Annotated in this window: 55 protein-coding genes and 2 pseudogenes; 31 read left to right on the forward strand and 26 right to left on the reverse strand. The window is 46.9% G+C overall.

The window, feature by feature from the left end:
- Positions 1 to 96 (forward strand): annotated as a pseudogene (locus NDI34_RS07205) (IS5/IS1182 family transposase); the annotation flags it as partial.
- A 245-nt stretch (positions 97 to 341) separates the two neighbouring features.
- On the opposite strand, the gene NDI34_RS07210 reads toward NDI34_RS07205, so the two are convergent.
- Positions 342 to 938 carry a DUF1003 domain-containing protein gene (locus NDI34_RS07210; protein ID WP_199324067.1) on the reverse strand — a complete coding sequence of 199 codons (597 nt, stop codon included), beginning with the start codon at positions 936 to 938 and terminating at the stop codon, positions 342 to 344.
- 442 nt (positions 939 to 1380) lie between these two features.
- Between NDI34_RS07210 and NDI34_RS07215 the strand changes: the two genes are divergently transcribed.
- The 3 genes from NDI34_RS07215 (at position 1381) to NDI34_RS07225 (ending at position 4769) form a co-directional block, all read left to right on the forward strand.
- On the forward strand, positions 1381 to 1992 hold the full coding sequence (locus NDI34_RS07215; protein WP_190535053.1) for a hypothetical protein: 612 nt from the start codon (positions 1381 to 1383) through the stop codon (positions 1990 to 1992).
- 120 nt (positions 1993 to 2112) lie between these two features.
- The gene (locus NDI34_RS07220; RefSeq protein ID WP_190535056.1) at positions 2113 to 2385 is read left to right on the forward strand and encodes a hypothetical protein; all 273 of its coding nucleotides are present in this window, start codon (positions 2113 to 2115) and stop codon (positions 2383 to 2385) included.
- 620 nt (positions 2386 to 3005) lie between these two features.
- Complete coding sequence (locus tag NDI34_RS07225; RefSeq protein ID WP_348232283.1) at positions 3006 to 4769, forward strand: glycosyltransferase; 1764 nt, start codon at positions 3006 to 3008, stop codon at positions 4767 to 4769.
- A gap of 3 nt (positions 4770 to 4772) precedes the next feature.
- On the opposite strand, the gene NDI34_RS07230 is transcribed toward NDI34_RS07225, so the two are convergent.
- Together NDI34_RS07230 and NDI34_RS07235 are read right to left on the reverse strand one after the other, a co-directional pair.
- On the reverse strand, positions 4773 to 5384 hold the full coding sequence (locus NDI34_RS07230) for a DUF3318 domain-containing protein (protein ID WP_190535076.1): 612 nt from the start codon (positions 5382 to 5384) through the stop codon (positions 4773 to 4775).
- Between the two features lie 148 nt (positions 5385 to 5532).
- On the reverse strand, positions 5533 to 7260 hold the full coding sequence (locus NDI34_RS07235) for a nucleoside transporter C-terminal domain-containing protein (protein ID WP_190535079.1): 1728 nt from the start codon (positions 7258 to 7260) through the stop codon (positions 5533 to 5535).
- 284 nt (positions 7261 to 7544) lie between these two features.
- Here NDI34_RS07235 and NDI34_RS07240 point away from each other — a divergent pair, with 284 nt between their 5' ends.
- The 3 genes from NDI34_RS07240 to NDI34_RS07250 all read left to right on the forward strand — a co-directional run bounded on the left by NDI34_RS07240 (position 7545) and on the right by NDI34_RS07250 (position 9548).
- Entirely contained in the window at positions 7545 to 7808 is a 264-nt protein-coding gene (locus NDI34_RS07240) for a hypothetical protein (RefSeq protein WP_190431685.1), read from the forward strand.
- A gap of 270 nt (positions 7809 to 8078) precedes the next feature.
- Positions 8079 to 8588 (forward strand): thermonuclease family protein, encoded by a 510-nt coding sequence (locus NDI34_RS07245; protein ID WP_348232284.1) that lies wholly within the window; start codon positions 8079 to 8081, stop codon positions 8586 to 8588.
- 183 nt (positions 8589 to 8771) lie between these two features.
- A complete protein-coding gene (locus NDI34_RS07250; RefSeq protein WP_348232285.1) occupies positions 8772 to 9548 on the forward strand; it encodes a DUF1350 family protein in 777 nt (258 codons plus the stop codon).
- A gap of 264 nt (positions 9549 to 9812) precedes the next feature.
- On the opposite strand, the gene NDI34_RS07255 is transcribed toward NDI34_RS07250, so the two are convergent.
- The 5 genes from NDI34_RS07255 to NDI34_RS07275 all read right to left on the reverse strand — a co-directional run bounded on the left by NDI34_RS07255 (position 9813) and on the right by NDI34_RS07275 (position 12760).
- Positions 9813 to 10301, reverse strand: coding sequence for a hypothetical protein (locus NDI34_RS07255; RefSeq protein ID WP_348232286.1), 489 nt, complete (start codon positions 10299 to 10301; stop codon positions 9813 to 9815).
- A 60-nt stretch (positions 10302 to 10361) separates the two neighbouring features.
- Complete coding sequence (locus NDI34_RS07260; protein WP_190410457.1) at positions 10362 to 10904, reverse strand: Dps family protein; 543 nt, start codon at positions 10902 to 10904, stop codon at positions 10362 to 10364.
- A gap of 131 nt (positions 10905 to 11035) precedes the next feature.
- Positions 11036 to 11704 carry a nucleotide exchange factor GrpE gene (gene grpE, locus NDI34_RS07265; RefSeq protein ID WP_348232287.1) on the reverse strand — a complete coding sequence of 223 codons (669 nt, stop codon included), beginning with the start codon at positions 11702 to 11704 and terminating at the stop codon, positions 11036 to 11038.
- A 91-nt stretch (positions 11705 to 11795) separates the two neighbouring features.
- Positions 11796 to 12347: a DNA starvation/stationary phase protection protein Dps gene (gene dps, locus NDI34_RS07270; protein WP_190410458.1), complete on the reverse strand. Its 552-nt coding sequence runs from the start codon at positions 12345 to 12347 to the stop codon at positions 11796 to 11798.
- A 149-nt stretch (positions 12348 to 12496) separates the two neighbouring features.
- Positions 12497 to 12760, reverse strand: coding sequence for a sulfiredoxin (locus NDI34_RS07275; RefSeq protein ID WP_190410890.1), 264 nt, complete (start codon positions 12758 to 12760; stop codon positions 12497 to 12499).
- A gap of 299 nt (positions 12761 to 13059) precedes the next feature.
- On the opposite strand from NDI34_RS07275, the gene NDI34_RS07280 reads away from it, so the two are divergent.
- Positions 13060 to 14676 (forward strand): SpoIID/LytB domain-containing protein, encoded by a 1617-nt coding sequence (locus tag NDI34_RS07280; RefSeq protein ID WP_348232322.1) that lies wholly within the window; start codon positions 13060 to 13062, stop codon positions 14674 to 14676.
- A gap of 240 nt (positions 14677 to 14916) precedes the next feature.
- On the opposite strand, the gene NDI34_RS07285 is transcribed toward NDI34_RS07280, so the two are convergent.
- Entirely contained in the window at positions 14917 to 15213 is a 297-nt protein-coding gene (locus NDI34_RS07285) for a ferredoxin (protein WP_190410460.1), read from the reverse strand.
- A 421-nt stretch (positions 15214 to 15634) separates the two neighbouring features.
- Between NDI34_RS07285 and NDI34_RS07290 the strand changes: the two genes are divergently transcribed.
- A complete protein-coding gene (locus NDI34_RS07290) occupies positions 15635 to 16636 on the forward strand; it encodes a Gfo/Idh/MocA family oxidoreductase (RefSeq protein WP_348232288.1) in 1002 nt (333 codons plus the stop codon).
- Between the two features lie 264 nt (positions 16637 to 16900).
- Here NDI34_RS07290 and NDI34_RS07295 read toward each other — a convergent pair whose 3' ends face one another.
- On the reverse strand, positions 16901 to 18070 hold the full coding sequence (locus tag NDI34_RS07295) for an alpha/beta hydrolase (protein WP_348232289.1): 1170 nt from the start codon (positions 18068 to 18070) through the stop codon (positions 16901 to 16903).
- Positions 18071 to 18361: 291 nt separating this feature from the next.
- Here NDI34_RS07295 and NDI34_RS07300 point away from each other — a divergent pair, with 291 nt between their 5' ends.
- From NDI34_RS07300 to NDI34_RS07310, 3 genes and pseudogenes are all read left to right on the forward strand, one after another.
- Complete coding sequence (locus NDI34_RS07300; protein ID WP_348232290.1) at positions 18362 to 18637, forward strand: ribbon-helix-helix domain-containing protein; 276 nt, start codon at positions 18362 to 18364, stop codon at positions 18635 to 18637.
- Positions 18634 to 19002: pseudogene (locus NDI34_RS07305) on the forward strand (type II toxin-antitoxin system PemK/MazF family toxin). Before NDI34_RS07300 ends, NDI34_RS07305 begins: the two are co-directional and overlap by 4 nt.
- Positions 19003 to 19168: 166 nt before the next feature.
- Positions 19169 to 20548, forward strand: a complete 1380-nt coding sequence (locus NDI34_RS07310) for an NB-ARC domain-containing protein (RefSeq protein WP_348232291.1) — start codon at positions 19169 to 19171, stop codon at positions 20546 to 20548.
- Here the strand turns inward: NDI34_RS07310 and NDI34_RS07315 are convergent.
- Entirely contained in the window at positions 20523 to 21476 is a 954-nt protein-coding gene (locus NDI34_RS07315) for a glycosyltransferase family 2 protein (protein ID WP_348232292.1), read from the reverse strand. The two genes, NDI34_RS07310 and NDI34_RS07315, sit on opposite strands and share 26 nt — an antisense overlap.
- Before the next feature lie 257 nt (positions 21477 to 21733).
- Positions 21734 to 23047, reverse strand: a complete 1314-nt coding sequence (locus NDI34_RS07320) for a pentapeptide repeat-containing protein (RefSeq protein WP_348232293.1) — start codon at positions 23045 to 23047, stop codon at positions 21734 to 21736.
- Positions 23048 to 23256: 209 nt separating this feature from the next.
- Between NDI34_RS07320 and NDI34_RS07325 the strand changes: the two genes are divergently transcribed.
- Both NDI34_RS07325 and NDI34_RS07330 read left to right on the forward strand, forming a co-directional pair.
- A complete protein-coding gene (locus NDI34_RS07325; protein WP_190535094.1) occupies positions 23257 to 23463 on the forward strand; it encodes a hypothetical protein in 207 nt (68 codons plus the stop codon).
- Between the two features lie 20 nt (positions 23464 to 23483).
- Entirely contained in the window at positions 23484 to 23810 is a 327-nt protein-coding gene (locus NDI34_RS07330) for a type II toxin-antitoxin system PemK/MazF family toxin (protein ID WP_348232323.1), read from the forward strand.
- Positions 23811 to 23889: 79 nt separating this feature from the next.
- On the opposite strand, the gene crtH is transcribed toward NDI34_RS07330, so the two are convergent.
- A complete protein-coding gene (gene crtH / locus NDI34_RS07335; protein ID WP_348232324.1) occupies positions 23890 to 25413 on the reverse strand; it encodes a carotenoid isomerase in 1524 nt (507 codons plus the stop codon).
- A gap of 485 nt (positions 25414 to 25898) precedes the next feature.
- Between crtH and upp the strand changes: the two genes are divergently transcribed.
- The 3 genes from upp (at position 25899) to NDI34_RS07350 (ending at position 27500) form a co-directional block, all read left to right on the forward strand.
- Positions 25899 to 26549, forward strand: a complete 651-nt coding sequence (gene upp / locus NDI34_RS07340) for a uracil phosphoribosyltransferase (RefSeq protein ID WP_190410465.1) — start codon at positions 25899 to 25901, stop codon at positions 26547 to 26549.
- Between the two features lie 192 nt (positions 26550 to 26741).
- On the forward strand, positions 26742 to 27140 hold the full coding sequence (locus tag NDI34_RS07345; RefSeq protein ID WP_190667589.1) for a hypothetical protein: 399 nt from the start codon (positions 26742 to 26744) through the stop codon (positions 27138 to 27140).
- A gap of 78 nt (positions 27141 to 27218) precedes the next feature.
- Positions 27219 to 27500, forward strand: a complete 282-nt coding sequence (locus NDI34_RS07350; protein WP_190410467.1) for a YggT family protein — start codon at positions 27219 to 27221, stop codon at positions 27498 to 27500.
- Positions 27501 to 27595: 95 nt separating this feature from the next.
- Here the strand turns inward: NDI34_RS07350 and NDI34_RS07355 are convergent, their stop codons facing one another.
- On the reverse strand, positions 27596 to 28030 hold the full coding sequence (locus NDI34_RS07355) for a hypothetical protein (RefSeq protein WP_190667597.1): 435 nt from the start codon (positions 28028 to 28030) through the stop codon (positions 27596 to 27598).
- Between the two features lie 206 nt (positions 28031 to 28236).
- On the opposite strand from NDI34_RS07355, the gene NDI34_RS07360 reads away from it, so the two are divergent.
- Complete coding sequence (locus tag NDI34_RS07360) at positions 28237 to 28875, forward strand: hypothetical protein (protein ID WP_190410468.1); 639 nt, start codon at positions 28237 to 28239, stop codon at positions 28873 to 28875.
- On the opposite strand, the gene NDI34_RS07365 is transcribed toward NDI34_RS07360, so the two are convergent.
- A complete protein-coding gene (locus NDI34_RS07365) occupies positions 28872 to 30596 on the reverse strand; it encodes a glycosyltransferase family 39 protein (RefSeq protein ID WP_190667591.1) in 1725 nt (574 codons plus the stop codon). The two genes, NDI34_RS07360 and NDI34_RS07365, sit on opposite strands and share 4 nt — an antisense overlap.
- A gap of 83 nt (positions 30597 to 30679) precedes the next feature.
- Here NDI34_RS07365 and NDI34_RS07370 point away from each other — a divergent pair, with 83 nt between their 5' ends.
- Entirely contained in the window at positions 30680 to 31711 is a 1032-nt protein-coding gene (locus NDI34_RS07370; RefSeq protein WP_348232294.1) for a glycosyltransferase family 2 protein, read from the forward strand.
- A gap of 172 nt (positions 31712 to 31883) precedes the next feature.
- Positions 31884 to 32594, forward strand: coding sequence for a VTT domain-containing protein (locus tag NDI34_RS07375; protein ID WP_190535105.1), 711 nt, complete (start codon positions 31884 to 31886; stop codon positions 32592 to 32594).
- A 14-nt stretch (positions 32595 to 32608) separates the two neighbouring features.
- Here NDI34_RS07375 and NDI34_RS07380 read toward each other — a convergent pair whose 3' ends face one another.
- The 3 genes from NDI34_RS07380 to NDI34_RS07390 all read right to left on the reverse strand — a co-directional run bounded on the left by NDI34_RS07380 (position 32609) and on the right by NDI34_RS07390 (position 35704).
- Positions 32609 to 32857, reverse strand: a complete 249-nt coding sequence (locus tag NDI34_RS07380) for a hypothetical protein (RefSeq protein ID WP_190525251.1) — start codon at positions 32855 to 32857, stop codon at positions 32609 to 32611.
- 55 nt (positions 32858 to 32912) lie between these two features.
- A complete protein-coding gene (locus tag NDI34_RS07385) occupies positions 32913 to 34568 on the reverse strand; it encodes an abortive infection protein (RefSeq protein ID WP_348232295.1) in 1656 nt (551 codons plus the stop codon).
- Between the two features lie 446 nt (positions 34569 to 35014).
- Positions 35015 to 35704 carry a hypothetical protein gene (locus tag NDI34_RS07390; protein WP_190410893.1) on the reverse strand — a complete coding sequence of 230 codons (690 nt, stop codon included), beginning with the start codon at positions 35702 to 35704 and terminating at the stop codon, positions 35015 to 35017.
- 658 nt (positions 35705 to 36362) lie between these two features.
- Here NDI34_RS07390 and NDI34_RS07395 point away from each other — a divergent pair.
- Positions 36363 to 37220 (forward strand): OmpA family protein, encoded by an 858-nt coding sequence (locus NDI34_RS07395; protein WP_348232296.1) that lies wholly within the window; start codon positions 36363 to 36365, stop codon positions 37218 to 37220.
- 74 nt (positions 37221 to 37294) lie between these two features.
- The gene (fmt, locus tag NDI34_RS07400) at positions 37295 to 38293 is read left to right on the forward strand and encodes a methionyl-tRNA formyltransferase (RefSeq protein ID WP_348232297.1); all 999 of its coding nucleotides are present in this window, start codon (positions 37295 to 37297) and stop codon (positions 38291 to 38293) included.
- 228 nt (positions 38294 to 38521) lie between these two features.
- Here fmt and NDI34_RS07405 read toward each other — a convergent pair whose 3' ends face one another.
- The 5 genes from NDI34_RS07405 to NDI34_RS07425 form a co-directional block, all read right to left on the reverse strand.
- Positions 38522 to 39403, reverse strand: coding sequence for a KGK domain-containing protein (locus NDI34_RS07405; protein ID WP_348232298.1), 882 nt, complete (start codon positions 39401 to 39403; stop codon positions 38522 to 38524).
- 121 nt (positions 39404 to 39524) lie between these two features.
- The gene (gene ccsB, locus NDI34_RS07410; protein ID WP_190410477.1) at positions 39525 to 40598 is read right to left on the reverse strand and encodes a c-type cytochrome biogenesis protein CcsB; all 1074 of its coding nucleotides are present in this window, start codon (positions 40596 to 40598) and stop codon (positions 39525 to 39527) included.
- A gap of 222 nt (positions 40599 to 40820) precedes the next feature.
- The gene (locus NDI34_RS07415) at positions 40821 to 42515 is read right to left on the reverse strand and encodes a DUF3352 domain-containing protein (RefSeq protein ID WP_348232299.1); all 1695 of its coding nucleotides are present in this window, start codon (positions 42513 to 42515) and stop codon (positions 40821 to 40823) included.
- A gap of 132 nt (positions 42516 to 42647) precedes the next feature.
- Positions 42648 to 43808, reverse strand: coding sequence for a 7,8-didemethyl-8-hydroxy-5-deazariboflavin synthase subunit CofH (cofH, locus tag NDI34_RS07420; protein WP_190525246.1), 1161 nt, complete (start codon positions 43806 to 43808; stop codon positions 42648 to 42650).
- Positions 43805 to 43936, reverse strand: a complete 132-nt coding sequence (locus tag NDI34_RS07425) for a hypothetical protein (protein WP_277878891.1) — start codon at positions 43934 to 43936, stop codon at positions 43805 to 43807. Before NDI34_RS07425 ends, cofH begins: the two co-directional genes overlap by 4 nt.
- Positions 43937 to 44576: 640 nt before the next feature.
- On the opposite strand from NDI34_RS07425, the gene NDI34_RS07430 reads away from it, so the two are divergent.
- On the forward strand, positions 44577 to 46268 hold the full coding sequence (locus NDI34_RS07430) for a dolichol-phosphate mannosyltransferase (protein ID WP_348232300.1): 1692 nt from the start codon (positions 44577 to 44579) through the stop codon (positions 46266 to 46268).
- A 194-nt stretch (positions 46269 to 46462) separates the two neighbouring features.
- Here the strand turns inward: NDI34_RS07430 and NDI34_RS07435 are convergent, their stop codons facing one another.
- Positions 46463 to 47653: a low temperature requirement protein A gene (locus NDI34_RS07435; RefSeq protein WP_348232301.1), complete on the reverse strand. Its 1191-nt coding sequence runs from the start codon at positions 47651 to 47653 to the stop codon at positions 46463 to 46465.
- Positions 47654 to 47663: 10 nt separating this feature from the next.
- Positions 47664 to 47873, reverse strand: a complete 210-nt coding sequence (locus NDI34_RS07440) for a hypothetical protein (protein WP_339380865.1) — start codon at positions 47871 to 47873, stop codon at positions 47664 to 47666.
- A 126-nt stretch (positions 47874 to 47999) separates the two neighbouring features.
- Here NDI34_RS07440 and NDI34_RS07445 point away from each other — a divergent pair, with 126 nt between their 5' ends.
- Both NDI34_RS07445 and NDI34_RS07450 read left to right on the forward strand, forming a co-directional pair.
- Positions 48000 to 48356 carry a hypothetical protein gene (locus tag NDI34_RS07445; protein WP_190410482.1) on the forward strand — a complete coding sequence of 119 codons (357 nt, stop codon included), beginning with the start codon at positions 48000 to 48002 and terminating at the stop codon, positions 48354 to 48356.
- 131 nt (positions 48357 to 48487) lie between these two features.
- Positions 48488 to 49510 carry a spore photoproduct lyase family protein gene (locus tag NDI34_RS07450; RefSeq protein WP_348232325.1) on the forward strand — a complete coding sequence of 341 codons (1023 nt, stop codon included), beginning with the start codon at positions 48488 to 48490 and terminating at the stop codon, positions 49508 to 49510.
- A 234-nt stretch (positions 49511 to 49744) separates the two neighbouring features.
- Here the strand turns inward: NDI34_RS07450 and NDI34_RS07455 are convergent, their stop codons facing one another.
- Entirely contained in the window at positions 49745 to 50542 is a 798-nt protein-coding gene (locus tag NDI34_RS07455; RefSeq protein WP_348232302.1) for an abortive infection family protein, read from the reverse strand.
- Positions 50543 to 50746: 204 nt separating this feature from the next.
- On the opposite strand from NDI34_RS07455, the gene fusA reads away from it, so the two are divergent.
- The 6 genes from fusA to NDI34_RS07485 all read left to right on the forward strand — a co-directional run bounded on the left by fusA (position 50747) and on the right by NDI34_RS07485 (position 57134).
- Positions 50747 to 52816: an elongation factor G gene (gene fusA / locus NDI34_RS07460; RefSeq protein WP_348232303.1), complete on the forward strand. Its 2070-nt coding sequence runs from the start codon at positions 50747 to 50749 to the stop codon at positions 52814 to 52816.
- A gap of 141 nt (positions 52817 to 52957) precedes the next feature.
- Entirely contained in the window at positions 52958 to 53524 is a 567-nt protein-coding gene (locus tag NDI34_RS07465; RefSeq protein WP_190431618.1) for a Uma2 family endonuclease, read from the forward strand.
- 400 nt (positions 53525 to 53924) lie between these two features.
- Positions 53925 to 55043, forward strand: a complete 1119-nt coding sequence (locus NDI34_RS07470) for a response regulator (protein ID WP_348232304.1) — start codon at positions 53925 to 53927, stop codon at positions 55041 to 55043.
- Between the two features lie 84 nt (positions 55044 to 55127).
- Complete coding sequence (locus NDI34_RS07475; protein WP_242047441.1) at positions 55128 to 55565, forward strand: DUF4864 domain-containing protein; 438 nt, start codon at positions 55128 to 55130, stop codon at positions 55563 to 55565.
- Positions 55566 to 55658: 93 nt separating this feature from the next.
- The gene (locus tag NDI34_RS07480) at positions 55659 to 56267 is read left to right on the forward strand and encodes a cytochrome b/b6 domain-containing protein (RefSeq protein WP_190525235.1); all 609 of its coding nucleotides are present in this window, start codon (positions 55659 to 55661) and stop codon (positions 56265 to 56267) included.
- 159 nt (positions 56268 to 56426) lie between these two features.
- On the forward strand, positions 56427 to 57134 hold the full coding sequence (locus NDI34_RS07485) for a molybdopterin-dependent oxidoreductase (protein ID WP_348232305.1): 708 nt from the start codon (positions 56427 to 56429) through the stop codon (positions 57132 to 57134).
- The last annotated feature ends 330 nt before the right edge of the window (positions 57135 to 57464 follow it).

The raw sequence follows: 57464 nt of genomic DNA on the forward strand, positions 1-57464 counted from the left end.
TTTTCAGGACGTTATCGCAATCGCAGGCAGAGATTTGGTTTGCGCTTAAACCTAATTGCTGGCTTGCTGAACTACGAACTGGCACATGCCTCCTGATTCATGCAGGAGGTCTAGTTCATGCTCCAAATTCTGTTGTGTCTATCCGAACTTTTGGCGCGACGCTGTAGCAATCCTGTTGGGATTGTGAGAGATGTTTTGAAGAGAATACGTCTCACAACGAAGCTCAAAACCTACGAATGACGAAAGGATTAATAAATAAGCCACGAGAATCGTAAAGGCATCATTTTTAGCATTTCTAGCTAGTCGTTGACCGTTACTTCGAGCTAAATTATTGAAAATGTTTAGGAAGCCTGTTTTCTGGAGTGGCTATTGAGAACAGCCACCGTTGCAATCTTGTTGGAGTGATGCTCCAACTCATTCAAGTCTTGAGCCGGTACGAACACAACCTTGACTTCGCTCGCTGCTTGGTGTTGTTGCTTGATTAATACAGTTAGCTCGTCTAGTTTCTTGGCATAGTCAGCATCCAGCTTTTCGTGGATCAGTTCGAGGTTTTGAGCGGCTTGTAACGTGATCTGGTAGTTGTGATTCGCACTTTCCCGATCTTCTTCTGATTGGCGGTTCTGGCTCATCAAGACGACGGGAGCGGTATAAGCAGAGGCAAAGGAGAATACCAGGTTCAACATCATGAAGGGAGACTCATCCCAGTGAGGCAGTCCCGGTATCAGGTTGCAACCTACCCATCCAGCAAGAACGGTTGATTGTCCAATCAGAAACGCCCAAGAACCTACTTTAGTTGCCATTTTGTCTGCCACCTTTTGCCCAAACGTTAAGGGCTTCTTCACAGGTGGTTGAATCTTTGAAAATTGTGGTTGTTTCAGAACGACAGGGGCTTGTTGCGATTCGTTGATACCGGGTTGACTGGATTGAGTGGAGTTCACGCTGTTACCTCTTGCAACTTCAAATTCGTTTAATGCTTTGATGAGTGCGCTTAGGGGTTTTTTGTATTTGTGCTGCACTTGCTATAGTTTCACTGTATGGCGCTTAAAGTATAAGAGCAAATACTCTTTCTTGTTGAATTAATAAATTGAAGTGATTGACTTAGGCTAAGCGTTATGAATTCGACTTTTCCAACCCTGGTTGTTACCCAGAACAGCGTTGGTGCAAATTGCGGGTAATTTCAGTAATGCCAGTTGCTCAATCAATTGAGTTTATCGATTCAACAAAAAAGAGTGTTTGCTTTTATAAATTGTGATTACGTAGGATGAATTTATGCTTCTGCAATAGATTCTTGCCAAACCGGATCGCCAGTCTGGATAGCCAGTCTGGACAAAAGACACAAGAACATTGAGAAAGCCTTTCTGGTTGTCACAAGAGAAAAACATGAAGAATCTTTTCAAAATTGCGCTCGCCCTAGTGATATTTGTGGTGAACCTAGCGATCGCCCAACCCTCTCTGGCAGATCGACCCAAGGTATCCAAAAATCCTGACTATATTCAGGTGACAAAAACGCTAAACGGTTTATCAGCACTCCAGGAAAGCCAGGATGTCCCTCCAGAAGTGCAACAGCGAATTGACGAATTGACCTTGCAAAAAGCCGCAATCGAGTCGGGTGTCACCTGGGGACAATGCAGCAATCAAACTGGGAACACAATCGGCATCTTTGGCCCCGCCTCTGAAGAATCGAAGACTGGCGATAACAGTCTCTACTTCCTAGCAGACGGTGAGACAACGCCTGAAGGCTGGGATTGCCAGGGAGTTTATCTACCGAGTGGCATTAACGTTGCAGGCATTGAGTCAACACCTGCCACTTATACAATTCTGGATGGTACCCGTTTAATCGCCCGCCGAAATCCTGATACCTCTGCGCTTGAGTTTAACGTTCCACCACTCAAGTCTTCCCAGGAGAATAAGCTGGCGGTTCCTAACGTATCGCAGGAATTTATTGAATCTCGCATTCCTAGTACGTTCACAGCCGTAGAAATTGACGATTAATGAGATGCGTACAAGTGGGTTGACGCAATGATTTAACAAATTGGCTTGCAAGCTCATTGAGTCAACTCACCGTACAAAGAAGGGAAAGTTATTGTTACTCACTCATTAGCATTTTGGAATATGGATTCTTTAATTGGGTCAGTAGATTCGCAGATTGTGTTAGTAGTTGCAGCGATCGCCGTGTCCCTCTTGCTGGTTACGCTGCTGATTAGAATCTTAAAAGCTGGTTTCGGGTTGATTTTGACGATTTTGGTGCTGGTGGTGGGATTGCAGTACGTTTTTGGCATTACCCCCGGACAGTTGTGGGGTGAGATCGGGAATTTGCCCCAAGATGCGATCCAACTGGTGAAAAACCTCGATTGGAATTCTCTGATATCAAGCTTTAATAGCTGAAGGCAGCATTCAATCACTTCTAATTATTCATCTGACAAGAAAGTTTATTTGTTTTTATGAGGCAATCCTCATAAAGTGAAATTAACTTATTCGCCGTAAATCCCCCACGAAGTTGGAAGCGCCACCATACCGCTTGCGGTTGGTGGTGGGTAGTTCACGCATTAAAGGCTCGTGATATTGACGAAGATACCTATGAACCGTCCGATCGCTGGGTAATGCTCTTCAGTTTGGCTGTCTTACTCTTGGGTACAGGTATCATCTACTACGTTTTTACGGCTCCTGTGCAACTGATAGCCGGTGCTATGTTTGAGTAATGTCTTGCCACGGCAATGATTCGCCAAGCGGATAGGAGAGGATGTCCTTTTCGAGTGTCTCTTCAGATTACTAAGCTGTTGTGCATTTAGACTGCGATCAAAGAGCGTCCGGGACGCAGTCCCCTGAGAGCGAGAAAGCGTCGCCAATCGAGTTTATCCGCTCATGCAGCAACCTGATTGTGTACTACGTCAACAGATTAGCAACGTTTGTTCAATGGGATCTTACACGGCTTAACGCGAGTGCCATTTAAGCTAGGGATGATAGTTAGCGATTGCGCTTAACTAAGTATCATTCACCATTGACTAATGACTAATAACTGGCTGCTACTTTTAGTGTGGATAGGAGTTGGGACTGGCTTGCGCTTGCTGAATTTGGCTGGCAAGTCGCCTTGGACGGATGAATTTTCGACGCTGGTTTTCAGCCTGGGCAATAGTTTTCGCGGCGTTCCCCTAGATCGAGCGATCGCACTCGATACTCTTCTGCAACCCCTGCAACCAAACCCAGCAGCAAGAATCAACGATGTCATTCATCACTTAGTCACTGAGAGCAACCATCCCCCGCTCTACTTTGTGCTAACTCACCTGTGGCTGAAACTATTTCCGCTAGATGGGGGATTGGTTTCGCTATGGGGGGCGCGATCGCTTGCTGCCCTTTTCGGTATCGTCTCTATCCCTGCGATGTACGCATTTGGCTGGTTTGCGTTTCGTTCTCGGTTAGTAGGGCACCTGGCGGCGGCGATGATGGCGGTTTCGCCCTACGGCATCTTTCTAGCGCAGGAAGCCCGTCATTACACTTTGGCAATTTTGTGGGCGATCGCTTCCCTTTCCTGTCTGGTGGTTTCCGCACGACACCTGCAACGTCAGGCATCTCTGCCCATTTGGCTGGTACTGCTCTGGGTAGGGATTAATACATTAGGAATTTCCAGTCACTATTTTTTCGTTCTAACTTTGGGTGCCCAAGCGCTGGCGTTGATTGTCCTTCTGTGGCAACAAAGACGGACTCAGAAGAATAATTTTAAATTTCCCACTGTCAAGTCCTCAATCCCATTGCTGGCGGTTGCGGCTGGGACGCTGGCGGGGGGATTAGTGTGGGTGCCAGTATTTTTACAGAATAGTTATGGGGGCAAGCTAACCGAATGGATTCAAGGCGATCGCGTCGGTTTGGCATGGCTTAGCCCAATCTTTCAAGCGATCGCGGCTTGGATTACGATGATCGCCCTACTTCCGGTAGAGTCACCCGATTTAGTCGTGGTGATTCTTTCTGGGGCTGTGATGATTGTTTTCTTTCTTTGGGCGCTACCCATCCTCTATCGAAGCTTGAAATTTCAGCGGCAAGAGGCGGGTTTGACAACCCAACTCTTTGAGGGTTTTATTTGGAGTGCGATCGCGCTATTTTTTGTCTTTACCTACATCCTCGGAATTGATTTAACTCGCGGAGCAAGGTATAACTTCGTCTATTTTCCGGCTGTAATTGTTATCGTAGGAGCCAGTCTTGCCGTCTGCTGGAACGCTGTGAAGGTTGAAGAAACTACTTTAAAAGAGTCAAGTCCAGTCAGCATCGATCCCGGCTCAAAAGCCAAAGATCAAATCAACCCTTTTATTAAAATATCTGGTCAAAAAGCTGTGGCGCTCATTTGGCTTATGGGACTATTGAGCGGGCTAACAGTCGCCTGCAATTTGGGTTATCAGAAATACTATCGCCCCGATCTCTTAGTGCAACCGATTATAGAGTTGCAAGATTCCGCATCTTCATCTGTGCAAGTGCCAATTCTAATTGCCACAACTCACAAAACCCATGTACAAAATGGGGAAATGATGGGAATCGCGTGGGAACTCAAACAGCAAGCGGTACAGCCAAGGGAAATCCAATTTCTCCTAGCGCATCAAGACCAAAATCCTCAAACTTCAACAGCGGCGTTGCAAAAAACTTTGGCGACTTTACCGCGACCTCTAGATGTTTTGCTGGTAAATTTCCACGCACCCATAGAGTTAGATAAATGTGTTACGAATGCCAATTTCCCTTCAGTGGATGGCTACGAAACCAAACTTTATTACTGTCGAGATCGCTAAAGCTTAACTGCTTTTTTTGACGCTTTCTGGAACGCTCAGCGATGACAAACCCGCGATCGCTCTTAAATTTTGAGAGCGAATTAACTCTGTAAAATTTAAACTAGAGCGACCTTCGATTTTACCGACGGCTTCAATTGCGGATAACAATTGCTGGGCAGCTTCAGCTTCCGTGTAGCCCCGCCGAATTGCTACCTTAATTGCCGATTCATCCGCATCCAGTTCAGACTGAGAACTGCGAGTATTTCGCCAAATCTGAGTCGCTGCCAATCCGCTCAATCCGCTAGCCACGACAACACCTACGGCATCTCCTTGGACAAGCTGCACGATTGCTCCAATTGCCCCAGCCGCCACCACACCTTGATAAAGGTCGGGTTTAAACCACTTGATCCCAGTCAGCCAAGCAACTGTGCGTAAAATCAGCAAATCTCGCTGCGGCTGAGACAAGCGACGCCATAAATCAAAATTGATATAAATCGGTCGATCTTGTGCCCAAGGCAGCGGAAATGGGCTATTAATCACCTGCGGTTGCTCCGGTTTGCTAACCACTTTTGTCAGCATTCGACCAGATGCAGGCATGACATCTAATAAGCGGCGAATTTCAGGCTCTGGATTCATCTTGGATGACTTGGGGCAACTATGGTAAAGACGCGATCGCTCCCCTCTACTCACTGAAAACTATTCTAAGGAATGTGGATGAAATAACTGGTAAAAGTAGGGATATGCCCCTACCCAGGTAGTTGAAATAAATCCACAATCCTCAGTTTTAGGGGGAGGGAGACGGAACGGCTGAAGCCGTAGGCTTGGGTTTAGGAGCTTGCTGAGTGGGCGGAGTGGTAGTTCTAGGCGTCGCCTTGGGTGTTGTTGTCGCTCTGGGTGTCGCCGGAGGTTTTGTGGCGGGGGCTTGCAGCCGAGTTGCGGGTGAGGGCGCTAGGGCTGGGCTAACAGGTGTTGACGTTGGTTCGGGTGAAATCGTTGTAGCCGGTAAGGGCGTTATCGCTGGGTTAACGGGTGTTGACGTTGGTACAGGGGAAACTGTCGTACCGGGAGCAGGAGACACCGTTGGGCTAGCAGCAGGAGCGGTGATGGAAGCAGGAGCGCCTTGTACACCCAAAATGCTGGGATCTCCGGTGTCAAATATGCCAGCTAGACAGGCAATCATCATTGTCGCCAGCGTGCCAGCAAATAGTGCTTTCCAACCGAGTTCGGAGATATCTTTGCGGCGCGAGGGAATTAGGGCAATGGTGCCACCGACAAAAATTCCCACCGAAGCCAGATGGGCAAATCCGGAGAGGGCATAACTGACGATTAACACCGTGCGATCGCTTACAGTTCCGGCTTGAGCGGCTTCTGCTAACGCTTGATAGGGAGGAATTGCGGTTTCGAGGAGTCGTCGCCCAATAATCACAGACGCCGTCCAAGATTCGCTAAAAGGGACGCCGGTTAAGATTGTTAGGGGATAAAACAAGACTCCTTGAATATTTGCCAAAGTGACAACTTTGAATAAGTCACCCACTGCTCCGGGTAAACCGCCCAACCAACCAAAAAATTGATTCACTAAAGAAACTAGACCCAAGATTAAGATCAGCACAGCAGCGATCGCGACTGCCATCTTCACCCCATCTAAAGAGCCGACAATCGCCGCATCTAAGGGGCTAACTCGCTCGATGGGTTCTCCAGCTACGGTTTCCTGTTTGTACGTCCCTTCCTTCTCGACTTCCTCAAACTCATTTTGCTCAAATTCCTTGGCTGTTTTCTCGCTAGGAATGCCGCCCAGCGTCAGAGGAGTTCCTGTTTCTGGCACTAAAATTTTTGAGATCACAAAACAGGCGGGGATAGCCATAATCGACGCCGATACTAAGTGTCCCAGAATGTTCGGAAAGACAGGTCTGAGGAAACTGACGTAAATAGCTAGGGTTGAGGAGGCAGCCGTACCAAAACAACACGCTAGAATCGCGCACAGTTCCGAACGGGTCATTTTTGGCAGATAAGGCTTAACGACAATCGCCGCCTCGATGCCCACAAAAATATTCGCGGCACCGCTGAGCGCTTCCGCCCCACTTAGGCGCATCGTCCAATAAAATAATTTGGCAAATAGCTCGGTGATGACTTGAATGACGCCGATGTTGTAGAGGAGCGCCATTAGTCCGGAGAAAAAGATTACTGTTGGTAAGGCGCGAAAAGCAAAAATATAGCCAAGATTGATTGGTGGATCTTGACCGGGGATGGGGACAATATTTCTTCCAAAGACAAACCGCGCCCCAGTGTCAGCAGCGACAAACACCGCGTCTAGTAAGGTCGTAAACCGCTCCAGTGCGATTCGCGTGGGGGGAAACTTGAACACCAAAAAAGCCAAGACTAATTGCAACCCGATGCCCCAGATAATGACGCGCCAAGGGATGATTCGCTTGTGTTCGGAAAAGAGCCATGCGATCGCGCATAAACCAAAAAGGCCGAAAAAGGAGATAAGGTTGAGATAAAAAGGATGAGACATGGGCTGAATCCTTATTTCTTGAGAGAGTGCTTCCCAGTTTGCCGTCCCCTGCAAATGAGCGCGTTTTTCGGCTTTATCCCCGCCTGGAGAAGGATGACACGGGACACCCAAGACAATACCTGAAAATGAGGCGCTTCAGTACTACTACAGCTTTAAAATAAGCACAGAAGCCTGTATCTTATTCAAACTTAAGAATTCCTAAACACAAGGAAACAACTTAGCTAGAGCAGTCCCAGCTTGAAGAATGCTGCTCTTGGGCAGTTAACTACCCGCAAATTCAATACATGGAAGCTTTTGACTCAGTTCCTCCCAAATGGATCGAATCTGCTACTCACGCCCGCGAGTTTTGCTGTCCTAACTGTCGGGCTTCCTCCAGGGAAGCTCAACAGGTTTGGCTCAATCGGCGCTCGCCCGTAATGACAGAAGATTATCGCCGAAAATGGCAGGAGTTTTATCAGTGCCAGTGCGGTAGTGTCTGGTGGGCATGGAGTAACGATCGCCCTCCCTCTGATTTATTAAAGCGCGAGCCTCCAACGATTGACGAGTGATGCTTTATAGAAGTAAAGCGCGACTCCCTACGGGATAGCTACTCTACCCTTCGGGAACCCCTTCGAGGAACGAGAACGCTACGCGAACGTTTCACGCATTTCCTCTGGTTGAGCGTCTTAGCGAAGCGAAGCCGTTAGGCTGATCGCACGATTGTGTCAGCCGTAGACAAAAGAGCGATTGCGCTACCGCGCAGCCTTCGGCTCGCATATCGGAAACTTAGAAATTACGTCTTTTACAAGGCGTTCACAACAACTGCCATGAATCTATCAATGTTTGCAAAAATCCTGCCTGCTGCTGTGTTAACGATTGTCTTTGCCTCTTTGAGCGGCAATAGCTTAGCCCAAAACGCCTCATTTCAAGTAGTAAGTGCTAGAGATGGAGATGATGTAACGGTAAGCCAAGGCAGCAAACAGTTCAGAATTCGGCTAGCTTGTATTGATGCGCCTGAAAGAGAGCAGAAACCGTGGGGCGATCGATCGGCTAATCGCCTCAAGCAGCTTCTAGTCCCTGGTCAGAGCGTGCGGCTAAGGGTGGTGAATACAGACAAGTCGGGGCGAACTGTGGCGGAAGTTTACCGAAGCAATCAGTCGGTAAACCTTCAAATGGTGAAAGAAGGTCAAGCCGTTGTCTACCCGCAACATTTAAACAATTGCCCTGCTACCAAAAACCAATATCTGCAAGCACAGGCAGCAGCTAAAAAGCAACGTCTGGGTTTTTGGAATCAAGCTCAACCGATGATGCCGTGGGATTTCCGCCGCACTCAGGGCAGTCGGAGTTAGTAGAGCGGTAAGGAAGAGAACGAATATACTTTGAGTCTTCGCAAAAAGCGCTGGGTAAGCAAAGGCGATCGCATTCTCTGTTTGTCAGTGCGTTAGCGAAGTGAAGCCGTTAGGCTTATCGCTCCCCACCTCCGTCAAGCAAGCTTTAAGATGAAGAAGTATTAACAACGCGAATATCGCTTCATGGACTGGAAAGAAATATCCGGTAATTGGGTGTTAATTCCCCAACATCCTGTAGGAATTGTGCATTTTCTTGGGGGCGCATTTGTGGCGGCTGCACCCCACGTCACTTATCGCTGGTTATTAGAACAACTAGGGAATCAAGGGTATGCGGTGATTGCGACGCCGTTTGTGAATACGCTGGATCATAGCGCGATCGCAGGCAACGTTCTCCTGAGCTTCGATAGCGCCATCGAACAATTACGGGCAAAAGCGTTATTGCGGCGGCGATATCTCCCTGTGTACGGACTTGGACACAGCATGGGTTGCAAACTGCATTTACTCATTGGTAGTCTTTTTTCAGTGGAACGTGCGGGTAATATCCTGATTTCCTTTAATAACTACACCGCCAGCGAAGCCATCCCATTTGTGCAGCAGTTTAATTTCAGCCCAGCTTTTAATGTCGAGTTTACACCTTCGCCGGTAGAAACTAACAAGTTGATCGCTGATAAATACAGTATTCCGCGAAATTTACTGATTAAATTTTCTAACGATACGCTTGACCAATCAACTGGCTTAACTGAGGTTTTGCAAAAGCGATTTTCGGGGATGGTAGCAATGCAAATGTTACCAGGAAGTCATATTACACCGCTTGGTCAAGATGTCAATTGGCAAGCGGGAAAGGACTTCACACCGTTTGATGCTGTTGGTCAATGGGTGAAGCAAGAAATTTTATACAAAGAGCTGAATTTGTTGAAAAGAGAAATTCTCCGCTGGTTACAGCCTTTCTCTCCTAGTTAACAATTACTTGAATATTTAGTAGCAGCAATGGTGTAACTGCTGCGTGTAGGCTGAACAAGGCAAGAAAGAAAGCTCGTGTTATAGCAGTCCTAAAGGATTCCTAAAGGCAAGATCCCCGGCTTCGAGAGAGAATTAGGGTATCTGACATTGCTGGCATCTCATCACTCAAATAGGATTGCTATTAGCAAAGCACAATAATAGATTGTGCTTTTCTTTCTTGAGCATCAACTAGCTGCGAAAGTCCTACTAATTTTATTGTTTACTTCAGCAACGCGGCGGCCCATCATCGTAGGAAATTAAATTATCTCCTGACTCAAGAATAAACTTAACTTGGTGGTCTATAGCAACATGAAACCACCAACTGTGTTTAAGTTCCCCTCTTTTATACGGGCTGTCCCACTTACAAACAAATATTATGTTTTCCCCTCCCACAGGTAAGTGAACGGAGGAATTGCTTTTTTGGGAAAAGATTCTATTCTTTAATTTTTGAACTAGAGTGACCGAATCGTTTTGTTGTTTAGCAGCTTCGCCTTCAAAGGTAATAGTGAGCAGCGTTATCTTAGGGTAGCACTCAGTTGGAATGCAAACACCGCCTACATACTGTAAAGTTAAAATATTTTCCGAACCAGGGTAATCAGGCCATTCTTGAACACACCCATTCTGATTCTGATAAATTCGTGGTGGTGATGGTAGCAAATTAGCTACTTGTTTAGCTAATTTAATTGCTTCAGTAGGACTCAGTTCTGGCTGCATAAAAAAACTTGAGGAGGTAGAACTTAATCTACCTCCTCAGTGTCTACTTTTCCGAATGAATTACTTCATGTTGACAGGAACTTTCAAACCTTCTGCTGAGAGTCTGCCGTCTGGCTGAATGGATTCACCTTCGATGAAGGAACGCAACATCCAAGCCATTTGCTCATGTTGTTCCATCAAGCCGGTGAGGAAATCAGCGGTACCTTGATCGTGGAAGTTATCACCGCACTGATCGATGTGTTCGCGCAGGTTGCGGATAACCAGTTCGTGATCTGACACGAGGTTTTCTACCATGTGAAATGCGTTGGGAAGAGTACCCGGATCTTCTTTAATAGAAGCGTACTTCAGGAAGCCTTCCGCAGTTCCTACGGGATAACCACCCAAGGCGCGAACTCGCTCAGCGATCGCATCAATGCTTTCCGTCAACGCGGTGTAGTGTTCTTCCCATAGCTGGTGCAGGGAGCGGAACTGAGGGCCAACCACATCCCAGTGGTACTTTTTGGTTTTGATCAATAGCAGGTAGGCATCCGACAGATCTTTATTTAATAAATCCGTCACGCCTTGACGCTGCTCTTCTGTTAAACCTATGTTTAAAGGACGCATAATTGTTGTGTTCTCCAGCGATAATCACTCTTACTAGTGCAACAAATCTATACAGGGGATTCATCAGCCAAAGGGGAGATTAGTTGAGCGCTTGATATTGCGTGGGTTTGAACGTAGTCAGATGGGTAGGCTCAAGCTTTGGATATAGCACTGACTTTGACGCGGTGCAGCAGTTTCTCTCCTTGGCGGTAGCCGAGATTACTGACTTTCACAATTTCTCCAGGTTGAGCAGTTCCTTTAATGAGTTGATGGAACTGCGGATCGTAAGGGAGTTCTGCACCGACAGATGCGATCGCTTCCACTCCCCATTGAGAAAGCATCTGTTGCACAGGTCGGACTAATGGCAGCAATTTCACCGCTTCCATCTGGGGATTCTCTAAAGCTCTGGCGGCTGCGGTAGGCCAATACAACAAAAAAGATTCTAAAACTTGCAGACTCGACATCTGGAATTCCTGCATTAAAGTTTCTCGCTGCTGTTCTAAGAGCGATCGCAGCCGGTGATACTCTTGCTGTAAAGACGCCAACTCAGGCTCCCGATTTATCTGCTCTCCCAGCGCTGGCGGTTTCCTATCCCCAAAGGCGGTCAGTAACTCATTCACTGGCACTTTCAAAGCTTGGGAGAGCTTGATCAGAGTTTCTACTCGCATCTGCGAAACTTGTCCCAGTCGCAGTCGCTTGACTTGTCGTTCCGAAACTCCAGCTTGCCGACTCAAAGCTTTATAACTAGAAATCCCCAGCAGTTGCATCCGTTGCTGCAACTGGCGGGCAAATTGCTGTACAGAATCTGGTTCGTTTACCACGTTTGCTTTTTCAGTTCGCCCCGCAGGTGCGTTTTAATTATTGAAAGCTCCTAGGGGCACACAACTCGCTGTGCGCCCCTACTGTCAGTAATTAATGTTTACTGGCAACTGCTTGTCTTGTGCCAACAGAGGTTAGGGTTCCAGTTTGCAGATGCGCTTCTAAGAACCACAACCGCTTATCGATCGCGCGAGACACTTCTGTGTAAAGGTCTGCGGTATCAGCATCGCCTAAATCGGCTGAAGCATCAATATTTTGGCGCAGCGACTTGGCATAAGGTGCAAAGCGTTCCGCCAAAGCGATAATGTGGTCTTTGCCGTCGATGATATCGATCGGATACTCTGGCAAAATAGAGGCAGCTACCGCCATCCGAGCCGTTCCCATTGCCATCCCTCCTAGAGCGGTGACTCTTTCGGCAAACAGATCGGTGAATTCTTCCAACTCAGTAGCAACCTCATCAAAAAGTTGGTGTAACTGGTAGAAGTCCATCCCTTTAACATTCCAGTGCGCTTGCTTTACCTGAGTTTTTAGGTCAAGGGTGGTTGCTACGGTTTGGTTCAGAAGCTCGATTACCTTAGAGCGAGTTTCTGCGGCGATGTCAATGCTAGTTGGGTAGAGACGTTGATGATGATTGATACTACTCATATGCCTTGATCCTTTTAGATGGAAGTGTATAGAAAAGCACAGACTTTTGTAGATTATCTTTGCACGCTTAGGACAAGATAAACTGCGATCGAGGATACTAATTCGCAGTACAGGCTGAATTTTGAGCTGGAAAGCTTGTTTTTGAATACTCAAGCTAAATGCATTCTCAGAACAGAGCGCGGTGCGCGGCGAATCCGGCAAGAAATTGTTTCTTGACCTAGGCGCTGACAAGCTTCAAATCGATGACAGCCGGAAAAACCATAGTATTCTCCATCTACTTCCAGCACGTCGATGGGTTCTTGCTGACCGATTTCTTGAATGGATTCCATCAAAGCCGCTACTTTGGCTTGGTCAGTTTGTCGCGGCAGAGGACGATGAATCTTTTGCAGGGGTATTTCTTGCACCCTTACCATAGGACGAGTAGCTGTCTCCATCTGTTGTTCCTTCCTAAATCATACTCGGAATGACTTCGACTTGACAACTGGATACTTTAAATTAAGCTGAAGATTGTCGTTCATCCCCGATCTATTCGTCCTGGCGTCTATCACAATAGATGGAACAACTAGCTGCGTAGGTTGAGACAAAATATAGAGTCAGCTTTGAAGAAAAATCTTCTATCCTCAGATAGTCCATGCAAAAAAAGGGATGTACCTTGAGGCAGAATTTGGTAAAAACCAAATCGCAAAGTCGGAAATTCACTCGTCCGGCTGGGATGGGAAAACGTTTAGGTCACTGGTCCCGCACCATTTTGACGGTGTTTGGGCTGATAGGACTCACAGCGGCGTCTGGACCGGCACCCAGTAGCAATGATGTGGAACTGAAAGTGGGGGTTGTGCAGCGATTTGGTGAGGAACCCGACCAAATGACGTTGCAGGCAACATCGGGCGATCGCTTGATGTTGCGCTTTAATACAGGCGATCGCCAACAAACCCTGCAAACCACCAGTGCCAAGCTAGAAGTGACCATGCAACCTCTACCAGCACCTGCTTTAGAGGAACGGCTTGTCCTGGGCATTTATCGGAGTTTTGAGATGGCGGAAGACAGTGCCAAAGCGTGGCAAGCCAAGGGAATTGAGGTTGAGGTAGCGCAGCCGGAACGCTGGCAGGTGTGGGCAAAACGCGATGTTTATAAAACGCCTTTAGTGCGCCGCTGGCTGTTGCAGAACCTTCAAGCTCAAGGCGATCGCGCTGCGTATTTGGAGACGGAAGTGGTGCAGAAAGTGCCCAAAGCGTCTCTCGTTGTGAATGGTTTTCGGTACGATCGCGACCAGATAGAGATTATCCCTGGCAAAAACCCGATCCAGGTGACAAAAGGCAAAAACTCGAAAAATAGCGTTCTCTACGCTGGCTCGTTGCGGCTGCAACCCAACGCTTACGGCACTTACACCCTGGTCAATCAAGTACCCTTAGAAATTTATCTGCGGGGCGTCGTACCGCACGAACTGGATGGCGGTGCCCCCTATGCGGCGGCGGAAGCGCAGGCAATCATTGCTCGGACTTATGCACTGCGGAACTTACGGCGGTTTACAGTGGATGGGTACGAACTGTGTGCAGACACCCACTGCCAAGTTTACAAGGGTCTCACCGGCACTGTACCGACGACAGACAAAGCGATCGCGGCGACGAAAGGTCAAGTGCTAACTTACCAGAATGAACTGGTGGATGCCCTTTATTCCAGTACCAGCGGTGGCATCAGTGCGCCCTTTAATGATGTCTGGAATGGCCCAGATCGCCCGTATCTCCAAGCCGTGGTAGATTCATCTGGGACAATTTGGAACCCGCAGTTGTCTTTGGCTCAAGAACAAAATTTCCAGCGGTTTATCAGCCTGAAACAAGGATTTCACGAAACTGGCGGCAATTGGTTTCGCTGGAGTAAAGCCAGCAGTATCGCTCAGATTACCCAAGATTTGCAGCTTTATCTCAAGCGGACAAAGACTCCCCATACTCCCTTTAAAGCAATTAAGCAATTGCGGGTAGCAGAGCGATCGCCCTCCGGACGGATTATCCGACTGGCAGTGCAAACCGACACTGGCGTGGTTGAAATTCTCAAAGATGATATCCGCAGTGCCTTTCGACCACCCCGCAGCACCCTTTTCTACCTACAACCTATCTATGGCGCAGACAAAACCGTAAAAGGTTATGCCTTTACTGGGGGCGGATTGGGGCATGGCGTCGGCATGAGCCAAACCGGCGCATTCAATTTAGCGAAAGCGGGTTGGTCAAGTCAGCAGATTCTCAACTTCTACTATCCTGGTGCCCAAATTCAGCCTCTTAATCAGTCCATTACCTTCGGCCCGGATCAAAATACAAAAGCGTTGCCCAACTCCTGAAAACAATCAAGCAGGGACACTGGAAGAGTGTCCCTGCTAAAAAGCTTAGAAGTTGTCAGTTATTTGGCGGCGGGTTTAATCCAGATATCTGTAAATAGTCCATCCTATCGATCAACCCGCCCATACAAGTCAGTTGCTGGTTTGAAAAGACGCCAATAATAGCGCGTCTTTTACTGATATCCGTTGTACGTTGTTTTTTCTTGTCTGCGATCGCTGACAACCAACCACTGACTGGTTTTCTTAATAGAGTTCTTCTTCTTGGTGGGTCATGATGGTGCAATCCGACTTGGGATAAGCCACGCAAGTCAGGACATAGCCAGCTTCAATCTGATCGTCATCCAGGAAAGACTGGTCAGATTGATCGATATCACCCTCAGTCACTTTGCCAGCGCAGGTTGAACAAGCACCAGCGCGACAGGAGTAGGGCAGATCGAGACCTTGATCTTCTGCGGCGTCAAGAATATAGACGTCGCCTTCAACTTCAATCGTGGTGTCCAGCCCTTCGGCTTCGTTAATTAACCTTACTTTATAAGCCATGTAGCGTTCCTCTCAAGTAGTCGAAATGGCAGTAGTAATTCAGAGTAGAGCGACCTTCCTCGCTAGACTAAGCTCAGGTAAAGGTTTGCTTACTAGGTTCACTTCCTCTTTAGATACTACGGGAAAAACCAGAGCCTTCAACACGAGATCAATAGATGGTGTGAATGGTATTCGTAATAAACTTTTAAGATTCAATCCTAATTACTTATACTTATCAATGGAATGGTAGACCAGTGATACGATGTTCAGCTGACAATTCCTCAGGAACATCGAGATACCTTCTTCGGGGTAAATATATTAGCTGTAATTATAGAAAGAATTAATAACAACAATTAATCTTTAAATTCAGACAGATGAACTGAAAAATTTAGAGATTAATCACCGGATGATTTTTTACTGTTAGCAACAACACATTTTTAAAATGCCAACATCAGTGTCTCATCCTGCGTGGTCTGGCAAGCTCCCAATCGGTGTCGGGCTGGTGGGAACTGGATATGCAGCTAAACTCCGGGCGCAAACATTTCAATCCCAAGATAGAACCCAGCTAGTAGCCGTTGCCGGACATACCCCAGACAGCATAAAGGAATTTAGTCAAACCTACTCTTGCCAAGCCGTTTCATCTTGGGAAGATTTAGTGGGGCGCGAGGATATCGATTTGATCGTCATCTGCACGGTGAACCAGCAGCATGGATCGATCGCGCGTGCCGCACTTGAAGCTGGCAAACACGTTATTGTCGAATATCCGCTGTGCTTGGACGTTGCCGAAGCAGAAGCACTCATTGCCTTAGCACGCGATCGCAACCAACTCCTGCACGTCGAGCATATCGAAATTTTGGGCGGCTTGCATCAAGCACTGCGGCAATCTTTACCCGCAATTGGAGAAGTTTTTTACGCCCGCTACAGCACCATCAATCCTCAGCACCCCGCCCCCCAACGCTGGACTTATCACCCCGAATTGTTTGGCTTTCCCCTATGCGGTGCCCTCTCTCGCATCCACCGACTGACAGATTTGTTTGGTACCGTCGCTACCGTCAGCTGTCAAGCGCGGTTTTGGGGCGAGGGGGCGTTCTACCAATCCTGTTTTTGCACAGCCCAGCTAAAGTTTACTAGCGGCGTGGTGGCAGAGGTGATTTATGGAAAAGGGGAAAATCTCTGGCAACCATCCCGGAGTTTTGAGGTTCACGGAGAACAGGGGGGATTAATTTTCGATGGAGATGAAGGCAAGCTAGTCAAAGAGAATCAGACAACACCGATTGAAGTGGCAGGGCGTCGGGGTTTATTTGCCAAAGACACCAGCATGGTTTTAGGCCACTTGATTGAAGGCACACCGCTGTATGTCACCCCAGACGCTAGCTTGTACGCCCTCAAAGTTGCCGATGCCGCCCGTCGTTCAGCAGAAACTGGGCAGACAGTTGTAGTTTAAGCGCTTTTAGGGCAGTCATAAATATGTAAAGATGCGATGCGATCGCGTTTTTCACTCTCATCTCTTGTTATCTAGTGAAAAGATGAATAGGTGAAAAGATGCGATCGCGTTTTTCACTCTCATCTCCTGTTCTCTGGTGAAAAGATGAATAAGTGAAAAGGTGCGATCGCCTCAGAAATAAGCTATAGATTGACCACCTTACTACTAAAGATTGGGACTTCGTTCCAGTGCAGTGGGTTTGTTAGACTGTCCTTGGATAACAATTCAGTTACCGAAGCACACTTGGAGAGAACCTCCATTATCACCAAGTGCATTGTCAGCATCATTAATTCTCATATCAACAGCGCCAAAGGAACCGTTAAAAGATAGAGGATTTTGAATCCACAATGTCCCTTGCCCACTTCCCATTAACAAAGCACCGAAAGGAAATCTCTGATCAAATTTGTACTGGTTATAAGGCGCGAGAGCCTCAGCATCACGCCCACTATGCCCAGAAGAACCAACTGAAGCGTAATTTTGAGTATCAACGCTCCAACCTCCACTGATACTCGCGACTCTAGTAAAACTACCCGGTAGATTAAAATGTTGCCATCCACTTCTTGAATCAACAGAGACACAGGCAGAACTACTAGGGTTGCTTCCTGTAGATGAAGGAGGTTGGAATGCAGCTACTGTCTGCTTAATTCGCTCGCCAAGAATACGCTGAATGTAAGGATCTTTTGGCAGGTCTTGATGACCTACTCGTACCTGCTTCCTGCCTTTTTTCCCCTTGCGACCTATGAGCGGGTTCGGAGCAACAAAACCAGGACAAGTCACCTCGTCCCAACGACATTCTATTGTTTTTGTCGCACCATCTGCATTTCTAGCAAGATTTTGAGCTTCTTGATCGCACGTTGATGCCCTACATGGAATTGTTCCGTTAGTTTTGAAGTCATTTGGGAACATTACATTCTCCTGCCACCTGTTGAAGAAGTAACCCACATTGCTTCCAACAGCTAAACTTCTCGTGAGAGGGCTGCGAAATCCTCCAGTTGAGACTGGATCAATCACTGCAACAAAATCGATACGACGATTAATACGAGGTAGAAGCTTCAGAACTGAATCACCACCAAAGCTGTGTCCAATCAACATCAAGGGACGATTTCTATCAGATTTATTGATAAAATTAGCTCCATCCCTCAAAAATTGCTCGTCAGTACTTGTATCGCTGCTTCTTCCACCATGAGCAAAGTTACTGTAGGGAACCTGCCTTATCTCGGCGTCTATTGGTAATCTATCTGCAATACCCCATGCACAACAGTTTCCCCAACCATTGACTAACACAATTAATGGACGTGGTGATTGTGCTGTTGCTGGACTAATTGATAACTCTGCTCCAATCAATGAGGTAAAAGCTACTGCACTGATTCCGGTCAATATTTTATTCAATTTCATGTGTCATCTGCTACTTATACTTAAATTCTGAACAGGCATTAGCAACTTTTGCTCCGCCTTAAATCAACAAATAACTCACCCCCGATCGCACTGTCGGTGAGGAAAAGTGAGTTCTTTCCACAGAGGGATGTAAATTTGCTGTAACGTTGCTCTAAAGCCGCCTGAAAAACTCAGTAAATTTAAGCTTTAGGTCAAAAGCACTAGCGATCACACAAGCGGAACTAATCAGGATTTTTACGCTATGCTCAAGGTGATGCGATTAGCAACATCACTTTAAGCATCAAAACAGCTATGAATAATCAGACTGTCCGCACGACAATCACTCTACCTGCGGAACTTTTAGCAGCGACTGACAAAGCAGTGAGCCAAGGAAAAGCCAAGAGTCGCAATGAGTTTGTAGCGCAGGCACTTCTACATGAGCTTGAAGCACTCAAACGGGCAGAAATTGATGCAGCACTTGCTGAAATGGCACAAGACCCAGAATATCAAGCTCAAGTGCTACAGATGGAGGCTGAGTTTGCCGTAGCGAGTTGGGAAGCTTTGCAATTGGGAGAATCCCCAGAATGAAGCGGGGAGAAGTTTACGATGCTCGACTTGAAGAGAGTTGAGGGTTCTGAACAAGGGGGAACTCGTCCGGTCATCATTGTTAGTCGAGATGCAATCAATGCCTATGTCGAGATGCAATCAATGCCTATAGTCCTGTAGTTTTGGCTATTCCTTGCACGACTTATCAAACTGGTAAACGAATTTATCCCACTCAGGTATTAATTCAAGCCCTAGATGGTGGATTAATCAACGACTCTATCGCTATGGCAGATCAGGTGCGGGTATTATCCAAAACTCGCTTATTGCGTTTGCGAGGAATGCTGAGTGATGAAGCAATGATTCTATTGAATCAAGCTTTGCTAATTGCTTTGGATTTACCAGGTTAAGCTTGAACAACCCAAAGGCGTTGGCGTAGCCTGCCGTAAGCATTCCCACTGTCAGTGAGAAAACTGAGTTCGTTGTGTAAAGGTTTGGTGAATATTGCTTAAACATTGCGGGTATGTGGAGAAAAGTTTGTAACATTGACACAACAAATGACAATAGCTGGCTGAGATGACCGGAAAAGAAGCGATCGCTTTAGTTGATACCGTTTTACGCTCTGCCAACTCAGGTCAAGGACTCAACGACATTCAATCTGTAGTTTTTCTGGAAACTTGGGCGGGACGATCATACACAGAGATTGCCAAGCAGTTAGGTTATCAACACGACTACGTTAAACAAGTGGGTTCGCAGTTGTGGCGAAGTCTCTCTCAACTCTTTGGCGAACCAGTCTCGAAGCGGAATATTCAAGCAGTTTTGCGTCGCTACCAACAATCGCAACAAAGTCAGCAAGATTGGGGAGAAGCGATCGATGTTTCCCGATTTTACGATCGCAAAGAGGAACGGCGATCGCTAGAAAGTTGGATTCTTGAAGATCGCTGCCGCTGGATCGGGATTTTTGGACTTGGCGGGATTGGTAAAACTGCCCTTTCGGTGAAAATTGCTCAAGAAGTGCATTCGCAATTTGAATTCGTGATTTGGCGGAGTTTGCAGCAAGCACCGCCCCTCAACGTTTTAATCCGCGAGATTTTGCCTATTTTAACGGAAGAAACCGAAACCAGAGATTCTTCAATTAATAGCTTCATGACACAGTTGCGCGTCAAACGCTGTTTATTAGTCCTTGATAACGTAGAGTCGATTTTGCAAGGCGGAAATCGCAGTGGACAGTATCAATGCGGTTATGAAGATTATTGCTGCTTATTCGAGCGAATTGCCGACGAACCCCACCAAAGTTGTCTTGTTATCACTGGACGAGAAAAACCCGGCGGTTTTACTGTGCGGGAGGGCAAAAATTCAAGAGTGCGATCGCTTACACTTAAAGGACTCTCAGGGGCAGATGGCGAACAAATCCTCATCGACAAAGGTGTAGACGCAGCTAGCTCGCAACTACGAAAAATTGTCAATTACTTCGGAGGCAACCCGCTTGCCCTTAAGATTGCTGCAACTACGATTCAAACCCTATTTGGCGGTAATATTCAAGCATTTTTAGCACAAGGCACTACGGTTTTTAGCGATTTGTGGGACTTACTTGAACAACAGTTCGAGCGTTTATCCCCTCTGCAACAACAGATAATGTACTGGTTAGCAATTAATCGCGAAGGAGTAACGCCAGCAAAATTACAGGAAGTAATTTTGCCCAAAGTGTCTGGGCGAGAGTTATTCGAGGCGTTGGAGTCACTTCATACGCGATCGCTAGTTGAAACTGGAAACGGGAACTTAACACTACAACCCGTAATTATGGAGTATGTCACGCAACGCTTCATTAAACTCATTGAGCAAGAGATTACTTGTGAGATGGCAGCGGTTCAACTCCCCGACTTCTTTCAGAAGTCGGGGAGCTTTTTTGCGTTAAAAAACCTTTCATTTTCTACTTGCGACTCGCTACATTTTTAAAACCGGCGACTTCCGCTAAAGTGTACAGAGGTCTGCCTTTAACTTCTTCATAAATGCGCCCGATATATTCTCCCAGGATGCCGATACTTACCAGTTGCACGGCACCGAGAAAGAAAATTGCTACCAGAATCAGGGTAAACCCGGTTAAAGGAGAATTGGGGACAAAAATGCGCCAATACAGAACTAATATTGCCATCGCTACCGCGATCGCTGCCGCGAATAAGCCGACATAAGTAGATAGCCGCAGCGGTACTTTTGAGAAGGACACTAATCCATTCACTGCCAAGGACACAGATTTTCTGAAAGTGTACTGCACCTCACCCGCAAAGCGGGGGGGACGCTCGAAGTAGACGGCGGTTTGGGGAAAGCCGACCCAGGAACGCAGCCCCCGAATATAACGATTGCGCTCAGGCATAGAATTAAGGATATCTACGACTTGCCGATCCATCAGACAGAAATCGCCAGTATCGGTAGGAATCTCTACATTTGCCAGACGCTTGAGAAGACGATAAAACACGTAGGCGGTGAAGCGCTTGAACCAGCGTTCTTTGTGGCGTTTGATGCGCTGAGCATAGACGACTTGATAGCCTTGTTGCCATTTGTCCACCATGTCGGGAATTAATTCTGGCGGATCTTGTAAGTCGGCATCAAGGATAACAATTGCTTCACCCCGAACAAAATTAAGACCAGCGGTGACAGCAATTTGATGACCGAAATTACGGGCAAGGCTCAGATAGCAAACTCGTGGGTCTTTTTCATGCAATTCGCGCAGCATTTGTAAAGAGCGATCGCGACTGCCGTCGTTGACTAAAATTAGTTCTGTTGGGGCATTTAGCTGCTCCATCACCGCACTCATCCGCCGATAAAGTTCGGGGATGCTTTTCTCTTCGTTGTAGATGGGAATGATGAAGGAATATTTGGGGTTCATAATTAGCTGTTAGCGATTCGCTAATAACTTTTAGCAAATTGCCATCATTGGTCAGGTGTCATTACTTATCTACCCTTAGTCAAGAGCAAACTACTGATAACTAAGAGCAGATAGCTGAATTAAACCTTGTCATTTTGTCGTTTGGGTTGAGATACAAAACCTTACATTGATAAGGTTTTGATGGGTAATGCTTAGTCGCTCTACCCATCTTACAAATAAGTCTCTCTATTTAATGGCTAATCGCTAACAGCTACGTATTATCGTTCCAATTTGTTAGGAATGCCTTCGCAACCACCGGGAATTGTCGCTCTGGTTTTTTCGCCACCCCAAGCACAACAGTATTGGCGCTGTTCTTCCGAGAGTCCCTCAACATTGGTGAAATCGGCATTTTCCACTACAGCGCCCGTGTAAGCACCTGTTTTGTAGTTGGCGTAGGGGGGTTGCGTGTGAGTGCGAGGGGTCGCAGTTTCCCCCGAACCATAGAACAAGCGGGTGGCTTTGAAATCGGCACCGGCAAGATTCGCTTCATACAAGATGGTGCGAGAGAAATTAGCCTTGACTAAATCGCAATTGCTTAAGTTAGCACCAACAAGATTGGCTTCGCTTAAGTCTGTGCGGCGCAAGTCGGTGCCAGACAAATCTGCCTTCGCTAACATGACTCCTAAGTCGATAACGCGCACGCCGTTGACGCGGTCTTCTGCATAGCCTCCAAGTCCGTCAAAGATAGCTCGACCTAGGCGGCGATCGCGTTCTAGGGGAGTTAGCAATTTAGAACTGGACAAGAAGCGCAGAATTTTGGCTTTCCCGCTGGCGTCTACACTGCTCAAGATAGCGGCGGTGCGCCCTTCGGCTAGTAACCGCTCTTGAGGCCAATCTTCGAGCAGTCCTTCTTCATCTAATACCAGGTCGGAGATGCCCTGAAAATAAGTATCGATTGTCTGCTGCTGAGTAATCAGGTTTTGCTGAATCGTCAGGGAGTTTTGCTGAATCGTCAAGTCTCTGGAGATAATGTACTGTCGCCACGCCACGTATACGGCGATGACGGCAATGAAAATTTGCCCTACAGCTCCTGTCCATTCTGCTAGGGAACCGAGTTCATCCCATTTTTGCTGGTTTAACCACTTGCCGATGTTTTGGTTGATACCAGAGAACTTGAGCAAGCTGATGAGCGATAAGATTGTTCCGACGATGGCGACGATGACAGCTCGCTGTTTGGGAGGTAGCATCTCATCCAGCACGGGTTCCAAACCAAGCCATAGCATCCGCAGCGATACGACTAGCCCCACGATCGCTCCTGATATCCCGATCCAGAAGTTATTAATCGCTAACCCTAGGATGACTAAGGCGATCGCTATCAGGACGACGGGCGTTCCCTGCGGAACAACTGGATTCTTTTTGGACACTACCAGCGATCGCGGCATGGTAGCCAAATGTTGCTCGTATTGGTTCCGCCCGGACGGTGTCAGCGATTGCATCTGCGACGGGCTGTTCACAGCAGGTCTGTTACCATTGCCACTATCTTGAGCATTTGACGGTGAATTGGACTGGGAAGGATTAGGCTCTGTCGTCATTGTGTTAATTCATCAAGCAGGCACAGTAAACCCATGCTTTATGGTAGCGGCTGCGGCAGTCAACAAGATTTTATCTAATAGAGCAGGCAAGTGTTAAGGGCAAATGGCGCTGAATGCGATCGCTCTGTTTCCTCTTTTTCCTGTAGTTCGAGAAAGGCGCGATCGCTATCATAAAATAAGCAACTCAACAGAAACCAGGAGAATAATTCATGAATACCCAATTAGTTGAATCCCTAGTCCAAGTTATTTTATCTCTGCCACCGGATGAGCGATCGCTACTTGAAGAAAAACTATTTAGCAATATACCCTACCCTTCAACCCTTGAATTAGCGCACCTTGCACAAAGCGGAGGAGCTTTTGATTTTCTCCACGATGAACCTGATATTTACACCCTCGAGGATGGAGAAGCAATCTAGTAAGACTTAAAAAAGGAGATATTGTCCTAGTTAATTTTCCCTTTACAGACTTAAGTACAACAAAATTACGTCCTGCGTTAGTGCTGACGGCAAGTTCTGCAATAGATGAAGTGACTCTTTGCTTCATTTCCTCTCAAAATGCCACCAGCTTAAGTCTTGAAGAATTTGCTCTCAATATTTCAGACGCAGAATTTTCCAGCACGGGATTGCGAGTTTCTTCTAAAGTTAGGGTAACTCGAATTCCTACCCTTGAACGTAGATTAATCATCAGACGCTTAGGAGAGTTGGGTATTCTGCAAATGCAACAATTGAACGAAGTGATGATTCGGGCATTTCAAATAATGTAACTTGTGCAATCAGCAGCCAGAAATCCGCTGTTTTCTTTCCTCTGCGCCCTAGGGAGTCGTCTGGGGTTCGATAAAACCCTTACAACCCCAAATCTACTGCCACGCGATGAGCGCAGGCAAACCCAGAAAATGCCACTGCATTTAAACCCTGCCCTGGAAACGTACTGTCTCCCACACAATAAAGTCCCGAAATCGCAGTTCGATTGAATGGCATTCCCAATAGTCCTAATAACTTGTTTCTAGGAATTGGGCCATACGTACCATCTGCACGACCTAAAAAGCGCCGATGCGTGCGGGGCGTCCCGACTTCCAGATAATCTAACCCTGCATCTAAACCGGGGAAAATCTTCTCTAGCCGCTCAATGATTCGTCCTGCTGCCTCTTCCTTTTTCTGTTCATATTCGCTAGAAGAAAGTCCCTGCCAATTTTCAATCCAATCAGGGGTAAAGGCGTGCAGAATATGATGACCTTCTGGTGCTAAATCCGGATCGAGTAACGTAGGAATCGACAAAAAGATCGTGCCTTGCGCCGCTTCCATCTTCTGCCAATCTTCTAGCAAAATGTGGTGACAGTCCGTACCAAGCGGCAGCACATCTGCCTTAACGCCTAAGTGCAAACTTAAGAAACCCGGCGATTTTTGATAACGATTTTGCCACTTCTTCTCAGCCCCTGGTATTTCTTCCGCTGGCAGTAACTTCTCAAAAGTATCCCAGCGCGTTGCATTGGAAATAATCCGCTTGGCTTCATAGACTTTTCCATTGGCCAACTCGACGCCTACCGCTCGACCCTCTTGGGTAATAATTTTCGTCACCTTAGCTTTGTACTGAATCTGTCCCCCAGCTTTTTCCAGCCCCTCCACCAGTTTTTGGGCGATTTGTCCTACACCCCCTTTAGGATAGTTAATGCCGCCGTAGTGCCGGTCTGAGAACACCATCCCTGCATTAATCATCGGTGTCCGGTCAGCGGGGACAACTGACCAGCAGTAGCACTCCATGTCGATAAACTTCAGTAGCTGCGGGTCTTTGATGTATCGCCTTGCAATATCACCAGCATTTTGAGGCAAATACTTTACCAAGCCGAGACAGGCTAAGGGATGCTGAAAAAATGCCCGTGTCAGATACCGGGGTTCTTCCAACGACAGCAATTCCATCGCATTCAGGCAGTTGAAAACTTTCCAGCATTCGTCGTAGAAGCGTCGAATCCCTTCCCGTTCGTGGGGGAAGTAGGCAGTGAGTTCTTGCAAAAACTTCTCATAATTGCGATGAACTTTTAGATCCAAACCGGCGGGAAGATGGTAATGAATCTGGACGGAATCGGGGATGGTTTCCAGACTGACATTCACAGCATCTAGAGCGCGGGTGAGCAGATTGGTGGTGCCCTGAGTCCCAAACCCAAAAATCATCGACGCCCCTACGTCAAATCGATATCCCTGCCGCTCAAAATATCCGGCACTGCCACCTGGAATTAAGTAACTCTCCAGTACAAGAACTTTAGCGCTTTTGGCTGCCAGTTGGGTGGCTGTTACCAGCCCTCCAATTCCAGAGCCAATCACGATGACATCAAACGTTTGTGCAGTGGGAGATTTAACAGTAGTTGAAGGCATGAGGCAGCAGTAAGGGAAAATTTTACTCATTTCAATCCCTAATAGGGATTAACACAAAAATGCTCCGCTGCCAATAATTCAACCAATAACTCAATCCTTTGGGGTCGCATGTATCCCACTAGGCTGCATGAGTTAAAGAGTACTTTTACTGGGCTTGTGTCTTGCCTCTAAAAAAAATGGGACTAGCCTGCTACTGCTAACCAGCCCCACCTGCCGATCCTTAATGAGAGGAGAACACTGAAAATAAATATAGCCTTGTTGCAAATATATGTCAATACTATTGCAAGTGATTTTCAATAGAAAAAACTAAGTTGCTTGGAAGCTGGTTGGAGCTATGCGCTTTTCGCTACCCGATCGATGCTTTTGGGGTTGGGTTTGGTGACAAAGAAACCCAACCCAGAATCATTCTGGGTTTCCAGACATCCCAGGAGGTTCTATGATAGGTCAGGTCTTTGAGCTGGCATCTGACTGCCAAAATCGCAATTATGACTCTCCAACTGCGTGTCTATGTTCCTCCCCATCCACTGATTAAACATTGGCTGGCTGTTGCTCGTGATGCTGCGACGCCATCGGTGCTGTTTAAAAGCGCGATGACGGAACTGGGGCGCTGGCTGACTTATGAGGCAACTAGAGAATGGTTGCCGACGATAGAAACAACCGTACAGACGCCCCTGGCTGAATGTCCTGCTACATTTATCAATCCAGAGGTGCCACTGGTTGTGGTGCCGATTTTACGGGCAGGATTGGGGTTATTAGACGGGGCGCAGACGTTGCTGCCTTTGGCATCGATTTACCATATCGGTTTGGTGCGGGATGAGAAAACCCTGGAAGTTAGCTGTTATCTGAATAAATTGCCGGAACGGCTTGACCCTCAAACGCGGGTTTTAATTTGCGATCCGATGCTGGCGACGGGTGGAACCATGATGAGGGCGATCGCAGAACTGACTCAGCGAGGCGTTGACCCAGCTTTAATGCGGATTATTTCGGTTGTGGCAGCGCCACCCGCTCTGCAACAGCTTTCTGTCGCGTATCCGGGTTTGATTGTCTATACGGCAATGATTGATGAGGGTTTGAACAGCCACGGGTATATTGTACCGGGGCTGGGAGATGCAGGCGATCGCACGTTTGGCACCTGACGCGGTATCCAAAGCGGTATCCAACGCACGATCCAAAAGATGAGCAATCAAAGATGAAATCTGTGTTCAGATTTCTTACTTAGGACGACTGACAACTGAACAGATGACTCCTTAGACTGGTAGGCATCGAGGTCAGCAAAAAGTTAACCTGAAAACAGTTGCAACAAGAAAAAAAACAACGGTAATTTTAAGATGAGTCAGCGCGATAGTTTTGGCAGTGGATTTCTGGCTGGAACGATAGTTGGCGGTCTAGTCGGTGGAATTGTCGGAGCGCTGGTTGCTTCTGGACGCGCGTCCGAAACTAACGACACACCTGACGCCTCTCTGCTCAATCCTGGCTCGTCAGAAGCGAAGCCTAGCAAGGGGAAAAAGCGTCAGCTAAAAGATTCAGAAAGTATTGAATTTGCACGGCGAGGCTTAGAGGATAAAATTGCTCAGTTAAATGCAGCAATTGATGAAGTCCGGACTCAGCTAGGCACTGTAAATGGCAAAAGTACAGAACTAGAGCGGGAGCGATTTTCTTCCTCAGATACAGCACGAATTTCTGAAAGGGGTCGTTCCCTAGGAACATCGCTTAATCAAGATTCCTAAGTTTCAATCCGGTAAATCCGTTAAACTGTCTTCAAGTTTCAAGCGTTCACCAATTTTAACAAGGAACCTTCAACACCGATGAATTCTTCAGCTGAATTACTGATCAATACGATCTCCACCTTTCTGAACATGTATATGTTCATATTGATTGTACGGATTCTTTTAACTTGGTTTCCGACAGTCAATTGGATGAACCAGATAGCTTCTACCTTGAGTCCAATTACAGACCCTTACCTCAACCTTTTTCGCTCGATTATTCCTCCGTTGGGTGGTCTGGATATCTCCCCGATTTTAGCGATTTTTGTGCTGCAAATTCTGGCTGGATTGTTCTCCAGCATTCAATTCACTCCGGGTTTTTAGGGTCAAAGGATTTTAGATTTGGATTTTGGAGTGAATCTATAATCTAAAATCCTTGCAATCAGATATTAACGGCGGATTTGTTAACGGCGGACTTGTTAACGGCGGACTGTACCGTTAAATCCAGCGGCTTTGAATTGCTTGAGCTGTAACGGTGTCGGCTGGTTTGCAGCAACCGAGATCCTGAGTTCAAAATCGCTGACTCCAGGCGGCACTTCTTCGATCGAACCGAGGCGCGTTCGGTTTTGCATTACCGAGTCGCCATTCGCGTCGTAAATGCGACCAAAAATATCGGCGTTGTAGACATATTTATCAGAGTCATTTTGAGCTTTGCCGGTAACAATGTAGCAACTCGCGGCTCTGGAAGCGCCGGTACTCATAACCGCCCCATCTGCTAACTCAGATGGGCAGTCATGGTAGGAAAGTTCAGACAGTTTAATCTGTGTCAATGCCAAAGCGGAAGGAGTAAACAGCAAGTTCACAACTCCGATAAGGCAAGAGATGAAAAAAATAGACACAGCTCGAAATCGCATAAACCGTACCATGACTTCAGGTTTTTTGGGAACTTCACCCCTCAGCTTAGCGCGAATCTAGTCAAACAGGAGCTTCGGGATATCTTGACAATTCTGCGATAATAGGGGATCGCCCTTAATGAGCGCTCTAAGTCTGGGCATTCCCACTCAGAATCACCGAGATAGCTCTGCTGTGTGGCGATCCATTCCAAAGTAAGGAATTGATTGTGACCCGATCTGAGATTGAAGCGGCACTGCAAGCAGCATTTAGTCTATGTGAGGAGGCTGTATATCCTCTCAGCGATATGCAGAAGCAAATTCTGCTGCAAGTTCTTGTCAAGGAACTGCTGGGTGCCCAAGGGGAGAACCCGGCGAGTGGTGATGAAAATGCCGATGGTGCGAATCCATTGGAGGAACTTACAGCAGAACAAGTCAAAGCTTTACTGCAATTTGTCAAGGAACAAGAAAGACAAAATCGCTCTTGGAAGATTACGTTACTCAATGACTGGTTGAATAATCAAGATTCGGGAGCGATGCAATTTTTACGCGATCGCTATGGCTTTGGGTGGCTCTATCGCATTCAGCCGGTTCATCTGGCTGAGTATTATGAGCGGGAGGGCAAGCAAGGGTTAAAGCTGAAAGTAGGCGATCGCATTGAGGTTTCTAATGGTCTGTGGGAGTGGGTGCAAGAAAACGGCCCCTGTAGTCGCGAATGGTTTCCCTGCACGGTGGTTGGGGTTTACGAGACCACAGAGAGCGGGGTCTCTCATACTAACTGCATTATCCGGTTTGAGAATGGCAGCGAGTATGAGATTCAAGGCATTTACGAATGGAATCGTTTTAACTGGCAATGGCCCAAAAATTAGAGATTCCGATTCTTGTAAAGATTAACTGCAAACTCATCCAGAATCGTGGTTCCCGATAGCTGCTGCGTTTGCGCCAACTGGTAACGAGATTGCAAAACTCGCTGGATTTCCTGCTGAATTTGCTGTTTTTCTGCCTCCGTTTTGGGAGCCTTATTCACAGGACGGGCGCTCTCTAACCAGAGAATCCGAGGATATTGCGTTGCTTGTCCGCTTGTCAGAACTTTTTCTAAAGCAGGTGCAAGGTCGGCAGGATGCTGTGCTAATAGCTGAACCGGGGCAGTGAGAGGAAGATAATAAGCCAAACGCAGAATGTGACCCCAAGCGCGGGAGTTCATCACGATTAAAGTTGGCGTTGTAGGTTCCTGTTGAATCAAATCTGCTATCTGATGGAACATCGAGCGGTTTCTCGTGCTGAAGTCCCCGATGCTGATGCCCAGATACAACAGCAGCAAACCTGCTACCGCTACTCCGCGCCAGCGTCCCGCCGCCCGTTCCAGCCATAAAGCAATTAATAGCAAGCATCCAGGCAAAACAAAAATCAGTGCCCTTCCACCGCCAAAGCCAATCGTGTATTTGCCAGCGAGAATATCCACTGCAAATGCAATGCACAGGGGCAAAATTCCCAGTGACAAAGCCATGAATAAGGTACGACGCTTTCCTTGCCGCCAGAGGCTAAAGGTACACCCGGCTAGTAACAAAATTATCAGGCACCCTGCCACAATCGCGAGGGTCGCTTCTGCGGGAGTTTTGACGACATCTCCCACCCAGTCTCCCAGTAACAAGTGACTGCTCAAGGTTTGGGTAACATCTGCGAAATGATTTCCCTTGGAAAACTGATTGCCCACTTCACCCAGACGCCCCTGCTTCCGAGTTCCCCAAACAAACCAAGGCATCCACAGCAATACACCCGCCCCCAAACGCAATCCGTGCTGCCACCACCGCCGCCGGTCAAAGATGAGGACAAAGATGCCTAGGGTCATCACCCAGTAGACAAAAAGATACTGCGTCAGCAGTCCAGCAGCGACTGAAACAATCAGAATCGCACTCCAGAGAATCGATGAGCGGTTGCTGGGATGATGGGATGATGGCGTAGCGTCTGGTTCAATTTCCCACTCGGAGGCTCGGAGACTCTCTGTTGCTCCTTTTGTGTCAACCAGATGCAGCATTGCCCAGGTGCTGAGAATCGTCCATAAAATCAGCGGGCCATACATCCGGGCATTTAAAGAGTGGAATAAATAGAAAGGATTTGTACCGAGTAAGGCGGCAAAAATCAGTCCGCCGCGATGTCCCATCACAAAACGTCCTAATCCGTAAGCGCCGCCAATTGCACCTACACTCAGCAATGCGCCCAGACCTCGTAAGGCAGCTTCGCTATTGCCAAATAGCTGTAGCCAGAAGTACAGGCTGAAATAAGAAAGCGGCGGATGGACATCGCCCAAGATACCTTTATAGACATCTTTGATCGTTCCTACGACATCACCGGCTCGTGGGATCAATAAAGCGCTGTAGTCCCGCAGGTTGACGGGTTGCGCTCCCGGAGCTTGATAGTCAATGCCGTGACCGCTGGCGAGGATCAGGGATAGAACTTCGTCGTACCAAAATTCTCGGCTGCCTAGATAGATAATTCTTAACAAAACAGCGATCGCGATCGCGCCTAGGAGCAACATCTCCAGCGACAACCAACGCCGCGATGATTTAGGAACTGTGAAGCTTCGGCTCATAATATTGACGAAATTAGAATTTAGGTTAAAGTGCAGTCAAGTTAGGTGAAACTTGACATATATTAGCTTGTCTTTGTTTTTTTATGTCCTTAGATATTGACCCAGTAGAACTCTCTGTGGTAGTACCGCTTTACAACGAGGAGGACAATATTGACTACTTGTTTGAGCGGCTCCTATCGGTACTAGAAACTGTGAATACCACCTACGAGATTGTTTGCGTCAATGATGGCAGTAAGGACAATACCCTGAAGTGTCTAATTGAGCATCATTATCGTAACCCAGCGATTAAAGTCGTCAACTTGTCCCGCAACTTTGGCAAAGAAGTCGCCCTCAGTGCCGGACTTGACTATGCTGCGGGTGCTGCCGTAATCCCAATTGATGCCGACTTGCAAGATCCGCCAGAGTTAATTAAGGAACTGGTAGACAAATGGCGCGAAGGCTATGATGTCGTTTATGCAACTAGGCGATCGCGTGATGAAGGTTGGCTAAAAAACTCTACAGCCAAAGCTTTCTATCAGATAATTGGCAAGATGAGTCGCGTCCCCATCCCCCGCAATACCGGGGACTTTCGGTTGCTCGATCGGCGTGTGGTAGAAGCCATCAAGCTACTGCCAGAACGAACCCGGTTTATGAAAGGACTCTTTGCTTGGGTAGGTTTCAAGCAAACTTCTGTTTTATTCGATCGTCCTCCACGTTATAAGGGAACCACGACGTGGAACTATTGGCGTCTGTGGAACTTTGCCCTAGATGGAATTACTTCCTTTAGTTTTCTCCCTTTAAAAGTATGGAGTTACGTGGGCGTTACGATATCTTTTTTGTCATTTATTTACGCTAGCTTCTTATTCTTTCGCACTCTAATTTTTGGGATCGATCTTCCGGGTTATGCTTCCATCATGGTGGCGGTGTTATTTCTAGGAGGCATCCAGTTAATAACACTGGGGATCATTGGCGAGTATCTTGGTCGTGTCTACGAAGAAGTCAAAGGACGTCCGCTTTATTTAGTGCGCGAAGCTTATGGTTTCAAAAGTCAGGAACTAACCGAAAAGCGTCACAAGTCAGAAGTCAGCACTCAAGAGGCTTTAGTAATATCTGAAGAACGAATAAGCAAGGATTAATCGCGAATAACTCCGAACTTACGCGCTGAAAGCTTGAAACCTAGCTCCCCCTAACCTCTCTAAAAAAGGGAGAACCGGAAAAGTTCCCCAATTTATCGAGGGATTTAGGGGGATCTCTGCGTAAGCCCTATTACTAATGACAAATGATTAATGGCTAAAAACAAAGGAGTTTTTGTTGAACGCTAAAAGTGGCATTTTCCTATTGACTGCCGTCTGCATTGTAGCGACGGGACTCGCAGTATATTTTTTGGGAGGCATCGATCCAGCTCAACTCCAAACATGGCTAAATCAAGCTGGTATCTGGGCACCGATTATTTATATCGTTTTCTATACCTTGGCGACACTGTTAATCTTGCCTTCTACAGCACTAAATCTTACCAGTGGCGCAATTTTTGGTCCTTGGTTGGGGACGCTTTGGACGAGTATTGCCGCCGTGATTGCGGCTGTAGTGGCTTTTGCCTTTACGCGCACGGTGGGGCGTGAATTTGTCGTTCAAAAGTTGGGTGGACGCTTGCAAGCGATTGATGCGGAGATGATTCAGGGTGGCTTATTCTATATGTTTGCCATCCGCCTACAGCCAATTATTCCCTACGGCTTAGTTAATTTTGCCGCTGGTTTGACTTCAATTCGCTTTCGGGATTATCTACTAGGAACCATTCTAGGAACCATCCCCGGAGTGTTGCCATTTGTAATGTTAGGGAGTTACGGCTTACGGGCGCTAAAAACGGGTGATTTCTTGCCCTTAATTGGTGCCTTGCTATTAATTGCGATGTTGGTTGGGGGCGCGACTTGGTATCGTCGTCGCCGTACCGATCCTCGAAAAGCTTTAGAGGAGATCGAACGGAAGCGCCTTCAAAATCCTCTAGATAAAGCAGACGAGTAGCGATCGCATTCAGATTAACCTTGTCTATTTTCAGGGGAACACCAGGGAGATACGGGTTCAGTTCTTGCCTGCTGGATTAACTTGAGAATTTGCGATTCATCACATCCATAGTTTGCTAACAACTGCTGAGCTTGCTTTTTAGCATCATCAACAGATACGCCGAAAGCGATTATTTCTTCCTCTTGGCGTCCGGTGACGCTATCAATTGCAATAACGCAGCTGTAAAGTGGTGGTCGCTCCTCCTGTATTGGTTGCTGCACCATTGCTACTCGTGCCTCCTGGTAGTTTCTGCTGTTTGATGGGATGGATAAATTTTTCTCAATTCGTGCGGTGCCCTAAAAGTGCCGTAGGGGCACGAGGCACAATATCTGGATTAAATCCCCCCACTTGGTTCGTCCGAATTACCCACAAAGCGGCTCCATTATTTAACAAAATCGTGGCAATTTCATCATGCGCCCGTCGAGGTAACATGGTTCGCCAAGTTGTTGCTGCCTTCAAGACAGTGGTAAGGGTGCCGTCCGCTGTCCTGGTTCCTGCTAAATTCTCAGCGTTTTCTTGCCAATCGGAACGAATAATCCCTAGGGGTGCTAATTGCTTTTCAAGCGATCGCCCTAATTTCACGAGTTGCTGAAATCGTAAGGTTTGAGCGTCGGTAGGATGACGTCGCAACCACTCTTGAATCCGAGGATTCGACGCCACCTGTTTCTCTACCTGCTTAATCGTCACAAAAAGCGCTTGGTTAGCATCTTGTACGCAAGAAGTTGAGGGTGTCACCACTGAACTACCCGTTCCATCTCCAATCCGGTAGCGTGCCATCATAATATCCAACTGGCGCATAAATTCTTTCATAGGTGACAGTTGGATGCCATCAAAATCATAATCTTGCGTCACAGCATCGAGCTTGACAATCGCATCGGATACAGGCCGATTTCCCAGCCAACCCCGCTGCAAATCTCCCATATAAGTAGACCATTTCATGGTGCCAGCAATAATCCCATCCGGATTATGGGCGTAAACTTGCCGATACTTGATGTCAAAGCGTAACTCATCCGTGAAGCGATCGCGCACGACTGTCGCAATGCCATAAGCAAAATGTCCCGTAACTACGCCCAGCGGTTCGGGTTCGGGTTTTTTACCCCCAATTCCACCGTATGTATGAAGGACAATTGCTCGATCTCCCTCGCGCCATTTCGATACCGCCTCGTTAAATTGTTGACTTTTTGGATCGAGTAAAACTATCTTGGCGGTTCCTTTTTGACCTTCAGTACCTTTCCAAAGTTCTTTTTTCAGATAGGAATTAGCAGATTTCCGATTTACCCGCACTTCATCCGGTTGCAAACGCATCAGGGCGCGGGGTTCAATTGCCTGGGTGACAAATATTCCCTCGGCATCTTTTGTCCCATAAATGTACCAGCCTGCGGAATTGAGGGGAGACTTTTCAATTCCTCGATTTGTTGACCGAGTAATCCCGTTGCGGTCAGATGGCACTTGAGGAATCCGAATGGTTTCTAAAGGTCCATCAAATTGTTTTGTTTTTTTATTAAAGTGACGTACAACAAAACGATCCGAAGAAGACGTTGCGCTAACGCTATCTGCTTCCTCTCTTTTAATAATTGTCACTAAAGCATAAATCCGACCCGTGACTTGTACGGGTTCTTGAGGAATCCTCAGCGAGTGGCGTTCTTTTTGGTTACTGGTGACAACAACTGGGTTTTTGAGTTCCACGACGACATCATCTTGAGGTCGCGCTCCAGCCAAGGATTCTAAGGGATCGACATTTTGCCAATTGTTTAATCGGTCAGGATGCAAATTCCCCGTTTTTTTACTATCTTCAGTTGCCTGAATAAATTTGACATCTTGCGTTACAGCCTGGACAAATCTTTGCACTTCTGCGTCCCGGCTCCATTCTAAATTTACAATTTTTCCTACTAGATTCTGATGCGCGAAATCAGCATTATAAACTTCAAAAAGCACCGATTTTCTAAGCTGTCTCTGCTCTTTCGGTAGTAATATTAGGCGTCCTGTCCACACGCTGACGGGTTGATAAACACTCGATGAGATCGGATAATTAACCGGATAAGAATTTGGTTGATTTAATTGATTTTTGAGGTAAATTTCATAATTTGATATATTGTTTTTGTTAGCAGAATTTTTTAATGTATAATAAATAAAAAAGCCCGAACCCAAAAGCAAAAAAGTCAGGCTAACGAAAACTCTTAAAAAGACTCGTTTAAATCGTTTAGACTTAATCAAAGATTTAATCAAAATTTAATTTAAAAATATATAAATATTGGCAGATCTAAGCTAGATTCATCAGAAAAAAAGAAGGATGAAGTTTAAAATTCCGGCTGACAGTATGAGTAAAAAACTTTTTCTGTCACCTTCAATCTTTTTCATCCTTCATCCTTGATTTTGTTCCTTTAGAAATGAGCCTGTGGCCCTGCCCAAGAATGGGTAATCGTCTGACCAAAAATGAGGGGTTGATCCTCAATTGCGGCTACGGTTTGACCCTTCAAATCAACAGCCCATAGAGGCCACTCTTCCTCACCCAATTCGCCTGCTCGAAACAGAACTTGGTCGGGATTAGTTTGACTCCAGCCTAACAACACCGCGTTGGTGTAATCATCGCGGTCAGGAGAGAGAGTCGTAGTACGATTCTGCTGACGATCCCAAACAACGGCATAGTCAGAAGCATCGGACGTACTAAATAAACCTTCAAATTGCCGTGCTAAGACGCGATCGCCTTTTGCCGACCACGAAATGGGGATCAAGATGGCGATGATCCCCGGCATATCCGCTTCTTCGTTACTGACAAAGGGATTGTCAGCCAAAGGAGAAGACGCCGAGATCGTTCGTAAATCCCCTGTCCTCAAATTTTCTACAAACATGACGCTGGAAATGCGGCATTGGTACAACTCCGGTTGCACCTGCAACTGAATCCGGCTGTAAGCAGCATACTGACCATCAGGAGACACTAAAGAGGGGCTGCGATAGTAACGTACCCCAGTGCCGCCGTTGGCGGTAACTTCTGCATGAGTAGTCATTACCCAATTCCACGGGACGGGATGAGGGCTATCGAGGGGGTCGATTTGCACTACTGCTTGAGTCATGTCGGGAGCAGCTTCAGATAATTCCTTTCGGGCTTGCGGATATTGCATGGTAGAGGGACCTGCGATTGTAGACGCAGCCGTGCCAGCTAAGGCAAATGAGCTAGGAGCCATCAGCAGCGCAGCCGCAATAAGCGGGAGGTATGGTTGATTAGAGCACCATCCTGAGCGGAAGAGGCGAATGAACATTGATTGGGGGTGGGGTTGCTAAACGGCGTTTCTTGTGTGAGGAGCAACGCCCAAGGAACAGTGCAGCGTCCCTATATCTATATGTATATCCACAAAACCTGTCAAAAAAAACAAAAGATGTAAAAAAATTTATCATATCTCAATGAATCCGGCTTGATGGGTGAAACACCTTATCGCTCTTGCTATGATATTTTTCCACAAGACGGTCGAAAAGCGATTAAAAATTAATCTAAGGCAAGAAATTTTCTTGGGGGCAGGTTGACTGATTTCTACATACTTGCCTAGACAGTAACTGAGGGCTACCTAACAACATCACAACAGCACTCCAGGGTTATATCCCAAAAGTATTCCCAAATGTCTCTTCGCGCAAGTTAATAACGCGATCGCCCATTTTTATTGCCTCGGACAACGAAAAAAGCTTAATCGCATTATCGAGTGTTAATCTGTTGTCTGGATAAAAATAGGAAAACGGGTGACAAAACAAGAAGCACCATTTGCCAATAACACTTCTCCTCGCCAATCTACAGGCATTGGGAGGTTTTTACTGGTTTTACTCTGGCGAGTGCTGTTGCTGGGGGTGGGAAGTGGCTTGGCGTGGCTGTTCGGTCTCGTCCTCGCGGGAGTCTTTCCCGACCTGACGCCAGAGGTGCCCCTAGTTGTGAAAGTGCTGCGCCGCGCCAAACTAGAGACATCCACCGCCTCCTCTACTTTTAAGCCGTCCCCTGCTGTCACTAGCGCCAGTCCGCCAGTAGAACTGAGTGCGGAACAAAGACGGCAACTGCAAGCAGAGCTGCAACAGTTACAGGCGCAATTGCAAGCACTGCGCGATCGCACGACTAAACTGGAAACCCAAGTCGGTCGCCAGAGTTCCAGCGAACCCCTCGCCGCACGTCTACAAGAAATCTCCCAGCAACTTCAAGGCGATCGCGTTCCCAATTCCAATCAAGTCACTACCGCTTCTAGGGTTTCTATACCATCGGATGCTTTGAAAGTCACCCTACCTAGCGACTTGTTATTTAAAGACAGCGATAGCGTTCTGCTACCACAGGCACCCGTAATTTTAGACAATGTCATCGCCGATTTACGGAACTACCCAGGTGCCACAATTCAAATTGCTGCTCACACCGATGACGTTGGTGAATCTACAGACAATCAAGCGCTATCGTTTCGACGCGCCCAAGCTGCTGAGCAGTATTTATTCACTGCTTTGGAGAAAAAATATCGCATGATTGTTGTTGGTTACGGCGAAACTTTTCCCTTAGTAGAAAATAATAGCGATACCAACCGACAACGAAACCGCCGCATCGAAATTGCGATTATTAACCCTTAGTTTTTACTTTTTTGCTAATGGTTAAGGGAAAAATTGCTTTTCAATCAAGACCAATTACCAATTACCGTTCCCTAATGAAAGTCATATTTTTTGGCACCCCACAATTTGCCGTCCCTACTTTAGAACGGTTACTCGCTAATCCAGAATTTGAAGTTTCAGGCGTTGTGACGCAGCCGGATAAACGTCGGGGACGGGGCAACCAAATGATGCCTTCTCCCGTTAAATCAGTCGCCTTGGCGCATCAGCTACCTGTTTGGCAACCGCACCGGATTAAAAAAGACGAGGAAACGCTCGCTCAGCTAAAACAGACAAATGCAGATGTTTTTGTCGTGGTGGCATACGGACAAATTTTGTCCCAACAAATTCTAGATATGCCCAAATTGGGTTGCATCAACGTACACGGCTCGATATTACCCAAGTATCGGGGTGCTGCTCCCATCCAGTGGTGCCTCTATCATGGCGAGACAGAAACGGGGATCGCCACGATGCTGATGGATGCCGGGATGGATACGGGTGCAGTGCTGCTAAAAACTGATACGCCGATTGGACTGTTGGACAACGCTCAAGATTTGGCGCAAAAGCTTTCCGAGATTGGGGCAGATTTATTGGTGGAAACCCTCCTGAAACTGGAACGCCAAGAAATTGAACCGATCCCCCAAGATGAATCGCAGGCGACTTATGCACCGCTGATTAAAAAGCCAGATTATTGCCTTGATTGGTCAAAAAGCGCGATCGCATTACATAACCAAGTCAGAGGATTTTTCCCGGATTGTATAGCAACATTTCGAGGAAGTTCTCTCAAAATCAGCGCGACTATCCCCCTGGGAGAGGGTTACTGGCAAATCGCCCCAGAATTAAAGGCGCTATCGGATTGGTCTTTTTCGTCCTCTGGTTCGGCACATCCAGGCGAGGTCGTGAGCATTGCCAAAGGATTTGGCCCAATTGTTCAAACTGGCGATGGACTGTTGCTATTGCGAGAAATACAGATGGCTGGAAAACGCCCTCAGTCTGGTTGGGACTTTGCGAATGGAACTCGCTTAACAGTGGGGGAGAGATTGGATTTTGAGGTTTGAGTTGGAGAAGACTTACTGTTATCGGTCTGAATTTTCAATTTTGTTGGGAATAAAGATCCCCCATCCCTTTCCAAGTCGTTCTAAAACTGTCAGGTAAAGCGGCGTGCCCCTTCCCTTCATTAAATCAACTACAGAAAAAGAGGCGCTGTCATATAACAGTGCCCCTTCTTCGTGAGTCTGATATCAGTTAGCTTGTGAGCGGTGATTACTCGCCCAATTTCCGCTCCCCTACTGATTGTTACGCCAGCTAGCTTCATTCATGTCTTGCCAGACATCATCGAGTAGCGAGTCTGATGGGTTCTCTTCCTTTTCAGACAATTCTGGAAATTCCAGATCGTTCGCACCAAAGGCTGATTCTCCGGTGAGATCCAATTCGTCCGCACTGAAACCTGATTCTCCGGTGAGATCCAGTTCATCCGCACCAAAGGCTGATTCTCCGGTGAGATCCAGTTCGTCCGCACCAAAGGCTGCTTCTGGTGCTATTTCCAGATCGTCCGCACCAAAGGCTGATTCTCCAGTGAGATCCAGTTCGTCTGCACCAAAGGCTGATTCTCCGGTGAGATCCAGTTCGTCCACACCAAAGGCTGCTTCTGGTGCTATTTCCAGATCGTCCGCACCAAAGGCTGATTCTCCAGTGAGATCCAGTTCGTCTGCACCAAAGGCTGATTCCGGTGCCATTTCCAGTTCTTCCAACGCGGATTCTGGCACTTCTATGAGAATTAACTCTTCCTCATAGATTAACGGTGCTTCGGCTCCAACTAACACTTCCTCATCCAAGGTGGCTGGGATCGTTGCCCTTTGTGGCTCACTGTCTTCAATGGTTGATGACTGCTGCGTTTGTGGATCTTCTGGGCAAAATTCCAAGCTAAATCTGACTTTCCCTTTTTGCCAGCCGTTGGAGCCGAATTTCAGAACTTCGCAAGGAATACCTTGGTCGCTAAACCAGCCATCCTTTTCTTCTGTCCATCCGCCTAAACCATATTCCAATTGCGTTCTGATTGCATCTGCGAATTCACCGACTCTGAACGTGCGGTGCCCAATTAAGATTTGGGAAGACTCATCCACAGAGAGAACTTCACCTTTGGCTAGCGAGTCGAACTGATTATCCACAACCATCTCCCCCGGTTGAATTGATAGTTTAAAGAGTTATTCGTTATTGGTCATTGGTCATCAGTCATTGCGAATGGCGAATAGCGAATTATTAAAAGCCATTCGCGAATTGACTAAAAGATCAAAAGAACCAACCGTAGCTGTGGAGTCCTTTTCCTAGTAAATTGACCCCAAGATAGCAAATCCAGACGACAACAAAGCCTGTCGCCGCCAAAATTGCCGGTCGTCTTCCTTGCCAGCCTTTGGTGATGCGGGCATGGAGATAGGCGGCAAATACCAACCAGGTAATCAGTGCCCAAGTTTCTTTGGGGTCCCAACTCCAGTAAGAACCCCAAGCTTCATTTGCCCAGACAGCACCGGCAATAATTCCAATCGTCAGGAGAGGAAATCCCAAACCGATGATGCGGTAGCTGATGTTATCCAAGGTTTCGGCAAGGCTCAGGCGCTGGGGCGAAAGGGTTGGTAATTCAGATACCCCTGCTTGGGAAGGCTGGGAGGTCACTAAATCGAGAACGGCTGTTTTCGTGCTGCCATTGCTTTCAAAAATACGCTCCACAGCAGAAGATGACTCGCTGGTTGCTCCTTGTGGCTGGGGCACGAAATCGCTGGCGCGTTGCAGACGGTAGGGGCGTGCCGGGTCATTTTTACTGCGAAATCCGCCGGTTCCGACAGAACTGCCTCGGAGTTCGACGTTCTGACCGCCACTTACCACCAAGAAAGCGATCGCAAGCAGCGATCCCACCATCAGCGCGGCATAACTGAGCATCATGACGCTGACGTGCATCATCAGCCAGTTGGATTTTAGTGCCGGGACTAAAGGCTCTGACGACTGCATCGTAGATGGCAACGTCAAGGCGGCAAAAGCGGCGATACCCATTGCAATGGGTGACGTGGCGACGCCTACTAAGCGGCTTTTGCTCATGTTTTCAGCAATCAGATGGATCGTGGTAATCCCCCAAGCTAGGAAGAAGAGGGATTCATAGAGATTGCTCAAAGGGAAGTAGCCTGCGTCCAGCCATCGTGCGCCCAGTAGGGCGGCAATGCAGAGGTTTGCGATCGCCATCCCTGCCGTCGATAAAGCCCACAGATAGGGGATGCCATTGAAAGCTGCTCCTATCCAGTACATCAACATCGTCGCAAACAGGACGGCGAAGGAGATATTATCTAACCCATTCTGGAGTGCAACCAGGTTCATCTTGTATTCTTTCCAGCAATTGTTATCTAAGTCGCTCACACAAGCGCCACTTTGATCCTATCGGTTCTGGTCGCTCTGAGGCTTGGTAGAATCACCCAGGTTTAGACAACTGATTGTTATTTTTTCTAACGCTGTCATCCTGCCAAGGCAATTGCCAAGGTACGCCAAGGAATTATTGAGCTTTGCGAACCTTGGCGTACCTTGGGGTTGAAAACCGAAACTTTAAGGAGAAGGGCTAGGACTGGGCGAGAGACTGGCTTTTGGCGAAGGACTGGGATCTCCAACTTTCTTCATGTTGACGAAGATATCAAAGCGGCTACTGCGATCGCTACTGATGCCACCCGTGACGCCAATGGAGCGTATCGCGTTTGTAAAGATTTTTTGATTTGGATCGACTTGCGAGAGCGACAGATTCCCAGCGTTAATGGTACGGTCAACATCAATGAAAAACAGACCGTTCTTGTCATTGAGCTGCTGAGGAATCGCTTGTTTGAATAACTCGCTGTCCGCCAAAGTCGCTTGGGGTTTGGGGACGAGGGTACTAGCAACGGGTGCCCCTAATGTCAGGAAAGCAACATTACCATCTAACCAGCCGTGAGTGGCGGCTAAGCCACCGAGTTGTGATGTCCAATTGATGATGGGTTGACCGTTGAGCGTCGTTTCTTGTACCTGAAACTTATATTGCTGTGCCATCACCTCATCCAGCTGCTTGAGAGATTTTTCAGCTCTAGGGCGATCGCTTGTTTGCACCAGGAACGCCACGCCAGCACCTAAAATCGAGGGAGTTCCTGGAGGTGTGGGAATTAAAGCTAGAGAAAACTCGCCCTTCATCCAAGGCAGCAAATCTTGCTCTAAATCTTGACCTAATTTAGACCGAATCTCGGCTTTCATCTGTTCTGGACTAACCCGGATCAGCGGATTCGCTTGGGCACCCTGGACGTAATCTTGCCACAACTGCTGCAAATTGCCACCAGAGGTCACAATCAGAGTATTGCCAGGGAGACGCCGAGGCATACTCTTGGCGTTGTTTTCCACTACGTACTTTGTCTCGCTATTCGGCTTCAGCCAAGACACTCCTTTAAACAGAAGTCCCTCCGGTTCCAGTGTCACCGTCGCGCCGACTCCCTGCCTTTGTTGAACCGAGGCAAGATTTTGGGGAGAAAGCGATCGCGCTGAATAGGTGGCTGCCATTGCTGTTGCCACAGGCACATTAAAATACACTTTGGCAAACGGCGCACCCGCTTTAATCTTCCCCAAAGCCTCTGTGTAGCCTGGAGTATCCGCTAGGGAGGCACCGCCTTTATAAGCGTCAATGACGCGCTCCGTCCCTTTCGGATCGGTGCTAACAATTAAGGAACGCTCTAGCAGCGTCGTTGAGAATTTCTGGGCGGAACTGTCTTGGGTTTCTCGAATCTTGATACCTTTGTAAATGCGTTCAACAAACTTGCTAGAGGTCGGATTTCTATATTTTTCTAGCGCTTGCTTTGCTTGCAGAGGATTTTCAATCGGCAATACCATCACCACCGATTGTTGACCAACCGGGACAGCATTGGGATTCTGGGGCAACTGCTGTGACAAAAAAGCGATCGTGACTTCTTTACCCACCCAAGGCTTGATATCTTGCTGGTAGTTGTAGCCGTTAGCAGTGAGGAGATTTTTTTCCAGTTCGGCGAGTTGTTTGCCAAATGCGGATTGGCTAGCGGGAGTGCCATATTGCCGCAGTTGCTGCCATTGCTTTTCATCAGTCGAGACTGACACGGCGAGCAAGGTATCCTGGGGAACCATTTCGGCACCCACCGGGACATCAGCCTGAAATAGATTCCGCTGCATCAGCAGCCAGTAAGTTACTGCGCCGCCAGCAATCAGCAACACGGCAGCTGCCACAGTCAGAAGGGAACGTTGATTTTTCTGAGGCATAAACCAAGTCAAGAGTCGTAGGAGCTTTCGCATTCGGGCGAGCTATCTTGAGCAACAACCGACTGATTCGGATGCCAATGCTGTGCAACGCTGACGCCCGGATCTGAGTCGAGCCAAATATTAACTGCCCGCTCAGGAGAGAACAGCAACCGTGTCCCTCTTTAGCACTCTGTAGAGTGTATCCCGTTGTTGGTAAGGACGCCCTAATGAACGAATCGCTGACTGCAAAGTTTCCACTTCCATGCAGGTGCCACCCACTGCCCCAGCCATTGTTGTAATATGCTCCTCCATTAAGGTGCCGCCGATGTCATTGCAGCCCCATTTCAGGGCTTCCACCGCACCTGCAAGACCGAGTTTCACCCAGCTGGGTTGATGGTTGGGAATCCAATTTCCTAAGAAAATTCGCGCCACAGCAGTCAGCAACAGGGCGTCTTCTAGAATCGGTTGATCTCGCCCCACCCGACGACGCAGGGGTTTGGGGGCTTCTTGACCGACGAAAGGTAATAGGATAAATTCGCTAATCCGGGCAGGATATCCTTGGGTAACAGCCGTTTGTTGGAGCGATCGCAACTTGTCTAAATGCTGCATCTGCTGTTCTGGGGTCTCAATATGACCGGAAAGCATGGTGCTAGTGGTTGGCATTCCCAACTTGTGTGCTGTTCCCACAATTTCTAGCCAAGTTGCGGTATCCAGCTTTTCCGGACAAAGGACGCGCCGCACTTCATCGTTCAAAACTTCCGCCGCAGTTCCCGGCATTGAGCCAACACCGGCATCTCGCAACGCCGCAATCACCGACTCGTAGCTAAGACCATCTTCCCTGGCAATAAATTGCACTTCCTGGGGGGAGAAGGCGTGCAGGTGCAGTTGGGGAAATTCCTCTTTGATTGTCTTCACCAGTTGCAGGTAATAAGGCAAAGAAGCACCATTAATTTTTGCCCCAAGATGGAGTCCCCCCTGCATACAAATCTCAGTTGCCCCCCGCCGGACTCCATCAGCCGCTTTTTCCAAAATTTGGGGACTCTCTAACCAAAATGCGCCTTCTTCGTCTTCATCCCGGCGAAAGGCGCAGAAACTACAGTGCTGTTCGCAGATATTGGTGAAGTTAATATTGCGATTGATCACATAGGTGACAGTCTCACCCGCTTGCCTGAGTCGCAGCTTGTCAGATGTTTCCCGAATCGCTGACTGGACATCTGGATCGGTTTGCTTTAATAGTACAACTCCCTCTTCTTGTGACAAATCGCCACCTGCCAGAGCACGCTCAAGAATAGCATCAACAGTTTTAGTCGTCACAGCACTTCCCGGTAAAGTAGGTCACTCTTCTCAATTTTGGCAGTAAATGTTTTTTCTGGGAGTTCGCTAGTAGCGCCAGCAGTCAGTTTCACGGGTTCATCGGGTAGCGAAATTCGCTCTAAACTCAAAATTGTGCCTAATTTTTCACCAAGCCTCTAGGTTGTTTTCTAGAATGAGCAATTTTAGGGAAATACCGAGCAATTTAATGGTATGAAATAGAAATTATTTATAATCGGACACCCATAAGCGCAGTAGCAAATCGGCTGGAGAAAGAGTTAGCTATTGTGTCAGGAAATTGCTTACAAGCATTGAATCAAAATTTATCTCTCTATGCATCCGGAGGGCAGTTTAGTTAAATTATCGGTTTGTTAGGAAGACTATCGATGAAAACTGTTTCTAAATTTACAGATTCTACTTAGTTTTATTAGTTGCGACCATAGTGGCTCAGCCTTTATTTCATTTCTGTATAGTTTAGACCTCACTTCACCTAATCTTTACAACTTCAGGTGAAAAATAGCCATTATTTGAAGATTTAGTAAAGATAGCCTATTCTTTGTCGTAGAATTTCAGTCTAATTGCGTAAAATATAGCGAACCTATTTTGGGGATTGCCCGACCTTACGTAAGTAACCAATTTTTACAATACCCAAGTAAAGGGATAGTTGGTAAAAATTATGGAAGGAATCTTTACCCAAACGAGAGCCGGTTGTGAATCTTGTATTTAATATTAATGCTTGTAAATTGAGGGAATAAAAAAATGAGAAATTATATGTCAAAAACGTGGAGAGATGTTACATCCAATCCTAGCGATTCTGATAGTAAGGCTAAAATCAACCAATATAGATTTCCCTTACTCATTATTCTAGCGGGCGTTTTATTTTCACTGTTTTTGCAATCGCAACTCCCAAATGATGTCTTTTTTAGTGGAGATGCTGGGCTTAAAGCTTTGTTAGCGAAACAATTTAGCAACGGGCAGTTTCGCTTTGACCTGAACTTACCTGTAGAAGACTGGGTTCGGAATCTTTGGCAAAGTGGATTATACCCGTTTCAAGAACCGTTTGTCTATAACAGATTTGGGCAGTACTTCATCACCTTTCCGTTTACTTTTCCCCTTGTTACCGCACCTTTCCAAGCGCTTTTCGGCTATAGAGGATTATACGTCGTTCCCTTGATTGCAACTTGGGCTGTATGGGTAAGTTTTTATTTTGCTTGCAGACGGTTGAAATTAAACGCTTTTAGCACAGCGATCGCGCTTGCAATCCTAATTTTTGCTTCCCCTTTATCTATCTATAGCGCGATGTATTGGGAACATAGCCTCGCTGTAGCGCTTTGCTTTCACGGAATGGCAACTTTATTAATACCGGGGACAGAAGGGTTGTCTAAAAAGGATGCTGTATTAAGTGGGATATTTATTGGCTTATCTGTTTGGTTTAGAGAAGAAATTCTAGGCATCGTCGCGTTTTTGGCTGTCCTGGTTTATGCTGCATCTTTTTTAAAATTAAAAAAAGTTCAGTTTTTAGCGAAAAGAAAGGAACTCTTTGTTGTCAGCACATTTTTGACGATTGCCATCTTCTTTGTGTTGAATACATTGATTTATAAGCATCCTCTAGGAATGCATTCCGTTCAGATAGTAGAGAAATTTTCGCTAGTCGATAGATTATTAGTGGCGGTGGCAAATTTTAATCAAATGAGTTCTGGCTTGTTTGAGTATTTTCCCCTAACCTTATTTGCAATTTTATATTTAGGAGTGAGTTTATTTAGCCGACAAAAGCTAAAACTAAGCTTGGGAATGACGGTTATCTATGCAATCTGTTTCTTATTTACTGTAGCGGTTGCGATAATGGTTCCGGCTGGTGCAGGAGGCAAGCAATGGGGACCTCGGTTTTTGCTGGTTTTGGTACCGCTAATTTGCTTGGTCGCAATCAAAGAGTTTGAATTTGTCCGGAGGTTGGCGAAAGGAAGTATTAAAAAGATAGGTACGGTTATTTTCTTGGTGCTTTTTATCATTGGGGTTTATAAAAACACCTACTCCGGCACAGCTTATCTCAGTAAAAATTATCAAGGCATTTCCCCAACTATTCAGTTCTTGCGATCGCAACCAGAAACAGTAGTCGCGATGTCCAACCAATATGTTGCTCAAGTTCTCCAAGCACCCCTACTTGAAAAAGTATTTTTCCTGACGAAAGAACCTCAGGATTTACAAACTTTGGGCGAGGCGTTACTTGAGCAGAAAAAAGAGAAGTTTATTTATGTCTGCTATTACACTCGTTCCTGCCAAATCTCTGAGAAAAAGCCTGAAGAGGTAAAGCTGCCTTTAAAAAACCAGCAGTTTACGATGGAATTCTTACCTTTAGGAAAATATGGGAATTATCCTATATTCCAGGCATCGATTGGGCAGCGATCGCCCGCAGCGCCAGCCTCATCCTCTTCTGCGGTTCCTGCCTTCAGCAATCGAAGATAAATTGTTAAGCTGTTTGCCCGTAGCGCCAGCCTCATCCTCTTCTGCGGTTCCTGCTTCATCCCTTTTAGAGGGAGGAAAATAGAAACTATCGAGTGCGTTAGAGGTTGGAATTCTCGCAATCGCACGCAATTTTGAGGAAAGTAGGCGATCGCTTTCCCAAGCCTGAGGCTGGCTGAATACCTTTATCGTATCGATCAGCACTTTGCCTCAGGCTGAACGTGAGGGGGTGTCAGGAAACCCAGCACCACTTGCACAGCACAAGCTAAAGCTACCAAACTAACGACTGTAATCGGTGACAAAGCCGCACCCGCGATCGCAATCACCAGAATAAAAGCCGCAGAACCCAAACGATAGGCGGCTAAAATCTTACGATGTCGCTTTGTCCCTAAAGTACAGGTAATCAGGTGAATCACCGCCAAGGCCATCAAACACATCGTCACAGCGCCGCAGATCAGCCATCGTTCGTTACTGGGTAACGCTCCTGCCGTTTTGCTGGACACGACAATATGTTCCACACCTACACCAGCAGCAGCAATGCCAATGGCGAGGGGTAAATGGGAATAGAGCCAGATTAAACCAAAGTTCAGGTTGCCAGTTCCCATCCTCCGCAGAGGTGAGCCATCCACGCTGTCAAAGTAGATCCACCACAGGCTAAAAGCAACTATCATCCCCAGCACAGCCACAGTGGCAGATGCAAGACCCCATTGCAGCTGAGAAACGCCTTTGACTACGCCAATCACCGCCTCACCCAACACGATAATCGTAAATAAGCCTAAACGTTCTGGGATGTGTGAAAAGCTCGGCGGCACCTTGGCAGCCAACTGTCTGGCGGTGAGAGGTGTGCCAAAGTCAATCAAAAATCCCAATCCCCAAAGCCAAAAACGCCAAGGAATTGGGACAAAAATTGAGATTAGCCAGATGGCGGCGGCGATGCTAAAGCCTATCACGTACCAAGTTGTCAACTTCCGCGCTGCCACCACAAAGTATCCAGCACTTAGATACTGGAAAATTAAAATACATCGAACAGTTACGTAGGAAAGGGCAAAGCCGTCGGAAGTTTTTCCTAAGCCGTAATGCACGTTTACTGCCAGCACTGCGATCGCAATCATTTGCAGTAATGTCAGCAGTCGGTGTCCTAAGTCGTCAGTATCGAACCGACTTGCGTAAAAAGTCGCCCCAACCCAAGACCACCAAATCGGCACAAACAGCAGCATATAACCCAAAAAACCCAGCAGCGAGACGTGTTCGTTGAGATTATGCGCCACTTCCGCGATCGCTGCCACAAATACCAAGTCATAAAAGAGTTCTAACCAAGTCGCGCGGCGTTCTTTTTCGTTCTCTTCAGGCGTCCGCAGGCGGGGAGGTTGCCACAAAGTTTTAATCATCTTGCACTCTCTAATTTCCGAGAGGATTATGCAGATAATATCCCATAGAAAATCGAATCTTTCTGTAGCGATCGCATTCAGCCGCCAATTGGTCTAAATCTGACTTGGCAAGGCTACCCATAGGCAAGTGAAGCATCGCATTCAACCAGCCGGGAATCCCGATGGTACAGATAAATCTTTTGCGTAAACAGATATTTTGCGCCCATGATAGTCGGGTCAAAAAGTCGCGCGATCGCCACCGGATACTACTACTCTTAAGGGAGTAAAACCCGCTCCAGTTCTAGGTCTCAGGTCTTTCAGTAGGCGTTTAAAATAGAAGTAAGGGACAAAATAAACATTCTTCTAAATGAAACTACAATCATCGGTTTTAGTCCATCTAGGATTCGGAAAATACGTGCGCTCCGACCAGGTGACAGCAATTATCCCCATTGAGGAAGAACGCGGACCGGGGCGGCGAACCTTCGTTCATCTACAGGGGGAAGCTGACCCGATTGTTGCCTCGCGGGCTGAAGACACTATCATTCGTGACTTGGTGCAAGAACCGCGTGAAGTCACCCAAGCGCGTCAACAGCAAGAAATTCTCCAAGATTTATTGGTGGATTTGAGCAACGTTAACTCAACGGTGCGTCGGATTAGCCGTGATGAAGGCGGTCTTGATCTGGAACTGTTGGAACGGCGCATCCGCCAAGTTTTAGAGAATTAAGGTCATCGGTAGGGGGCGATCGCGATCGCCCCTTACTTCAGCTCCAAATTGATCAATCCTGAGAACCTGACAGTATGCACGCGATCGCAGACAACATTTCCTCACCCGAAGCGCCATCCACTCGTTTGTGGATGCCGGAGCGAGTTTTATTCACACCCGCTGCCTTAGATGAGCCTTACGGTCAGCAGATACTTTCTCGCGTCCAGTCGCTTAATTTACCCATCGAAGAGTTGCCGCGAAATCGCCTTACTGGTTTGCGTGGCGAGAGCGATCGCGATACCTACAACATCGCCAAGCGTACCCTCGCCGTCGTCACCGCACCGCCTAGTTCCTTTAAACTCAGCCCCATCCCTCCATCGGCTGACTGGCAATTTCACCTCGCTGAAGGTTGTCCCGCACACTGCCAATACTGTTATTTAGCAGGTAGTTTATCAGGGCCACCCGTGATTCGCGTCTTTGCGAACTTACCGCAAATATTGGAGAATCTGGCAGCTTACGAAGGACAAAGTGACGCCACAAGTTTTGAGGTTAGCTGCTACACTGACCCTCTGGGTATTGAGCATTTAACAGGCAGCCTCGCTGAATGTATCCGCTACTTTGGCACGCGGACGAACGGATATCTGCGTTGGGTTTCCAAGTTTGATGCGGTGGATGAATTACTCGACTTGCCCCACAATGGTCACACCCGTTGTCGGATTAGTGTGAATGCCGATCCGGTGTCTCGTCGGTTTGAAGGCGGTACAGCGTCGGTAGCTTCCCGACTTCAAGCTTTACGGCGGTTAGCTTTACCTCGATCTTCTGGCGGTGGCGGGTATCCAGTGGGTTTAGTGATTGCGCCAATTATGCCTATCGAGGATTGGGAAATACATTACACTCGTTTGTTTGACTCGATTAGCGAAGCACTCGATTTTGATTGTGACTTGACTTTCGAGTTGATTTCCCACCGCTTCACGCCTGGCTCAAAAGAGGTTTTGCAAACTTGGTATCCCCAGTCAAAGCTGGACATGGATGAAGAAACACGCACTGTTAAGCGTAACAAGTTTGGCGGCACCAAGTATGTTTATGACACCGACACGATGAAGACGCTACGGCGCTTTTTTGAAAGTGAGATTACGAACCGCTTTCCCCAAAGTCGCCTTCTCTACTGGACTTAGGATTTCTAGCTAAATCTCATCTTATTCGCTGACCAAATTACAGGTCAGCTTTTTTATATTTTGAGCAAGTTTGCAAAGGGAGAGAATGCGATCGCTCTGGAGAGCTTAGCTTATCCAGGTGATTCTTTTTTTCGGCGTCTAAACACTCCAGTTTAGCTAATACTAAGCGATCGCACTGACTCACTTATATCTGCGACGAAGGAAAAGAAGCGATCGCGTAGTGTTGGGTTGCTATTAACTACTGGCTCCTGTGTCCTTCTGCTTCTGCATTTCAAAAGTTTCCATAAGAAAAATAGCTAGGGTTGCGCCTGTACCTACTACTAATCGAGCATGACGTGGAGTGATACCAGATTTGTGAACTTTACCATGTCCAGTACCATAAATATTTCTTAGTTCATCAACACCAATCACAACCTGTCCAATGTTATTCAGAGTTCTCTTGATAATCTCGGCTCCTTTCATATTTGAATCGATTTCGCTGGGACTAAGGTTTAAAACTCTTTGTGTACGTTTTAGTAATTTAGTCAGGTCGTCTTTTCCTATTTCTTCTCCAAAACCTTCAAGAATCGTTTTGAGAACACTTTCGATAAGTTCTTTTGTTGAACCTACGGCAAGTTCTGGATCGGACTCTACAGAACGACGAACCCGAGCGATGTGCTGATTCAGTTCAAAAGAGTTTGCTATTGCCATCTCCTCTGTAGTGTCAAGGAGAGGTTGTGTGTGTCCGTAAAGTTCTTCAAAGTCTTGAGGATTGTTTTCTTTTAGCCATTCTTGCAGCCTAATGAAGTCGATAATAATTTGTAAGTTGCCAGGGTCACGATCTAATAACTGTTCGATAACCTGAAAGATGCAGCTCCCGTAGTCCGGATCGCCAAAACGGTGACTTTGCAATAGTCTGTGGTGTTTATAAATAATATCCTTACCATTTGTAAGATAAGCTAGTTCATCCCAGTCCGATTCTAGGAACTCGGATTCTATACAACGCTTGATTGATAGAACAATTCTGTCTTTCTGCTTTGTTGATCCACTCATATATTTTTCTGTTTACCCAAAAAGTATAGGCTGATGATCGCACTTTTAAAGTGTGTTTAGTATTTCCTATTGTATTAATGATATACCCCGATCGCTCTACCTTCCCACACCCTTGACACTTTTGTAGTATAAATGTAGCATAAAGATTGCCGCACAAGTGGCAAATGTCTTTTCATGGCTCTGGTAAGGCAGAGTATTTGTCCTATGATTCCCCGAACGCGCATCCGTAATATTGGAATTTCTGCTCACATTGACTCTGGTAAAACAACCCTTAGCGAGCGGATTCTGTACTACACGGGCAAAATTTACAAGATTGGCGAAGTTCGGGGAGGTAGCGATCGCGCGACATTGGACTACATGGAGTTAGAGCAACAAAAAGGCATTACCATCACTTCAGCAGCGACAACTTGCGTATGGAATGATACGCAGATTAACCTGATCGATACTCCTGGACACGTGGACTTCACGATTGAAGTGGAGCGTGCTTTGCGGGTTCTTGATGGTGCGATTATGGTGCTGTGTGCGGTTGCTGGTGTGCAATCGCAATCTATCACAGTAGATAGGCAGATGAAGCGCTACCGAGTGCCGCGTATTGCCTTCATTAATAAGATGGATCGGACAGGTGCAAATCCTTTCCGAGTCGTGCGATCGCTGCGAGAAAAACTAGGTCTGAACCCGGTACTGCTTCAGTATCCTATTGGCAGCGAGGATAAGTTTGAAGGCGTCATTGATTTGATTGAAATGACGGCAAACTATTTTGCTGGAGAAAAAGGCGAAATTCGCGTGATTCAGTCAATTCCCGAACAGTTACGGGATGAGGCAAAAGAAGCACGAGAGAAGATGCTCGATCAACTCTCTATGTTCTCCGAATCGATGATGGGGATGCTACTAGGGGGCGAAGAAATTCCCAAAGAAATGATTTGGGAAACCCTTCGTCGAGCAACTTTAAGCTTGCAATTAACGCCAGTTCTGATGGGTTCCGCCTTCAAAAATAAGGGGGTTCAGAACTTATTAGATGCTGTTGCTCTTTACTTGCCGTCACCAGTGGATAGAGAGGTGGTGAAAGCGATCGCGATTGCGACGAATGAGCCGATTCATGTCTATCCAGACACGGAAGCCGCACTGGTTGCCTTGGCTTTCAAAATCGCCAAAGATGAGTACGGACAACTGACTTATACCCGCATCTATTCCGGGACGCTGCGCGAGGGACAACGCATCTACAACACTCGCACTAACCAACGAGTGCTAGTGAGCCAAATTGTGCGGATGCACGCGAACAAACGCGAGGAGGTCGAAAGTGCCGCCGCTGGGGACATTGTAGCTTTGCTGGGTGTAGACTGCGCTTCTGGCGATACGTTCTGCTCGGAAGGAACCAACCTCTCTTTAGAGGGGATATTTGTGCCAGAACCCGTGATGACGCTAGCGATCGCGCCCAAGAAACGGGAAGATGCCGATCAAATGTCAAAAGCGCTCAATCGCTTTACACGGGAAGATCCCACCTTCCGCGTCAGCATCGATCCGGAGTCCAAGGAGACCCTAATTTCGGGGATGGGCGAACTGCATCTAGAAATCTACATCGAACGCATGAAGCGGGAATACAACGCCGAAGTTAACGTCGGTGCGCCCGCCGTAGCTTACCGCGAAACCGTTACCCAGTCGGCAACCTTCGACTACAGGCTCAAGAAGCAAGGCGGTGGCCCCGGTCAATATGCTCATGTTATCGGTCGGATTGAACCCTGTGAAGACCCGTTTGCGTTCGAGAATCGGGTGGTTGGGGGTGCGATTCCCAAAGAATTCATCCCCGCTTGCGAGAAAGGTTTCCGCGAAGCGATCGCTAGCGGACATCTCATCGGTTATCCGATTGTTGGTGTCAAAGCGATACTAGAAGCGGGTTCCTACCACGCGATTGACTCTTCGGAAATGGCATTCCGAACTGCGGCTAGTCTTGCACTCAAGCAAGCCTTTGCCAAAGCAACGCCAGTCATCCTCGAACCGATTATGCTCGTGGAAGTGGAGACACCGAACGAGTTTGTGGGGCGAGTGCAGGGCGATCTCTCGTCTCGTCGCGGCGTCCTGCTGGGTTCTGAGACGATGGAAAATTACGCTGTCATCCGTGCCGAAGTGCCGTTCGTGGAAATGTTCGGTTATTCTGCACAGTTGCGATCGCTTTCTTCCGGTCAAGCTAACTTCTCAATGGAGTTCGTCTCCAATAAGCCGGTACCCGTGAATCTGCAACAGCAACTGATGGAAAATGCCGCCCATCTGCGCGGCTAAAGCCTTCATCTGAAAATAGGACTAAGGAGTGTTCGCGTAGCGGCACTCTCTTCACTCTCTTCGCGGACTGAGGACTAAATTTTAGTTCTCAGTCTTTTCTTTGCACTCATAAAATGGAGTAACACACTCAAGGAGTGCTTGATGAGCCAGACCACTACCGATCGAGTCCGTTGGACAGTTGCCGATCTGGAGTTGTTGCCAGATAACGGGAATCGCTATGAGATTGTGGATGGAGAATTATTTGTGACACGCGCACCACACTGGGGTCATCAAAGGGTATGTAGCAACATTTGTACAGAGTTGAATTTTTGGTCGCGACAGACTGGTTTAGGAGAATCTGCAAGTGGTGCTGGCATCATTTTTACGGATGCTGATAACGTGATTCCTGACGTAGTTTGGGCAAGTAAGGAACGATTAGCTGCTGTGCTAGATGATGCAGGGCATTTAACCGCAGCACCAGAGTTGGTGGTTGAAGTGCTATCTCCAGGCGAGGAGAATGAACGCAGAGATAGACAGGTGAAACTGAAACTCTACGCATCGCAGGGAGCCAGGGAATACTGGATAGTTGATTGGCGTTTGCAGCAAATTCAGATTTATCGACGAGAGGGGGCAACACTGGTGCTAACAGCAACATTATTTGCCAGCGATGAACTGACTTCGCCATTGCTTCCCGGTTTTACTTGTCCTGTGGCGCGGTTGTTTAGTTAGAAGTTAGCGGAAATTAGCGATCGCAATTTGCCTTGAATTGCAAACCCAAGCTGAATTGAATAGCCCAACGAAAAATCGCTGGATGTCATTTTTGCAGAAACAGTTATCGGCAGCGATCGTCGTACCTAAAAATTTTTCTAAAACCCAAAGCAATTGCCAATTTCAAAAGATGCTTCACTGCTACGGTTACTGCTGCCAGCATAAGGCCAATCGTAATGATTAGTATTTGCCTTTTTGCTTTTATCTTTAATATCAGGCAAACTTAGTTTAAATAACTTCATAGAAATGCTTATTTTTTAAAACACTATTGACAAATTAATTGATATATGTAGAAAATGCCTGCGGGCGTCTGTCGCCAGTGCTTGACGGGAAGCGAATCAGGATTAGGGGAAATCTCAAAGTGAACATTCTGCTAGTGGAAGATGATGAGCGTTTGGCACAAGCTCTCACCAAAACCCTCAGCGATCGCAATTATATAATGGACCGGGCAGCCGATGGGCAAGCAGGCTGGCAATTTGCACGGGCTGGTACTTATGACTTAATTTTGCTAGATGTGATGCTGCCTACACTTGATGGCATCAGTCTTTGTCAGCGGCTACGTTCTTTGGGGCGGTTGATGCCGATTCTCTTATACGCTGCCCATGAAATTGATGGCGATAAAGTCATTGCGCTGGATGCTGGTGCGGATGATTATGTCCTCAAACCCTTTGATTTAGAAGAAGTAGCGGCTCGTGTCCGCACTCTCCTGTGTCATTGCTGTTTATTAAAGCCGCCAATTCTGAAGAATGGCAGCCTAGGTCTTGACCCGCCTACCTTAGAGGGACGCTATGAAGGGAAAAACTTGCATCTTACCCCCAAACAGTATGCGCTACTAGAACTGTTTGTGCGCTGTCCGAATCAAGTCTTTAGCCGCAGCGAGCTTCTGGAACACCTGTGGTCGTTTGAGCAACCACCCGCTGAAGAAACCGTCCGATCTCACATTAAAGGGTTGCGGCAAAAACTGAGAGCCGCGGGCGCTCCCACCGATCTGATTGAGACGGTTTATGGGCTAGGATATCGCCTCAAGCCAGCTCAATCTCATCCTCCAACACAAGCGGTATCCTCCGCCCTACACCAGCCGCCGACGCTTGCTCAAACGCAGGCAGCAGTGATGAAAGTTTGGGAGCGCTTGCAAGGAGAGATTATCTCTCGGATAGATGTTGTTGAGGAGGCAACGACTGCCTTATTGAGAGACGAATTGGGGTTGGAACAGCGCCACCGAGCAGTTTGGGCAGCTCACAAGCTAGCAGGTTCTTTAGGGATGTTTGGCTTTCCGTGGGGTTCTCAACTAGCTCGTCAGATTGAACATAGCTTTCAACCAGAGACGCCATTGGATCGGGACATAGCGCAACACTTGTGCGAATTAGTTGCGGATCTCCGATGCGAACTGCGGCAGCCTCCAGCAATCGGGCGCAAAATTCGCTCGGTGTCGGTGGATGTAGAAATGCAAGATAGATTGTCTCAGATTAAATCTGGTTGATTGAGCCTAACGGAGTTCTTGGCTCATTCCAATCCGGCTGGCTAACCCAGATTAAAATCTCCGATAAGTAAAAATAATTTTCAGATGCGTTGCGTCCGTTGTTTCCTGAAATTCTTGCTGGCTTTTTTACCGCTCACCTTACCCGTTAAAGCTCAACAAATGGAAGTAACTGATAGCGATCGCCTGATTATCCGTTCTGTGATTTCTAACCAACTGGAAGCGTTTCAGAAAGACGATGCTGAAGGAGCTTTCTCCTTTGCTAGCGCAGAAATTCAAGCTCAATTCGGGACGCCAGACAACTTTTTAAGGATGGTGAAGGCTGCTTATCAACCAGTTCATCGTCCTCGTTCCGTGATGTTTGAGAACATGACCACAATTGAAGGATTCCCAGCTCAGCAAGTGCTTCTACTCGATCGAGATGGGAATTTGATCAGGGCACTTTATCTGATGAAAAAGCAATCTCAGGGTAAATGGAAAATTACTGGGTGTTATTTAGTGCCAGTAAAAGGAGAAACGGTTTGAATAGAAAATTGGTAAGAAGAGTTTTGAGTTTTGATGTGAGAAGATAGTGTTTAAGATGAAATCAAAAAAAGATAAATTTATACTTATAAATCTATGAGTTCGTCTATTTCCTCCCAAACACCTCGCCCCCCACTGCTACCGACACAAGCTTTGGCGGTAAAATCATTTCACTGGATCAACATTATTAGCTTGCTTTTAATGATTACCAGCGGACTACAGATTTACAATGCTAATCCGGTTTTTGGCGGACGCGGTGGTTGGCATTTTCCACCCTTGTTTTTGCTAGGCGGCTGGCTTGCTGGAGGTAGACACTGGCATTTTGCTGCCATGTGGCTATTTGCTCTAAATTTAGTTTGGTACGGGATTTATATTTTGATAACTCGGCGCTGGAAGCATCGATTTGTAGGTGAGAAGGATGTGAAGGCACTGCAATTGAGCCACAACCCCAAGCGCATTGCTTATGCTTGGCATCGAATTGCTTACACCGCGATTATTCCGATTTTACTGCTCGCTTTGCTAAGCGGACTGGGAATGTATAAACCAGCTCAATTTCACTGGATTGTTGATTTATTTGGCGATTGGCAAGCATTGCGAATTGTTCACTTTATGAGTGTGCCAACTGTCATACTCTTTGCAATGGTTCACTCTTGGCTAGCTCTTAAAGTAGGAGGTTCTCGTTTAATTGATTCTATGTTCTGGTAGCGGTATTTTATAATGAGCTGTAGGTTGGATTACAACAATCCTAAAGCTCATTATCAATCTAGTTTCCTTCTTTAAAATGAGTTCACTGGGTTTCTTACAGGAACTCTTAAAGGAGGAGGTTGCTATTTAAGTTATTGAATATTTTAGTAGAGATATTTTATGAACTTGATTCAAGTTCCCCGTCGCAGATTTCTGCAATTCTCAGGAATTTCTAGTATTAGCTTACTTCTGGGGGGTTGTGCGTTCAGCGTGTTTGAGGGGATTGCAGGTAAAGCTTTTGAACCCCTCAACCAAAGTGTTGAAGAGTTACTGCTAAATCCGCAAAAACCTGTACCTGAATTTCCTGCTAGCCAGATTGAGCCAGATGCTTTAATTATTAATACATTTGACTTTACGCCACAAATAGACCCTGTTGCGTTTCGCCTAAATGTAAATGGCGAGGTTAATAATCCTTTGAGTCTTAGTATGGCGGATCTTCAGCAAATGCCTTTATCCTCAATGACAATTCGCCATGTCTGCGTCGAAGGTTGGGCGGCAATTGTGCAGTGGGGGGGAATCCAACTGCGGGAAATTGTATCTCTAGCGCAACCAAAAGCGAATGTCCGCTATGCTTACTTTAAATCGGCGGATGGTTATTACGAAAGTTGGGATATCGCTTCTGCGTTGCATCCCCAAACTCTCATGGCGTATCAAAAAAATAGTCAACCTTTATCGGTTGAAAATGGTGCCCCTCTACGTCTAGCTTCCCCGATTAAACTCGGCTACAAGCAAAGCAAATGGGTGACAAGCATTACGCTAGTTGGCGATTTGTTACCTTATAAGGGCTATTGGGAAGATCAAGGTTATGAATGGTTCGCAGGGCTATAGTTGCAGCCTGCGGTTTCACACTTCAATTTTTATCTTGAACTTTTATACGAATGGTAGATGCAAGGCTCTGGCAATTATTTTAAAGCTATTTTCAAAGCCATAAAATAACTATGTATAGCAAGATTGAGAATTCCCGAATCATACTTCAATCAAAAAATATCAATCTTGCTCCAAGCGATCGCGTTCTTTGATCTCATTGCATTGAAAGTGTAGGGGAGTCTCTGATACTCCCCTACTGACGAGGCGTATACTACTTACCTGTCGTCTATTACAACGCAATTTTCACTTCCTTGAAAATTAATCAGTTGCCCAAGACTTGCCCAAGAGCTG

The organism is Trichocoleus sp. DQ-U1, assembly GCF_039961925.1.
Classification (GTDB): domain Bacteria; phylum Cyanobacteriota; class Cyanobacteriia; order Cyanobacteriales; family FACHB-T130; genus FACHB-T130.

What these genes read in the sequence shown, in the direction of transcription:
- NDI34_RS07215 (WP_190535053.1), top strand. Translation starts at nt 1,381, where the DNA reads ATGAAGAATCTTTTCAAAATTGCGCTCGCCCTAGTGATATTTGTGGTG.
- NDI34_RS07220 (WP_190535056.1), top strand. Translation starts at nt 2,113, where the DNA reads ATGGATTCTTTAATTGGGTCAGTAGATTCGCAGATTGTGTTAGTAGTT.
- NDI34_RS07225 (WP_348232283.1), top strand. Translation starts at nt 3,006, where the DNA reads ATGACTAATAACTGGCTGCTACTTTTAGTGTGGATAGGAGTTGGGACT.
- NDI34_RS07230 (WP_190535076.1), bottom strand. Translation starts at nt 5,384, where the DNA reads ATGAATCCAGAGCCTGAAATTCGCCGCTTATTAGATGTCATGCCTGCA.
- NDI34_RS07235 (WP_190535079.1), bottom strand. Translation starts at nt 7,260, where the DNA reads ATGTCTCATCCTTTTTATCTCAACCTTATCTCCTTTTTCGGCCTTTTT.
- NDI34_RS07240 (WP_190431685.1), top strand. Translation starts at nt 7,545, where the DNA reads ATGGAAGCTTTTGACTCAGTTCCTCCCAAATGGATCGAATCTGCTACT.
- NDI34_RS07245 (WP_348232284.1), top strand. Translation starts at nt 8,079, where the DNA reads ATGTTTGCAAAAATCCTGCCTGCTGCTGTGTTAACGATTGTCTTTGCC.
- NDI34_RS07250 (WP_348232285.1), top strand. Translation starts at nt 8,772, where the DNA reads ATGGACTGGAAAGAAATATCCGGTAATTGGGTGTTAATTCCCCAACAT.
- NDI34_RS07255 (WP_348232286.1), bottom strand. Translation starts at nt 10,301, where the DNA reads ATGCAGCCAGAACTGAGTCCTACTGAAGCAATTAAATTAGCTAAACAA.
- NDI34_RS07260 (WP_190410457.1), bottom strand. Translation starts at nt 10,904, where the DNA reads ATGCGTCCTTTAAACATAGGTTTAACAGAAGAGCAGCGTCAAGGCGTG.
- dps (WP_190410458.1), bottom strand. Translation starts at nt 12,347, where the DNA reads ATGAGTAGTATCAATCATCATCAACGTCTCTACCCAACTAGCATTGAC.
- NDI34_RS07275 (WP_190410890.1), bottom strand. Translation starts at nt 12,760, where the DNA reads ATGGTAAGGGTGCAAGAAATACCCCTGCAAAAGATTCATCGTCCTCTG.
- NDI34_RS07280 (WP_348232322.1), top strand. Translation starts at nt 13,060, where the DNA reads ATGGGAAAACGTTTAGGTCACTGGTCCCGCACCATTTTGACGGTGTTT.
- NDI34_RS07285 (WP_190410460.1), bottom strand. Translation starts at nt 15,213, where the DNA reads ATGGCTTATAAAGTAAGGTTAATTAACGAAGCCGAAGGGCTGGACACC.
- NDI34_RS07290 (WP_348232288.1), top strand. Translation starts at nt 15,635, where the DNA reads ATGCCAACATCAGTGTCTCATCCTGCGTGGTCTGGCAAGCTCCCAATC.
- NDI34_RS07295 (WP_348232289.1), bottom strand. Translation starts at nt 18,070, where the DNA reads ATGAAATTGAATAAAATATTGACCGGAATCAGTGCAGTAGCTTTTACC.
- NDI34_RS07300 (WP_348232290.1), top strand. Translation starts at nt 18,362, where the DNA reads ATGAATAATCAGACTGTCCGCACGACAATCACTCTACCTGCGGAACTT.
- NDI34_RS07310 (WP_348232291.1), top strand. Translation starts at nt 19,169, where the DNA reads ATGACCGGAAAAGAAGCGATCGCTTTAGTTGATACCGTTTTACGCTCT.
- NDI34_RS07315 (WP_348232292.1), bottom strand. Translation starts at nt 21,476, where the DNA reads ATGAACCCCAAATATTCCTTCATCATTCCCATCTACAACGAAGAGAAA.
- NDI34_RS07320 (WP_348232293.1), bottom strand. Translation starts at nt 23,047, where the DNA reads ATGACGACAGAGCCTAATCCTTCCCAGTCCAATTCACCGTCAAATGCT.
- NDI34_RS07325 (WP_190535094.1), top strand. Translation starts at nt 23,257, where the DNA reads ATGAATACCCAATTAGTTGAATCCCTAGTCCAAGTTATTTTATCTCTG.
- crtH (WP_348232324.1), bottom strand. Translation starts at nt 25,413, where the DNA reads ATGCCTTCAACTACTGTTAAATCTCCCACTGCACAAACGTTTGATGTC.
- upp (WP_190410465.1), top strand. Translation starts at nt 25,899, where the DNA reads ATGACTCTCCAACTGCGTGTCTATGTTCCTCCCCATCCACTGATTAAA.
- NDI34_RS07345 (WP_190667589.1), top strand. Translation starts at nt 26,742, where the DNA reads ATGAGTCAGCGCGATAGTTTTGGCAGTGGATTTCTGGCTGGAACGATA.
- NDI34_RS07350 (WP_190410467.1), top strand. Translation starts at nt 27,219, where the DNA reads ATGAATTCTTCAGCTGAATTACTGATCAATACGATCTCCACCTTTCTG.
- NDI34_RS07355 (WP_190667597.1), bottom strand. Translation starts at nt 28,030, where the DNA reads ATGCGATTTCGAGCTGTGTCTATTTTTTTCATCTCTTGCCTTATCGGA.
- NDI34_RS07365 (WP_190667591.1), bottom strand. Translation starts at nt 30,596, where the DNA reads ATGAGCCGAAGCTTCACAGTTCCTAAATCATCGCGGCGTTGGTTGTCG.
- NDI34_RS07370 (WP_348232294.1), top strand. Translation starts at nt 30,680, where the DNA reads ATGTCCTTAGATATTGACCCAGTAGAACTCTCTGTGGTAGTACCGCTT.
- NDI34_RS07380 (WP_190525251.1), bottom strand. Translation starts at nt 32,857, where the DNA reads ATGGTGCAGCAACCAATACAGGAGGAGCGACCACCACTTTACAGCTGC.
- NDI34_RS07390 (WP_190410893.1), bottom strand. Translation starts at nt 35,704, where the DNA reads ATGACTCAAGCAGTAGTGCAAATCGACCCCCTCGATAGCCCTCATCCC.
- fmt (WP_348232297.1), top strand. Translation starts at nt 37,295, where the DNA reads ATGAAAGTCATATTTTTTGGCACCCCACAATTTGCCGTCCCTACTTTA.
- ccsB (WP_190410477.1), bottom strand. Translation starts at nt 40,598, where the DNA reads ATGAACCTGGTTGCACTCCAGAATGGGTTAGATAATATCTCCTTCGCC.
- NDI34_RS07415 (WP_348232299.1), bottom strand. Translation starts at nt 42,515, where the DNA reads ATGCCTCAGAAAAATCAACGTTCCCTTCTGACTGTGGCAGCTGCCGTG.
- NDI34_RS07430 (WP_348232300.1), top strand. Translation starts at nt 44,577, where the DNA reads ATGTCAAAAACGTGGAGAGATGTTACATCCAATCCTAGCGATTCTGAT.
- NDI34_RS07435 (WP_348232301.1), bottom strand. Translation starts at nt 47,653, where the DNA reads ATGATTAAAACTTTGTGGCAACCTCCCCGCCTGCGGACGCCTGAAGAG.
- NDI34_RS07445 (WP_190410482.1), top strand. Translation starts at nt 48,000, where the DNA reads ATGAAACTACAATCATCGGTTTTAGTCCATCTAGGATTCGGAAAATAC.
- NDI34_RS07450 (WP_348232325.1), top strand. Translation starts at nt 48,488, where the DNA reads ATGCCGGAGCGAGTTTTATTCACACCCGCTGCCTTAGATGAGCCTTAC.
- NDI34_RS07455 (WP_348232302.1), bottom strand. Translation starts at nt 50,542, where the DNA reads ATGAGTGGATCAACAAAGCAGAAAGACAGAATTGTTCTATCAATCAAG.
- fusA (WP_348232303.1), top strand. Translation starts at nt 50,747, where the DNA reads ATGATTCCCCGAACGCGCATCCGTAATATTGGAATTTCTGCTCACATT.
- NDI34_RS07465 (WP_190431618.1), top strand. Translation starts at nt 52,958, where the DNA reads ATGAGCCAGACCACTACCGATCGAGTCCGTTGGACAGTTGCCGATCTG.
- NDI34_RS07475 (WP_242047441.1), top strand. Translation starts at nt 55,128, where the DNA reads ATGCGTTGCGTCCGTTGTTTCCTGAAATTCTTGCTGGCTTTTTTACCG.
- NDI34_RS07480 (WP_190525235.1), top strand. Translation starts at nt 55,659, where the DNA reads ATGAGTTCGTCTATTTCCTCCCAAACACCTCGCCCCCCACTGCTACCG.
- NDI34_RS07485 (WP_348232305.1), top strand. Translation starts at nt 56,427, where the DNA reads ATGAACTTGATTCAAGTTCCCCGTCGCAGATTTCTGCAATTCTCAGGA.